The 57,383-nt window shown below is 38.8% G+C and carries 54 protein-coding genes; 18 read left to right on the top strand and 36 right to left on the bottom strand.

Annotated features, from left to right (window positions below; genetic code table 11):
• A partial coding sequence (locus A3EO_RS0101190; protein ID WP_018345639.1) for an IS3 family transposase occupies positions 1 to 210 on the top strand: 210 nt, incomplete at its 5' end.
• A 135-nt stretch (positions 211 to 345) separates the two neighbouring features.
• Here A3EO_RS0101190 and mglC read toward each other — a convergent pair.
• From mglC to A3EO_RS0101170, 4 genes are all read right to left on the bottom strand, one after another.
• Complete coding sequence (gene mglC / locus A3EO_RS0101185; protein WP_013746683.1) at positions 346 to 1,356, bottom strand: galactose/methyl galactoside ABC transporter permease MglC; 1,011 nt, start codon at positions 1,354 to 1,356, stop codon at positions 346 to 348.
• A gap of 20 nt (positions 1,357 to 1,376) precedes the next feature.
• Positions 1,377 to 2,897 (bottom strand): galactose/methyl galactoside ABC transporter ATP-binding protein MglA, encoded by a 1,521-nt coding sequence (gene mglA / locus A3EO_RS0101180; protein ID WP_018345638.1) that lies wholly within the window; start codon positions 2,895 to 2,897, stop codon positions 1,377 to 1,379.
• A gap of 59 nt (positions 2,898 to 2,956) precedes the next feature.
• A complete protein-coding gene (mglB, locus tag A3EO_RS0101175; RefSeq protein ID WP_013746681.1) occupies positions 2,957 to 3,949 on the bottom strand; it encodes a galactose/glucose ABC transporter substrate-binding protein MglB in 993 nt (330 codons plus the stop codon).
• Positions 3,950 to 4,155: 206 nt separating this feature from the next.
• Complete coding sequence (locus A3EO_RS0101170; protein WP_018345637.1) at positions 4,156 to 5,160, bottom strand: substrate-binding domain-containing protein; 1,005 nt, start codon at positions 5,158 to 5,160, stop codon at positions 4,156 to 4,158.
• Between the two features lie 175 nt (positions 5,161 to 5,335).
• Between A3EO_RS0101170 and galT the strand changes: the two genes are divergently transcribed.
• The 3 genes from galT to A3EO_RS0101155 are packed head-to-tail and all read left to right on the top strand — an operon-like array spanning position 5,336 to position 8,566.
• Positions 5,336 to 6,379, top strand: a complete 1,044-nt coding sequence (galT, locus tag A3EO_RS0101165) for a galactose-1-phosphate uridylyltransferase (protein WP_018345636.1) — start codon at positions 5,336 to 5,338, stop codon at positions 6,377 to 6,379.
• A gap of 13 nt (positions 6,380 to 6,392) precedes the next feature.
• Positions 6,393 to 7,547 carry a galactokinase gene (gene galK, locus A3EO_RS0101160; protein WP_018345635.1) on the top strand — a complete coding sequence of 385 codons (1,155 nt, stop codon included), beginning with the start codon at positions 6,393 to 6,395 and terminating at the stop codon, positions 7,545 to 7,547.
• Positions 7,541 to 8,566 carry a galactose-1-epimerase gene (locus tag A3EO_RS0101155; protein ID WP_018345634.1) on the top strand — a complete coding sequence of 342 codons (1,026 nt, stop codon included), beginning with the start codon at positions 7,541 to 7,543 and terminating at the stop codon, positions 8,564 to 8,566. Before galK ends, A3EO_RS0101155 begins: the two co-directional genes overlap by 7 nt.
• A 70-nt stretch (positions 8,567 to 8,636) precedes the next feature.
• Here the strand turns inward: A3EO_RS0101155 and A3EO_RS0101150 are convergent, their stop codons facing one another.
• Genes A3EO_RS0101150 through thrA form a run of 6 tightly spaced genes read right to left on the bottom strand, consistent with a single transcriptional unit; the run spans position 8,637 to position 15,820 of the window.
• Positions 8,637 to 9,632 carry a DNA adenine methylase gene (locus A3EO_RS0101150; RefSeq protein ID WP_018345633.1) on the bottom strand — a complete coding sequence of 332 codons (996 nt, stop codon included), beginning with the start codon at positions 9,630 to 9,632 and terminating at the stop codon, positions 8,637 to 8,639.
• Positions 9,633 to 9,640: 8 nt separating this feature from the next.
• Positions 9,641 to 10,330 (bottom strand): type II restriction endonuclease NlaIII, encoded by a 690-nt coding sequence (locus A3EO_RS0101145; protein WP_013746674.1) that lies wholly within the window; start codon positions 10,328 to 10,330, stop codon positions 9,641 to 9,643.
• Positions 10,327 to 11,103, bottom strand: coding sequence for a DNA methyltransferase (locus A3EO_RS0101140; protein ID WP_018345632.1), 777 nt, complete (start codon positions 11,101 to 11,103; stop codon positions 10,327 to 10,329). The genes A3EO_RS0101145 and A3EO_RS0101140 overlap by 4 nt, the downstream gene beginning before the upstream one ends.
• A 13-nt stretch (positions 11,104 to 11,116) precedes the next feature.
• On the bottom strand, positions 11,117 to 12,394 hold the full coding sequence (thrC, locus tag A3EO_RS0101135) for a threonine synthase (RefSeq protein WP_018345631.1): 1,278 nt from the start codon (positions 12,392 to 12,394) through the stop codon (positions 11,117 to 11,119).
• 18 nt (positions 12,395 to 12,412) lie between these two features.
• Complete coding sequence (gene thrB / locus A3EO_RS0101130; protein ID WP_013746671.1) at positions 12,413 to 13,357, bottom strand: homoserine kinase; 945 nt, start codon at positions 13,355 to 13,357, stop codon at positions 12,413 to 12,415.
• A 15-nt stretch (positions 13,358 to 13,372) separates the two neighbouring features.
• Positions 13,373 to 15,820 (bottom strand): bifunctional aspartate kinase/homoserine dehydrogenase I, encoded by a 2,448-nt coding sequence (thrA, locus tag A3EO_RS0101125; RefSeq protein WP_018345630.1) that lies wholly within the window; start codon positions 15,818 to 15,820, stop codon positions 13,373 to 13,375.
• 305 nt (positions 15,821 to 16,125) lie between these two features.
• Between thrA and A3EO_RS0101120 the strand changes: the two genes are divergently transcribed.
• Together A3EO_RS0101120 and copM are read left to right on the top strand one after the other, a co-directional pair.
• On the top strand, positions 16,126 to 16,815 hold the full coding sequence (locus A3EO_RS0101120; protein ID WP_018345629.1) for a YggS family pyridoxal phosphate-dependent enzyme: 690 nt from the start codon (positions 16,126 to 16,128) through the stop codon (positions 16,813 to 16,815).
• Positions 16,816 to 16,891: 76 nt separating this feature from the next.
• Positions 16,892 to 17,233 carry a CopM family metallochaperone gene (gene copM, locus A3EO_RS0101115; RefSeq protein ID WP_018345628.1) on the top strand — a complete coding sequence of 114 codons (342 nt, stop codon included), beginning with the start codon at positions 16,892 to 16,894 and terminating at the stop codon, positions 17,231 to 17,233.
• Between the two features lie 158 nt (positions 17,234 to 17,391).
• Here the strand turns inward: copM and mtnN are convergent, their stop codons facing one another.
• The 21 genes from mtnN to A3EO_RS0101010 all read right to left on the bottom strand — a co-directional run bounded on the left by mtnN (position 17,392) and on the right by A3EO_RS0101010 (position 38,944).
• Positions 17,392 to 18,084, bottom strand: a complete 693-nt coding sequence (gene mtnN / locus A3EO_RS0101110; RefSeq protein WP_018345627.1) for a 5'-methylthioadenosine/S-adenosylhomocysteine nucleosidase — start codon at positions 18,082 to 18,084, stop codon at positions 17,392 to 17,394.
• Entirely contained in the window at positions 18,081 to 18,749 is a 669-nt protein-coding gene (locus A3EO_RS0101105; RefSeq protein ID WP_018345626.1) for a thioredoxin domain-containing protein, read from the bottom strand. Before A3EO_RS0101105 ends, mtnN begins: the two co-directional genes overlap by 4 nt.
• A 3-nt stretch (positions 18,750 to 18,752) precedes the next feature.
• Positions 18,753 to 20,483 (bottom strand): single-stranded-DNA-specific exonuclease RecJ, encoded by a 1,731-nt coding sequence (recJ, locus tag A3EO_RS0101100; protein WP_018345625.1) that lies wholly within the window; start codon positions 20,481 to 20,483, stop codon positions 18,753 to 18,755.
• A gap of 51 nt (positions 20,484 to 20,534) precedes the next feature.
• Positions 20,535 to 21,218: a bifunctional protein-disulfide isomerase/oxidoreductase DsbC gene (gene dsbC / locus A3EO_RS0101095; RefSeq protein ID WP_018345624.1), complete on the bottom strand. Its 684-nt coding sequence runs from the start codon at positions 21,216 to 21,218 to the stop codon at positions 20,535 to 20,537.
• Between the two features lie 3 nt (positions 21,219 to 21,221).
• On the bottom strand, positions 21,222 to 21,815 hold the full coding sequence (rnhB, locus tag A3EO_RS0101090; protein WP_018345623.1) for a ribonuclease HII: 594 nt from the start codon (positions 21,813 to 21,815) through the stop codon (positions 21,222 to 21,224).
• A complete protein-coding gene (gene lpxB, locus A3EO_RS0101085; protein WP_018345622.1) occupies positions 21,812 to 23,002 on the bottom strand; it encodes a lipid-A-disaccharide synthase in 1,191 nt (396 codons plus the stop codon). The genes rnhB and lpxB overlap by 4 nt, the downstream gene beginning before the upstream one ends.
• A 236-nt stretch (positions 23,003 to 23,238) precedes the next feature.
• A complete protein-coding gene (lpxA, locus tag A3EO_RS0101080; protein ID WP_013746661.1) occupies positions 23,239 to 24,027 on the bottom strand; it encodes an acyl-ACP--UDP-N-acetylglucosamine O-acyltransferase in 789 nt (262 codons plus the stop codon).
• 1 nt (position 24,028) lies between these two features.
• Entirely contained in the window at positions 24,029 to 24,484 is a 456-nt protein-coding gene (gene fabZ / locus A3EO_RS0101075) for a 3-hydroxyacyl-ACP dehydratase FabZ (RefSeq protein ID WP_013746660.1), read from the bottom strand.
• Positions 24,485 to 24,508: 24 nt separating this feature from the next.
• The gene (gene lpxD, locus A3EO_RS0101070) at positions 24,509 to 25,543 is read right to left on the bottom strand and encodes a UDP-3-O-(3-hydroxymyristoyl)glucosamine N-acyltransferase (protein ID WP_018345621.1); all 1,035 of its coding nucleotides are present in this window, start codon (positions 25,541 to 25,543) and stop codon (positions 24,509 to 24,511) included.
• Between the two features lie 15 nt (positions 25,544 to 25,558).
• Positions 25,559 to 26,092: an OmpH/Skp family outer membrane protein gene (locus A3EO_RS0101065; RefSeq protein WP_018345620.1), complete on the bottom strand. Its 534-nt coding sequence runs from the start codon at positions 26,090 to 26,092 to the stop codon at positions 25,559 to 25,561.
• Between the two features lie 79 nt (positions 26,093 to 26,171).
• A complete protein-coding gene (gene bamA / locus A3EO_RS0101060; protein ID WP_018345619.1) occupies positions 26,172 to 28,583 on the bottom strand; it encodes an outer membrane protein assembly factor BamA in 2,412 nt (803 codons plus the stop codon).
• Positions 28,584 to 28,638: 55 nt separating this feature from the next.
• Positions 28,639 to 29,979 (bottom strand): sigma E protease regulator RseP, encoded by a 1,341-nt coding sequence (rseP, locus tag A3EO_RS0101055; protein WP_018345618.1) that lies wholly within the window; start codon positions 29,977 to 29,979, stop codon positions 28,639 to 28,641.
• Positions 29,980 to 29,987: 8 nt separating this feature from the next.
• Complete coding sequence (locus A3EO_RS0101050; protein ID WP_018345617.1) at positions 29,988 to 30,854, bottom strand: CDP-archaeol synthase; 867 nt, start codon at positions 30,852 to 30,854, stop codon at positions 29,988 to 29,990.
• Positions 30,855 to 30,863: 9 nt separating this feature from the next.
• Positions 30,864 to 31,589 carry a polyprenyl diphosphate synthase gene (gene uppS, locus A3EO_RS0101045; RefSeq protein WP_018345616.1) on the bottom strand — a complete coding sequence of 242 codons (726 nt, stop codon included), beginning with the start codon at positions 31,587 to 31,589 and terminating at the stop codon, positions 30,864 to 30,866.
• Positions 31,590 to 31,645: 56 nt separating this feature from the next.
• Positions 31,646 to 32,833, bottom strand: coding sequence for a 1-deoxy-D-xylulose-5-phosphate reductoisomerase (ispC, locus tag A3EO_RS0101040; RefSeq protein WP_018345615.1), 1,188 nt, complete (start codon positions 32,831 to 32,833; stop codon positions 31,646 to 31,648).
• 174 nt (positions 32,834 to 33,007) lie between these two features.
• A complete protein-coding gene (gene frr, locus A3EO_RS0101035; RefSeq protein ID WP_013746652.1) occupies positions 33,008 to 33,565 on the bottom strand; it encodes a ribosome recycling factor in 558 nt (185 codons plus the stop codon).
• A 196-nt stretch (positions 33,566 to 33,761) separates the two neighbouring features.
• Entirely contained in the window at positions 33,762 to 34,490 is a 729-nt protein-coding gene (pyrH, locus tag A3EO_RS0101030) for a UMP kinase (RefSeq protein WP_013746651.1), read from the bottom strand.
• A gap of 124 nt (positions 34,491 to 34,614) precedes the next feature.
• Positions 34,615 to 35,463 carry a translation elongation factor Ts gene (gene tsf / locus A3EO_RS0101025; RefSeq protein WP_018345614.1) on the bottom strand — a complete coding sequence of 283 codons (849 nt, stop codon included), beginning with the start codon at positions 35,461 to 35,463 and terminating at the stop codon, positions 34,615 to 34,617.
• A 116-nt stretch (positions 35,464 to 35,579) separates the two neighbouring features.
• Positions 35,580 to 36,329 (bottom strand): 30S ribosomal protein S2, encoded by a 750-nt coding sequence (gene rpsB / locus A3EO_RS0101020; RefSeq protein ID WP_013746649.1) that lies wholly within the window; start codon positions 36,327 to 36,329, stop codon positions 35,580 to 35,582.
• 201 nt (positions 36,330 to 36,530) lie between these two features.
• Positions 36,531 to 37,901, bottom strand: a complete 1,371-nt coding sequence (gene radA / locus A3EO_RS0101015) for a DNA repair protein RadA (protein WP_018345613.1) — start codon at positions 37,899 to 37,901, stop codon at positions 36,531 to 36,533.
• A 2-nt stretch (positions 37,902 to 37,903) separates the two neighbouring features.
• Positions 37,904 to 38,944, bottom strand: a complete 1,041-nt coding sequence (locus tag A3EO_RS0101010) for a CYTH domain-containing protein (RefSeq protein WP_018345612.1) — start codon at positions 38,942 to 38,944, stop codon at positions 37,904 to 37,906.
• A 162-nt stretch (positions 38,945 to 39,106) separates the two neighbouring features.
• On the opposite strand from A3EO_RS0101010, the gene A3EO_RS0101005 reads away from it, so the two are divergent.
• From A3EO_RS0101005 to A3EO_RS0100985, 5 genes are all read left to right on the top strand, one after another.
• Positions 39,107 to 39,787 carry a TIGR00153 family protein gene (locus tag A3EO_RS0101005; RefSeq protein WP_013746646.1) on the top strand — a complete coding sequence of 227 codons (681 nt, stop codon included), beginning with the start codon at positions 39,107 to 39,109 and terminating at the stop codon, positions 39,785 to 39,787.
• A 34-nt stretch (positions 39,788 to 39,821) separates the two neighbouring features.
• Positions 39,822 to 41,081, top strand: a complete 1,260-nt coding sequence (locus A3EO_RS0101000; protein ID WP_018345611.1) for an inorganic phosphate transporter — start codon at positions 39,822 to 39,824, stop codon at positions 41,079 to 41,081.
• Between the two features lie 200 nt (positions 41,082 to 41,281).
• A complete protein-coding gene (locus A3EO_RS0100995; protein WP_018345610.1) occupies positions 41,282 to 41,887 on the top strand; it encodes a TIGR04211 family SH3 domain-containing protein in 606 nt (201 codons plus the stop codon).
• The gene (locus A3EO_RS0100990) at positions 41,887 to 43,065 is read left to right on the top strand and encodes a CCA tRNA nucleotidyltransferase (protein ID WP_018345609.1); all 1,179 of its coding nucleotides are present in this window, start codon (positions 41,887 to 41,889) and stop codon (positions 43,063 to 43,065) included. The genes A3EO_RS0100995 and A3EO_RS0100990 overlap by 1 nt, the downstream gene beginning before the upstream one ends.
• A gap of 6 nt (positions 43,066 to 43,071) precedes the next feature.
• Entirely contained in the window at positions 43,072 to 43,830 is a 759-nt protein-coding gene (locus A3EO_RS0100985) for a Nif3-like dinuclear metal center hexameric protein (protein WP_018345608.1), read from the top strand.
• An 80-nt stretch (positions 43,831 to 43,910) separates the two neighbouring features.
• On the opposite strand, the gene A3EO_RS0100980 is transcribed toward A3EO_RS0100985, so the two are convergent.
• Genes A3EO_RS0100980 through A3EO_RS0100970 form a run of 3 tightly spaced genes read right to left on the bottom strand, consistent with a single transcriptional unit; the run spans position 43,911 to position 47,824 of the window.
• Positions 43,911 to 45,065: an MFS transporter gene (locus A3EO_RS0100980; protein WP_018345607.1), complete on the bottom strand. Its 1,155-nt coding sequence runs from the start codon at positions 45,063 to 45,065 to the stop codon at positions 43,911 to 43,913.
• A gap of 18 nt (positions 45,066 to 45,083) precedes the next feature.
• Positions 45,084 to 46,439: a hypothetical protein gene (locus tag A3EO_RS0100975; protein ID WP_018345606.1), complete on the bottom strand. Its 1,356-nt coding sequence runs from the start codon at positions 46,437 to 46,439 to the stop codon at positions 45,084 to 45,086.
• Positions 46,436 to 47,824: an L-tyrosine/L-tryptophan isonitrile synthase family protein gene (locus A3EO_RS0100970; protein WP_018345605.1), complete on the bottom strand. Its 1,389-nt coding sequence runs from the start codon at positions 47,822 to 47,824 to the stop codon at positions 46,436 to 46,438. The genes A3EO_RS0100975 and A3EO_RS0100970 overlap by 4 nt, the downstream gene beginning before the upstream one ends.
• A gap of 248 nt (positions 47,825 to 48,072) precedes the next feature.
• Between A3EO_RS0100970 and fabI the strand changes: the two genes are divergently transcribed.
• Positions 48,073 to 48,861 carry an enoyl-ACP reductase FabI gene (gene fabI, locus A3EO_RS0100965; RefSeq protein ID WP_013746637.1) on the top strand — a complete coding sequence of 263 codons (789 nt, stop codon included), beginning with the start codon at positions 48,073 to 48,075 and terminating at the stop codon, positions 48,859 to 48,861.
• A 70-nt stretch (positions 48,862 to 48,931) separates the two neighbouring features.
• Positions 48,932 to 50,908: an exoribonuclease II gene (locus tag A3EO_RS0100960; protein WP_018345604.1), complete on the top strand. Its 1,977-nt coding sequence runs from the start codon at positions 48,932 to 48,934 to the stop codon at positions 50,906 to 50,908.
• Positions 50,909 to 50,954: 46 nt separating this feature from the next.
• Here A3EO_RS0100960 and A3EO_RS0100955 read toward each other — a convergent pair whose 3' ends face one another.
• Together A3EO_RS0100955 and A3EO_RS0100950 are read right to left on the bottom strand one after the other, a co-directional pair.
• Positions 50,955 to 51,905: a gluconeogenesis factor YvcK family protein gene (locus A3EO_RS0100955; RefSeq protein ID WP_018345603.1), complete on the bottom strand. Its 951-nt coding sequence runs from the start codon at positions 51,903 to 51,905 to the stop codon at positions 50,955 to 50,957.
• 20 nt (positions 51,906 to 51,925) lie between these two features.
• Positions 51,926 to 52,504, bottom strand: a complete 579-nt coding sequence (locus A3EO_RS0100950; protein WP_018345602.1) for a thymidine kinase — start codon at positions 52,502 to 52,504, stop codon at positions 51,926 to 51,928.
• 148 nt (positions 52,505 to 52,652) lie between these two features.
• On the opposite strand from A3EO_RS0100950, the gene dapF reads away from it, so the two are divergent.
• From dapF to A3EO_RS0100925, 5 genes are all read left to right on the top strand, one after another.
• On the top strand, positions 52,653 to 53,477 hold the full coding sequence (gene dapF / locus A3EO_RS0100945) for a diaminopimelate epimerase (protein WP_018345601.1): 825 nt from the start codon (positions 52,653 to 52,655) through the stop codon (positions 53,475 to 53,477).
• 9 nt (positions 53,478 to 53,486) lie between these two features.
• Positions 53,487 to 54,179, top strand: a complete 693-nt coding sequence (locus A3EO_RS0100940; RefSeq protein ID WP_018345600.1) for a DUF484 family protein — start codon at positions 53,487 to 53,489, stop codon at positions 54,177 to 54,179.
• Positions 54,180 to 54,194: 15 nt separating this feature from the next.
• A complete protein-coding gene (gene xerC / locus A3EO_RS0100935) occupies positions 54,195 to 55,085 on the top strand; it encodes a tyrosine recombinase XerC (protein ID WP_018345599.1) in 891 nt (296 codons plus the stop codon).
• Positions 55,086 to 55,110: 25 nt separating this feature from the next.
• On the top strand, positions 55,111 to 55,818 hold the full coding sequence (gene yigB, locus A3EO_RS0100930; protein ID WP_026210927.1) for a 5-amino-6-(5-phospho-D-ribitylamino)uracil phosphatase YigB: 708 nt from the start codon (positions 55,111 to 55,113) through the stop codon (positions 55,816 to 55,818).
• Between the two features lie 132 nt (positions 55,819 to 55,950).
• On the top strand, positions 55,951 to 57,279 hold the full coding sequence (locus A3EO_RS0100925; protein ID WP_013746629.1) for an anaerobic C4-dicarboxylate transporter: 1,329 nt from the start codon (positions 55,951 to 55,953) through the stop codon (positions 57,277 to 57,279).
• Positions 57,280 to 57,383: the final 104 nt, after the last annotated feature.

The following is a 57,383-nucleotide window of genomic DNA, read 5'->3' as shown; positions in this document are numbered from 1 at the left end:
TCAAGGAAAGGCAATTGTTTAGATAATGCCGCGATGGAGAGTTTCTTTGGGCGGATGAAAGTGGAATGTTTTTATGGCAAAACTTTCGAAAACATTGAAGAACTTGAATCTGTTATCAAAGAATATGTTCGTTATTACAATGAGGAAAGAATACAATTAAAATTAAATGGACTGAGCCCTGTTCAATACAGAATTCAGTCCTTAAAATAACAGTCTAACTTTTCGGGGTCAGATCACTTGCCCCATATACAAATATGGGGCTTTTTTATATATAAACAGATCTAACTGCCGCCCCCAAAAAACCGCACCTCGTTGATGCGGTTTCATTATCATTTAGAAGGAATGCTATTTTTTCTTCGCATATTTCAAAGAGTCGATCGCTACCGCAAGGATAATGATGGTACCTTTGATAATATATTGCCAATATGGGTTTACGCCGATGTAGGTTAAACCATAGTTGATAACAGTGAAGATGATTACACCAGTAATTACGCCGATAACTGTACCGACCCCACCGGCAAAAGATACACCACCAACCACGCAAGCGGCGATAGCATCCAATTCATACATAAAGCCGAGGTTATTAGTCGCACTACCGATACGACCACCTTCCAACATTCCGGCAAAACCGTAAAATGCACCGGCAAGCACATAAACGAAGATTAAGTTACGCGCAACGTTTACACCGGACACGCGCGCCGCTTCCGGATTACCGCCGATCGCAAACATATTTTTACCAAAGCGTGTTTTATTCCACACGACCCAGACAAAAAATGCAGCGATTGCAGCATAAATGGTGATGTAGGAGAGTCTGAAATCGCCAAGTTGGAAGAAACCTTGGGTAAATTCAGAGAAAGATTTGCTGAAACCGGCGATCGGAGAAGAGCCAACCGCATCATAGTAAAGTGAGTTTGCACCATAGACGATAATCATCGTTCCTAAAGTCGCAATAAACGGTGTTACATTCAGATAGGCGACGATTAAGCCGTTAATCATTCCGATAACTGCACCGATAGCACAAACGATTAAAATCACAACAGGAATTGGCATTTCAGCAAGATCAGGGAACACGCGATTGGTATTATCCAACGCTTGTAACATTGTGGCGGAAACCACCGCTGCCAAACCGACCTGACGACCGGCGGATAAGTCCGTACCTTGTGTAATCAAGATACCTGCCATACCTAATGCAATGATAAGTCTAACAGATGATTGAGTTAGAATATTACTGAAGTTTAGTAAACTTAAAAAGGTATCATCTTGAGAAACGATCACCCCTAACAAGATTAAAAGAACAAAATAAATTGCATTTTGTTTCATAAAATCTAGTGATTTTTTTTGTTGAATACCAGCCATAATTCAATCCTTTTATCAACTTATAAATATTTTGCAGCAAGTTGCAAAATTTCTTCTTGTGAAGTTTTTGCGGTTTCGACAATACCTGCAACACGACCATTACTCATTACTAAGATTCTGTCTGTTACCCCTAACAGTTCAGGCATTTCAGAAGAAATCATGATGATTCCTTTGTCTTTTTCAGCTAACTGCATCATTAATTGGTAAATTTCAAATTTCGCCCCAACGTCAATACCACGTGTAGGTTCATCCATCATTAAAATTTCTGGTTGAGTTAATAACCAACGCCCAATAATTACTTTTTGTTGGTTACCACCAGATAATGAACCAATATTAGTACGATGAGATGGCGTTTTTACATTCATTGAGTCAATTACCCATTGTGTATCGCTTTTCATTCTTGCTGTACTCAACAAGCCAAATTTGCCTAGATACGCTTTCATATTTGAAATCAATGAGTTAAATTCGATACTTAAATTAGCATAAATCCCTGTTGAACGGCGTTCTTCTGTGATTAAGGCAAAACCGTTATTAATCGCCTCCAATGCACTTTTATTGCGCATCTCTTTGCCGTGCAGTTTGATCGTTCCGCGCGCTCTTTCACGAATACCAAAAATAGTTTCAACAATATCAGTTCGTTTTGCGCCCACCAAACCGGCAATACCTAAAATTTCACCTTTACGAAGTTCAAAACTGATATCTTGGATAGACGGTTGATTTTTTGCCGTTAGGTGTTCAACAGTAAGAATGGTTTCTTTCGGCACATTGCGTTTTTCAGGGAAACGCTGGGTTAATTCGCGACCAACCATCATCGTTACTAATTGATCCATATTAGTATCTTTAATTTTGACGGTATTGACCCATTTTCCATCACGTAAAATGGTCACTTCATCACAAATCTTAAAAATTTCATCCATTTTGTGAGAAATATAGATAATGCCGCAACCACGATCTTTTAGTTTGGCAATAATTTTGAACAGATGCTCCACCTCTTTTTCAGACAATGATGAGGTCGGTTCATCCATAATAACGATTTTGGCGTTATAGGAGAAAGCTTTTGCAATTTCAATCATTTGCATCTGTGAAACAGATAAATTGGCAACTTTCTCTTTCGGATCAATATCAATATCCAATTCATCAAAAATCGCTTTTGTATCACGATACATTTTCCCGTGATCCACTAAAAAACCATTCAACGGATAACGCCCCAACCAGAGGTTATCCATTACACTTCTTTGACGAACGAGATTCAATTCTTGGTGTACCATCGAAATCCCATTTTCAAGGGCTTCTTTTGAGGTACGGAAATTAACGTCTTTGCCTAAATACAGAATTTCGCCTTCATCTTTCGCGTAAATTCCAAATAGGCACTTTAATAATGTGGATTTTCCCGCGCCATTCTCGCCCATTAATGCGTGAACGGAATGTGCGTGAACTGTTAAATTGGCGTGGTCAAGTGCTTTCACACCCGGAAATGACTTGCTGACATTTTTCATTTCTAGCAGCACTTGACTGCTATTTGTTTCGGCTTGTACTACCATATTCAACCCCAAAGCAGGAAAGTGGGGGATTGCTCCCCCAAGATCTGGTAATCAGATTCTTATTTTAAGAAATCACTTAAATTTTCTTGATCGACACCGACATAAGGAATACGAACAACGCGTTTTTCTAATTTCCATTGTGTGCCATCTGTCGCTTCTTTGCCTTTCGCTAAGTTGCTGGATAAATCAACAACTGCTTGAGCTTGACCAACACCATCGTTCAAGACAGTACCGGCAATTTCACCTTTCTTGATGAGTTGAAGCACTTCAGGCAATGCATCCACACCATAAATCGGTAATTTTTTACCGTGTGCTTTGGTTGCTTCCAATGCGCCCATCGCCATACCATCATTGTTGGAGATGATCACTTCAATATCGTTAGCTTTTGAGCTGGATAACCAAGCATCGGTTTTATCTTTCGCCATTGCTGCATCCCACATACCGGTATCCAAGAAGAGCTGTTCGGTTGGAATACCTTTTGCGTTTAACTCTTCAACAACATATTTGGTACGTGCTTCTGCATCAGGGTGCCCTGGTTCACCTTTTAATAAAGCAAATTGGATTTTACCGTCTTTATTCAAATCCCATTCCGGATGTGCTTTCCACTGTTTCGCAATCAAATCACCTTGAATAATGCCTGATTCTTTCGGATCAGTACCGACATAGTAAGCTGCATCATAGCTGTCAATTGCTTTTTGACCTGGATCTTTATTGAAGAAAACAATCGGTACGTTCAAACCTTTCGCTTTATTAATCACTGTTGGCGCTGCAGATGGGTCAACCAAGTTAATCGCCAATGCTTTTACGCCTTTAGAAAGTAAAACATCAATTTGGTCGTTTTGAATAGATTGTGCATTTTGTGAGTCATTCATCAATAATTTAATGCCTTCCACTTTTTCAGCATCTTTATTGATTTCTTTGCGCATCAAAGACATAAAGTTGTCGTCATATTTGTAAATGGTTACACCGATACGAACATCTTTTGCCTGCGCCATAGTGCTTAATCCTAAGCCTAATGATAATGCAATCGCACTGAGTACAATTTTCTTCATAATACACATCTCCTATTAAATTTACTGGAAATTCATAATCTTAAGAGCAAATCGCTCTTTATTTATACAGTCGAAACTATTGTTATCAACTGTTGGTTATCTTTCCATACCGCTATTGCAGAAATATAACTGTGAATAGCATACAGATTTTTTTAAATATTTGATGTGATCGGTTTCACAAAAATGTAACTCAATTACAATTTTTTTTATTTTATCCGTCTTTCAACAGAAAAACGCCTTACCAAAGTCGGATTAAATTGAATCGGTTCCGGCAGATCAATATCATTATTAGCTAGGCTTAATGCTAATTTAGCTGCATAATTTGCCATTAAATCAATAGGATAACGGATAGTGGTTAATTTAGGGATTAAATGATTGGCGATCGGCATATCGTCAAAACCGATTAAAGAAAAATCTTTAGGCACAATAATACCGTTTTCACTCAATACCGACATTGCACCTGCTGCCATTGAGTCGTTATAGGCAACAACTGCTGTTAAGTCACTGTTATAACTCAATAAATTAATCATTGCCTCTTCACCGCCTTCAAAATTCGGTGAGCTTTTCGTAATTGCTAATTCTCGGATAGGGATTTTATATTTTTGCAATGTATTTAAGTAACCTTGTAATCGATCCGTTTCATCGTGTATCGGATGATTAGAACCGATATAACCGATACAACGATGACCGCTACGAATTAAGGTTTCAGTAGCAATTTCCGTGCCTTTGACATTGTCTAACCCTATGCAACGATTCTCAAATCCCGGCACAATCCGGTTAATAATCACCATTCCTTTAACCGCCGTTAAATATGAAGTCAACTCCTCATCCGATAAGGCTTTTGCGTGTACCACCAGACAAGTACAGCGCTTGCGTAACAGGTTATCAATCGCTTTGCGCTCTTTATCCGCATTATGATAGCCCATACCAATCAAAATATTTTTCTGATAACATTCCGCCACTTGATCTACCGACTTCACTAAAATCGCAAAAAACGGATCCGTTACATCTGTTACAACAACGCCGATAGTATCTACAGCGTGAGAAGCCAATGCCTGAGCATTCGCGTTCGGTTGATAGTTTAATTCTGCAACTGCTTGTAATACTTTATTTTTTGCCTTTTCGCTAATACTTGGGTGATCATTGAGTACACGAGAAACCGTTGCAACTGAAACCCCAGCTACTTTAGCTACATCGCGAATCGTTACCATATTTTTATCCTATACCAATCTTTGTTACATTATTTTCGTAAATAATAACGCTAAATAGATACATCGTACTAAAAATATGTTCTTTTTGTGATCTGGATAACAGTTTATTGCGAAAATAATTGGTATCTTAAGTATTAAATTGTAACCGTTTACATTTAATAGCAAGGAATACTTTATGAGCGAGATTTTTGATCCTACAGAACATCCACACCGCCGTTATAATCCATTGAAAGGCGAATATGTGCTGGTTTCACCACATCGAGCAAAACGCCCTTGGCAAGGTCAACAGGAAAAAGCAGCAGATGAACAAAAACCCAGTTACGATCCAAACTGTTATCTTTGTCCGGGAAACAAACGCATTACAGGGGAACAAAATCCGCAATATACCCAACCTTTTGTCTTCAAAAATGATTTTTCAGCACTATTGAATGAAACGCCGGCACCGCCAACAAGCACCAATCCGTTATTTCAATCTAGCCAAGCAACCGGTGAAAGCCGTGTGGTTTGTTTCTCACCGGATCACAGCAAAACCTTGCCGTTGTTGACTGAGCAAGAAATTTTTCAGGTCATTCAAGTGTGGCAACAACAGCTTAAAGAGTTAGGGCAAACCTATCCGTGGGTACAGATTTTTGAAAACAAAGGGGCAGCAATGGGGTGTTCCAATCCTCATCCGCACGGTCAAATTTGGGCAAACAGTTTTTTACCGAATGAAATTGCACGCGAAGATCAAATGCAACGTCAATATTTTCAGCAACATCATTCTGTGTTGTTGGTCGATTATGCCCAACAAGAGTTGGAACGGAAAGAGCGTATTGTGGTAGAAACTGAACATTGGCTTGCCGTTGTACCGTTTTGGGCAGTTTGGCCGTTTGAAACTCTGCTCTTGCCTAAAGCTCACGTAGCGCGAATGACGGAATTAAACGACTCACAAAGCCGTGATTTATCCACTGCTTTGAAGCAATTAACCACAAAATATGACAATCTTTTTATGACCTCTTTCCCTTATTCAATGGGCTTTCACGGTGCGCCATTCACTGATCAAGATCAGCATCATTGGCAATTACACGCCCATTTTTACCCGCCACTATTGCGTTCAGCAACAGTGCGTAAATTTATGGTCGGTTATGAAATGCTAGCTGAATCACAACGTGATTTAACCGCAGAACAGGCAGCCGCTCGACTAGCCGCGTTATCCACCACCCATTACAGCCAAATTTGATTGAGAGGATGTTATGCAACCTATTGAAATTGCTAAAAAAGTATTTATTGAACGCTTTACCGATCAACCGACATTGCAAGTTTATGCGCCCGGTCGGGTTAATTTAATCGGTGAACATACCGACTACAATGATGGTTTTGTTATGCCCTGCGCAATTAATTACGGCACTTCGATTTGTGGTAGACCACGAAATGATCACCTGTTTAATGTTTATGCCGCTGATTTAGATGAACAGGATCAATTTTCATTGCTGCAGGAAATTAGACCGAGTGATCGGAAATGGTGCAATTATGTTCGCGGCGTTGTCCATTTTATTCAGCAAGCTTGCCCTGATTTTACACAAGGCGCAGATGTTGTGATTAGTGGTGATGTTCCGCTCTCATCCGGATTAAGTTCTTCCGCCGCACTGGAAGTGGCGACCGGCAAATTCTGCCAACAATTAGGAAATCTAGCACTTACAAATACACAGCTCGCCTTAATTGGACAAAAGGCAGAAAATATTTTTGTTGGTTGTCAATGCGGCAATATGGATCAGCTCATTTCTGCCTTAGGGCAACAACATCACGCACTGATGATTGATTGCCGTAGTTTAGACACCATTCCAACGCCGATTCCGGATAATTTAGCGATTATGATCATTAATTCTCACGTCAAACACGATCTGGTTGATGGCGAATACAATACGCGCCGGCAACAATGTGAAACCGCAGCTAAATTTTTCGGGGTCAAGGCATTGCGCGATGTGAATGTGGCGCATTTTAATGCTTACGGAAAAGAGTTGGAACAACAAGATCCGCTAGCTTATAAACGCGCTAAACATATCGTGACCGAAAATGCTCGTGTATTAGAAGCAGTTGAAGCTTTAAAACAGAATAATATCAAATATTTAGGTGAATTAATGGCTCAGTCGCACCAATCTATGCGTGATGATTTTGAAATTACCGTACCGGAAATTGATTATTTGGTGGAATTAGCCCAATTGGCTATCGGCAATAGCGGTGGTGCAAGAATGACGGGTGGCGGTTTTGGTGGCTGTATTGTTGCTATCGCACAACACGAGAAAGTGGAATCAGTACGCCGACTCATCGCTGAAAACTATCAAAAACAGACCGGCTTAAAAGAAGATTTCTATGTTTGTACCGCTTCTCAAGGGGTTCATTTATGCTAACTGCAACAAAAATTATCGCCGCAGATAACTTGCCCTATCAGTTGGTGACACTCACCAACAAAAACGGGATGCAAGTGCAATTAACTGACTGGGGTGCGACCATTTTATCCATTTTAGTACCGGTCAAAGGCAAACTTCGTGAAACAGTTTGTAGCTGTCCTCTCTCTAAATTGGCAGAAAATCAAGCATTCTTAGGGGCGACTATCGGTCGTTTTGCTAATCGAATCAATCAAGGTCAATTCCGTTTAGCGGCAAAAACACAAAAGATCGTAAAAAATCAAGATAATAAACACACCTTGCACGGTGGTGTCGGCTTTGACAAACGCCGTTGGAAAATTGAACATATCGGCGCACAAACAGCCGTTTTTTCCCTCTTTTCAGCGGATGGTGATCAAGGTTTTAGTGGTAATTTACAGGTTTCACTACAATATCGCTTGACTGACGATAATGCCTTACTTATTGATTTCTCAGCAAAATGTGATCAAGACACTGCCTTAAATTTAACCAATCACAGTTATTTTAATCTTGATGAAGACGTTACTGATGCTCGTCAACATCAATTACAACTGTTTGCCGATTACTATTTGCCGGTCAACGCAGAGGGTATTCCAAATCGTCCATTGACTGCAGTTGAGGCAACACATTTTGATTTCAGAACAGCAAAAATCATCGTTACCGACTTTCTAAAAGATGCCGATCAGCAAGCGGTCGGTGGTTATGATCACGCGTTCCTATTGCAAGGTAAAAACGGTCAACTAAGACCGGCCGCCAAATTGACTTCCTCTTCGGGTGATTTAACATTACTGCTCTCCACCACACAAAATGCTATTCAGGTTTATAGCAGTAATTTCCTTGCCGGCAATCCAAGCTACAGCGGCACGTATCAAAATTATCAAGCTATTGCATTAGAACCTGAAGCATTGCCGGACACCCCAAATCATCCGGAATGGTATCAATATGGTGGCATTCAAAAGGCTCACCAACCTTATCATCAACAAATTGTTTATCAATTTATTTAGCACAAAAAAAGGTGGTCAATAAAAAATGGCCACCTTTTATTCTATTAATGATTAGTGAAAAATTATTCAACTATTTTTCACATAAATGTAAATATTCTACTGTTGTATTCGCACTATAAATTCTATTATCGGAATTATCTGCTTTAAAACGCTGATAATTTTTTGAAAAACAATCATATTTCCCATATCTACTCATTATATTCTTGATCGTCTCCAAACTCATTAATCCTTCATTATTATAACTCAGGAAAATATATTTAAAATTTGCTGATCTTAATAATGACTCAAACTCTTTTTGAACATCGACTTTACTACAATATTTAGACTTTACATAATCTCTTAACCCTGTTTTCCCTTTTGGAGAAAACTCTTTATATTCAGAAATTGTATTAAGCAAATGATAATTTGCACCATATTGCCTTGAGTTATATGGAGGATCTAAATATAGAATATCTCCCTCAACTCTCTTAATTAATAAATTAGCATCTTCATTATAAACTCTATGAGAATTTGAATTGATATCGAAATAGGCAGGCTCTATTATTATTTCTTTTTGTGCAGAACGTTTTAATTTTTTTAAAAATGCTCCATAAACTGAAGCTGTATTAGCTATTTTATCTGCACTTTCGAGTAATGAACATAATAAAAAATAATACTGTTCCTTAGAAATATAACCCTTATCTCTCCAGATTTCTATCTTTTGTCTTACAGCATCTATCTTTTTACCATTTTTTTCTGAAAAATAAAGCCTATTAGACTTTCCATTTTCAGAGTACTCTTCAAAAATGAATCCTGAAACTCCATCTAAATCATTTAATTCTTCTAACAAATTCAAGTATTCAATAGGAGTATGATTCTCAATATAATTTTTATTTAAAATATAACTGTATAATTCTATATCATTACTGATAACTTGCTTCACAACTGGTTTAAATTTTCTTCCAACTATACCTGTTCCAGCAAATATATCACAAAAAATTTTATTATTAAGGTTACCTCCCACTATTGAAGAAATACTATCAAAAATAAAATTAGACAACTTATTTTTAGAACCAATATAATTCATATAACTTCTTAATCATCCGGATATAATGTTTTAAATACAGAATCAATAGCTTGTCCAGCTGCCAATTCACTTACTTTTCTAATCATTATTTTTCTATATTGCACAGGGTCATATTGATAACATCCCTTACAGCCTAGCTCTTCAGTATAATGCTCATCTCCTTCATAAAAATCAAAAGGATTACCTTTAATATTTTTAGCACTCCATCGAATATTAGTTTCCTTACAACGTTTACATATTTGTCTTTTTACATCATTTGCTGCTTTGCATAAAGGTTGAAAATCATCAATATGCTGAGAGTTTATATCTGATACTCTTAGATCATTTTTTCTGCCATCTTTATGATCAATTTCTATTCTAGTATTTTCCGAAAAACCTTTTACTCCCAGCATAACACAGCATTGATCTTTATAATAATTCTTAATTTTTACATTAATTGCTTGATTAAACGATGCTTCCTTATTAAATCCATTTAATCTAATTGCATCAACTCCATTACCAGAGGTAATTGTTTTATCAGTTTCAATAATATACTCTCTAGCTAAACTTGAACTTCTTCTACCCCAACTAAAACCATTCCCTAATTGAAGTTCGCTATATTTACCATTAAATTCATCTACTGATACCCATCGGCTCACACCTTGCTCATCCGGTTTTGCCAACTCAAGGAATAACTCTTTTTTCGTTTTCTTACTCATTTTAATTTTTTAAATACCATTATATACTCATGTTTAAATAAAAAATAATCACTTCTCAATGCTCTATATTTCCATATATCTTGTTTACCTAACTTTCCTCTATTTCCTTCAATATTTTTAACCACAATGCCTTTTAACTTCACCTTTAAATATTTTTTGATTGCATACATCAGATAAAAACCTAATGGGATAACTTCACTATTTTTATAAACATCTCCTATAACAACCGCAAAATACTTATTTTCTTCTAAAAAATTAAAAGCATTAGTAATTGCCTGAATAAACTTTCCTATAAAAACTCTTACACTATTTATATTGGACAAATCCTCGCTTCTATTAGTAAATTTTATAATATCCATATAGGGTGGATGAGCAATAAAAAAATCCACCTTATTTTTATTCAATGATAACAAATTAACTAATATAGATTGATTAAAACTATCTGTATTCGTAACATCACAGTTATTGATAAAATATTTTATAGGAGTGGCACTACTCATTTGGCTAAAAACATAATCTATAATAGATTGATTAATATCAAATCCAATAAAATTTCTATTTAAATTTTCACACTCATATAGAGTCGTTCCACTTCCCATAAACAAATCTAAAACAGTATCACCTTCTTCCGTATAACGTTTTATCAATTGATATGGAATTTGAGGAATAAAATTACCATGGTAAACATTTTTATGTTTACCTTTTTTATCCCTCTTATCTATAATCCATAAACTATCTACATTCAGATCTGAATTTTTCCAATCTTCTTGCATATTGTTATATAAATCATTTATCCAACAAAAACGCTTTCAACTTATCAAAATCTGCCGGCATTGTGATTGATAATAACGGTAAGGCGTTATGTTTAGCCAATGCTTCCGGTAATGCCACTTCAGTCTCTAAAATACGTTCGACACTCTCTTTAAATTTTGCCGGATGCGCAGTACAAAGGAAAATACCGGTTTCTTCCGGTTGTAAATCCTGTTTCAGCACTCGATAAGCGATAGCACCGTGCGGTTCGCAGAGATAACCTTTTGCAAACATATCCTTCAATGTCTGCTCGGTTTCAGCATCGGTTACACTATCAGAATGCAAGTCATTTAAGGACCAGTTTTCACGGCGGAATAACTCTTCAACACGCGGCCAGTTATTCGGACGACTCACATCCATTGCATTGGATAAAGTTGCCACGGTGGCATTCGGTTGCCACTGATGAGAACGCAAATAACGCGGTACAGTGTCATTAGCATTGGTTGCGGCAATAAAACGTTTTATCGGTAAGCCGATCGCTTTGGCAATTAATCCGGCAGTTAAATTACCGAAATTACCGCTCGGCACAGAAACCACTACATTTTGGCGTTGCGCTTTCGGCAATTGGGCAACGGCTTCAAAATAGTAACAAATTTGAGCCAATAAACGGCTGATATTGATTGAATTGGCAGAATTTAAGCCAATCGCTTCACGCAATGCCTGATCATCAAAAGCCTGTTTAACCAATGCTTGGCAAGCGTCAAAATCCCCTTCAATGGCGATAGTACGAATATTTCCACCCAAAGTGCAGAATAATTTTTCTTGCAACACGCTGATTTTGCCTTTCGGATAGAGAATGACGACATCAATATTTTCCAATCCATAAAATGCGTGTGCCACTGCAGCGCCGGTATCACCTGAAGTTGCCGTTAAAATAGTGATTTTGCCATCTTTGCGAACAGTCGCTAATGCTTGAGCCATAAAGCGTCCGCCAAAATCCTTAAATGCCAAGGTCGGGCCGTGAAACAACTCCAATGCATAAATATGATCTTCAACTTTAGCCAGCGGTGCCGGAAAGGTAAACGCTTTCGCCACCATATTTGCTAACTGCTCAGCACTAATTTCATCACCGATAATAGCGGATAAAATGCGTTGGCTGCGTTCTACCAAAGGCAATGCCAACAACGCTTCAACATTATCAAAATGTGGTAAGGTTTCCGGAAAGAACAGACCTTGATCTTTCCCTAGCCCTTGACGTACTGCCTGTGAAAAATTGACTTTCTCTTCCGGATGTTTGATGTTGTATAAATTCATTCTTTTTCCTTTTATGCTTTAACCAAGTTGTCTTGCACCCTGATTGTCGACCTGACAAATATGCACAAAACCTTCATTATTTTGTAAATAGTGTTTTTCTAAATAATCCGCCACTTTATTCGCTGTGGTTAAATCCGGGGCAATGGAGAACATTGTCGGGCCGGAACCTGAAATGCCGGTAGCCAATGCGCCAAGATCTTGCGCCGCCTGTTTCACTTCAGCAAAGTTCGGTAATAATTGCTGACGATAAGGCTCGGCAATAACGTCTTTCATCATAATAGCGGCTAAATTTTCTTGATGTGTGTGGCAAGCGTGCACAAATCCACCCAAATGTCTGCCGTGAGCAATAACGTCCTGACGGGTATAACTCTTAGGCAAAATTGCTCGCGCCTCTGCAGTGGAAACTTCAATTCCCGGGTAAGCCAACACCCAATACCAATGATCGAAAAACGGCAAACGTTGACAAATTGAACCGAGCGACTGCACCATAAACTGCACACCACCCATAAAACAAGGCGCAACGTTATCGTAATGGATTGAACCGGAAATTCTGCCCTCCAATTCCCCCATCATCTCCAACAATTCCATATCAGAAAACGGTTCTTGATGGAATTGATTTAACGCGACCAATGCCGCCACAATTGAACAGGCACTTGAACCTAATCCTGAACCTATCGGCATATTCTTTTCTAAGGTTAAACGCAACGGTTTTAATGGCTGATTACGCAATTTCAAACGCTCACTAAACAGCACATAAGCCTGATAGACAATATTTTTTTGTGGCTCTTTCGGCAATTTACGCACAAAATAACCGACACTTTCAAATTCAAATTGATTGGCACACTCCTCAATTTGAATAATATCACCCAACAATGAACCATCAATCGGTGAAATTGCTGCCCCTAAAGTATCAAATCCGACACTGATATTGGCACTTGAAGCCGGCGCATAAATTCGTAACATAATCAATCCTCTTTATTAACGGCGTAAAGTCCGCAAAATATCTGCAAAAATTCCGGCGGCAGTCACATTATTTCCTGCACCATAACCCCGTAATAATAAAGGAATTGGTGAATAATAACGAGTATAAAATGCTAATGCATTTTCTCCATTTTTCACTTTATAGAGTGGATCTTCTGGATCTACCGCTTTGATCGCCACTTTGCACTTACCGTGATTGATTTCACCGACATAACGCAACACTTTGCCTGTTGCCTGTGCCGCTTGCACGCGTTTTGCAAACTCTTCATCCAATTCAGGCAACATTGTCATAAATTCAGCGGTTGATTTACCTTCAGCAAAGCCTTTCGGCAACACCCCTTCCACTTCAATATCTTTGAGTTCCAATTCCAAGCCGGTTTCACGCGCTAAAATCAATAATTTACGCGCTACATCCTGACCGGAAAGATCATCACGAGGATCTGGTTCAGTAAACCCTTTTTCTTTCGCTAAACGTGTTACTTCAGATAATGATTTTCCTTGCTCCAATTCACCGAAAATAAAGGAAAGCGAACCGGATAAAATACCATCAAACAGTTCAACTTCATCACCTGCCGCTAATAAGTTTTGCAAATTTTCAATCACCGGCAAACCGGCACCGACATTGGTGTCATAAAGGAAAAGACGCTGATTAACCAAGGCTGCATCACGCAATTTGTGATAATACGCCAAACTTGAGGTATTTGCTTTTTTGTTAGGCGTAACCACGTGGAAACCGGAATTCAAGAAAGTTAAATAGCTGTCGGCAATCTCTTGATTGGAGGTGCAGTCTACAAAAATAGGATTAAGCACGTGCTGATCTTCCACCGCATCAATAAAACGGTGTAAAGAGAAATGTTCATTTGAATTTGCCAATTTTTCACGCCAATCAGTTAAATCCAAACCATCAACATTCAATAAAAGACGTTTTGAATTGGCTATGCCGCAAACACGAATGGCAATATTTTTTTCCGCTAAAAACTGTTGCTGATGAGCGATTTGATCCAATAATTCACCGCCTACCCCGCCGGTTCCGACCAAAAAAATACGCAATGACTGTCGGCTGTTGAACAATGCCCGATGCGTTGCTTTCACACCTTCAATCGCTTTTGATTGCGGCACTACAGTTGAAATAGAACGTTCAGACGACCCTTGAGCAATCGCAACGATGTTGACATTCGCCTGTGCTAATGCAGTAAAGAATTTTGCGGCTATACCACGACTTTTACGCATTCCGTCCCCAACAACAGAGATAATTGCCAAATTATCCAAAATTTCAATTTCATCTAAAGCACCAGAAGACAATTCATTAGCAAAAGCACGTTTTAAGGCACTCTTCGCTTTAGTAGCAGATTTTTGTGGTACACAAAAACTAATACTATATTCTGATGAAGACTGGGTAATTAAAATAACAGAAATGCCAGCTCTTGACATTGTGTCAAAAACACGTGCTGCCATACCAACCATTCCTTGCATTCCTGGTCCGGAAACATTAAACATTACCACGTCATTCAAATTGGTAATACCTTTCACCTGCAAGGTTTCAGAATGCACATTGCCATCAATCAATGTGCCTGCTGCACTTGGATTACCAGTATTTTTAATCAAACAAGGAATATTAAATTGAGCAATCGGCGCAATGGTACGTGGATGAATAACTTTCGCACCAAAATAGGAAAGCTCCATCGCCTCCTGATAAGACATTGTTTCCAACAATCTCGCATCTGGCACTAAACGCGGATCACAAGTGTAAACACCATCCACATCAGTCCAGATTTCACAACAATCTGCGTGTAAACAAGCGGCTAAAACCGCGGCGGAATAATCCGAACCGTTGCGCCCTAACACCATTAATTCGCCTTTATCATTACCGGCGGTAAACCCTGCCATTAACACCACACTCTGTTTTGGAATTGACGGAGCATTAATGCGTTTAGTGGATTCCTCAATATCCACAGAAGACTCCAGATATTCCCCTTGTGCTAACAGTTGTTTTACCGGATCAATAACGTGTACTTGGTAACCTTGCGCTTCAAACCAAGCTGCCATCATCGCAATTGACAGTTTTTCACCACGAGAAATGATAGAAGCATTAATATTATCCGGACATTGAGATTGAGGAGAGAATTGAGAAAGGGTAGATTCGATTTGGTCAAATTCCTGTTGGACAACTTTTCTTAATTTTTCATCATCAAATTTCGCATTTTTTTGTTTCAAGCCACTCAAGATATTCTCAAAAATCTGCTTGGCTTCTTTGACATCCTGTTGCTTATCCTCGCCTTTATTTGTCTTATCCACCAGCGCCACCAAATAGTTAGTGATTTTTGCCGGCGCAGAAAGCACGGCAGCTGCCTGATCTTTTAAATGTGCTTGCAGAATAAGCTCACCCGCTTGAGAAAAACGTTCCGGATTTGCCAATGATGTTCCGCCAAATTTTAATACTCGCATGATGTTGTCCTCTTTATTGTATTTTGAAAATTATCTAAAACATTACCCATAAAAAAACCCGCATTTTTTAAGATGCGGGTTTAACAATCCTGTTTTTTGAGTGCTAACCCGCCCCACTAATAATAATGGTCATCATAATGCGGGTCATCGTAATAACAGTCATTGTCATAGGAATCTTTATAACGCTTTTAAATTTCAATGGTGATAATAAGTACCTAAATTCATTCCACTTGTCAAATAAAATTATGAGAATAATGAGAAATTTTTCTATAATAAAAACCGTTTTAAGCATTTAGGAGATAAAAATGGAGATTGCACAAAATTTAGCACATATTCGCCAACAGATTGCGGATTGTCATCCCACTCAAGAGGTAACACTTTTGGCTGTCAGCAAAACTAAACCTTTCGCCGACATTCTCAAAGCTTATCACGCCGGACAACGTCAATTCGGTGAAAATTATGTACAGGAAGGTGTGAAAAAAATTCAGCTGGCGCAACAACAAAATCTTAACGACATTACTTGGCATCTGATCGGTCCGTTACAATCCAATAAAACACGGATCGTGGCGGAGCATTTCGATTGGGTACAAACAATTGATCGCGTAAAAATTGCCGAACGTCTAAGCCAACAACGCCCTGATCACCTCCAACCGTTGCAAGTGTTGATCCAAATTAATATCAGTGATGAAAATTCAAAATCCGGCATCACTCCGCAACAAATGGAAGAACTGGCACAGCAAATCATTAACTTACCAAAATTGCAACTGCGTGGACTAATGGCAATCCCGACACCGACAGAAGATATTAACCAACAAACTGCCGTTTTTAATCAGATGAAAGCGCTGTTACAACAGCTGCAACAACGTTTCCCTCAACAAAAAATTGACACCTTATCAATGGGAATGACGGACGATATGCAAACAGCAATTGCTTGTGGTTCTACGATGGTGCGCATTGGCACTGCTATTTTTGGTAAACGAAATTACTCCGTTTAAGGTATTTTGATTCCCCTTAGGGAAAGGATTATGCTGACCGGCGTTTTGATTTTTGATTGAAAACAAAGGAGTAACAATGAAAAAACTACTGTCAGCAGCTGCCATTTTCGTATTTGCCTCTTCTGCCTCTGCCGGAATGATGCATTCCCAGCATATGTCCGCAGCAAACGAAGCTTATATGCAATCTATGGGCGCAATGCACGATTCAATGATGAAAGGCATTTCCCATCAAGATCCGGATGTTGCTTTTGCCGCCGGAATGTTACCCCACCATCAAGGCGCGGTAGCAATGGCGGAAGTCGAATTAAAATATGGTAAAGATCCGGAACTAAGACAACTCGCTGAAAATATTATTAAAGCCCAACAAGCAGAAATTAAATTTATGCAACAATGGTTGGAAAAACACGGCGAGAAATAGAAAGCTCCCAATAATAGAAAAAGTGTTGGTCTTAATTATTTTTGTAATTATTACCAACACTCTTGTCCACTATGCCTAAAAGAGTCCGCATCTTAATTAGTTAGAAAACTAACTTTTTGGATACGGATTCTTTTTTGTTCTATTTTGCTTTTAGTAATTTACGCTAACTTTTCCAACACTGCCAACACGATCTTGGAGGATTGTTTGACTGCTATCGGTAAAAACTCATCAAAAGAGATATGTGATTCTTTATCTGCCACATCGGAAATGGCACGAATAACAACAAACGGTACATTAAACGCGTAACAAGTGTGAGCTATCGCTGCCGCTTCCATTTCCACCGCCGCAACTTCAGGGAAATCCTGACGAATTCGAGCAATCATATTGGCACCATTAATAAATTGATCTCCGGAACAGACTAAACCAATCACAGCATTTTGCGCCTGCTCGGTTACCACTGTATTCACTATTTCAATCAATTTCTCATCTGCAGTAAATTTTTCCGGACACGCCGGTAACTGCCCTTTCGCATAACCAAAAGCGGTGACATCAGCATCGTGATAGCACACTTTATCAGAAATAATAATATCGCCGATATTTAATTGTGGATTTAAACCACCTGCCGAGCCGGTATTAATAATACAATCCGGTTGGCAAGTTAAAATCAATGCGGTTGTTCCCATTGCTGCTGCGGTTTTACCAATTCCTGATTGCAGTAACGCCACCTGATGACGACCGATTTCGCCCTCATAAATTGTACAAGTCGCTAATCTATTTATCCGTTTATTTTTCATTAAATTCTGTAATATTTCGACCTCTTGTGCCATTGCACCGACAATACCTATTTTCATTTTTTTCCTCGTTGTTCTTGTACAATTTTTGCTGTTAATGAATCCAAAACCGCCATCGTGTAATCATCATTATAGAGTGTACTACCAGTTAAAACATAACGCCCATTAACTGAAACAAACGGCAAGGTAAATACCCCATATTTTGATGTCGAATTAATAGATTGATTCACTTTAGTGGCAACTAATTCCGAATTAAACACCTCTAAAAAAGTCTCAAAATTAATTTGTTTACGTGTTAACCACTCTTGTAAGAATTTCCCTCGATGGCGATTATTTCGATTAAACTTTTGTTCCGCCGTATCAAAAATAAATAGATCGGCAAGATCCGGATGTCCCATACTCTCTAGAGAGTAATAAACCGCTGCCGAAAAATAACCTCCCGGTGTCGCCGCCGGAATCCATTCAATATCAACTTTATCCGGATTCATTCGTTTATATAAACTCAAATTATCCGCCGCCATTAAACAAATACGACACTCATAGGAAAAGAAAAATTTAATTTTGATCTTATTGTCTGCTGCCGGTTCTTCTTGTATCGGTTGCTTATAGGAAAAATAGTCCTTACCGTCTTTGAAAATCGGCAACTGTTCTGCGTAACTCGCTGTCACCGATAACGCAAAAAGCAAAAAATAAAAAATTTGCATTGCCAACTTAATACTGTTCATTGCTTATTCCAATGCCTCTATATAATTGACTAATAATTGTACTTGTCTATTGCCTCGATATTCGTTGATCGAGAGATGATAAACCATTCGCGCTGTTTTAATCGATAAATCAGGGAATCGTCTGGTATCGACATTAAACTGAATGGCATCAAACAAACCGCCGCCCTGTATCGGCTCCAACAACATTTTTAGATGTTTTTCGCCGACCAGTCGTTGCTGTAAAATCCGAAACTCTCCATCAAATTGGGGTTCAGGGAAATGCTGCCCCCAAGGCCCTGCAAACTGCAACATTTCTGCCGTAGAAACATTCATTTGTTGAGAACCCAGTTCACCGTCAGTATAAATAACACCTTGCAGCGATTTTTCATCCAACCAAGATTTCGCATATTGATTGAACAGGCGTTGAAATTCCGGGAAATATTGCTGATGAATACTCAAACCGGCAGCCATTGCGTGACCACCGAATTTAATAATGATTTCAGGGTGTTGGCTATGGATATGATCGAGCAGATCACGAATATGCAAACCTTCTATTGATCGTGCAGAACCACGCAAAATGCCCTCATCTTCCTGGGTAAAAATTGCTGTCGGGCGATGAAATTGATCTTTCATTCTTGCCGCCAAAATACCTAATACACCTTGGTGCCAATCCGGCCGATAAAGCGCAATCGCAAAGGTATTTTCCTGATAAACCGGTTTTAATTCACGCAGATAGTGCAAGGCTTCCTGCTTCATACCGGTTTCGATCTCTTTACGTGTTTTATTAAGTGTATCCAATTCCAGCGCTAACGCTCGCGCCTGTTCCATTGTTTCTGCTAAAAGTAACTCCACACCAATCGACATATTATCAATTCTGCCGGCGGCATTTAATCGAGGAGCAATAGAAAAGCCTAAATGGCTGGAAACAATCTGTGTAATATCCAGATTAGCGACTTCAATTAAAGCTCGAATGCCACAATGGCAATGCTGCGCACGAATTCTTGCCAAGCCTTGCGAAACCAAAATGCGGTTATTGTGATCCAACGGCACTACATCCGCCACGGTTCCCAATGCAACAAAATCCAATAATTCCGCAAAGTTAGGCTCTTTTTTATCGGCAAAAAGCCCTTGTTGGCGAAAGGCAGCGCGTAACGCCACCATTAAATAGAAAGTCACCCCCACTCCAGCGAGATATTTGGATGGAAAACCGCAATGCGCTAAATTAGGATTCACAATAACATCGGCATTTGGTAATTTTTCACCTGGCAAATGGTGATCGGTAACAATCACTTGCACCTGATGCTGTTTTAAATAATCAACTCCCTCTAGTGAGGAAACGCCGTTATCAACAGTAATCACCAACTGCGCCTGTTTGTCCAACGCATCTTGCGCCACAGAAACACTCAAGCCATAACCTTGTTCAAAACGATCCGGCACTAAAAAATCAACTGATTGAAACCCTAACTGACGTAAAGCGAATACCGCAACTGCAATACTGGTTGCACCATCCGCATCAAAATCACCGACAATCACAATCCGCTTTTGTTGATGATAGGCTTCAATCAATAATTCAGTTGCTTGCTCCAAATGCGTCAATAAAGAGGGCGGCAACATATATTTCAAGGCATAATTTAGTTCCGCTTCAGATGCTATGCCTCGACTGCGATAAATGCGATCCAATAACGGATCAGCGTTCACTTGAACTCCGTTTGCAACTTCTCTCCGTTGAATAATTTTTACAGCCTGATCGTTCATACTATTTTTACTGCTCTATCTACTACAATTCTGCTTTTAAGCATTCAAGTATTACTCTTGTAAAATTTTTAACAACTCTTGCGGAGGCACATAACCTCCCAACAATTCACCACTAGGCAAAATGATACTCGGTGTGCCGCGCACACCATATTGTAAACCTAATTGGTAATGTTTGCTGACGATATTCGGCGTTTTCATTTTGGTCGGCAAATGACCTTTTTCAGCTTTATTCAACGCATATGCCGGATCTTTATCGGTCCAAATACTTTCCATTTGTTGTGCCGCTTGGCTGGATAATCCGCCTCTTGGAAAAGCTAAATAACGTACGGTAATACCCAAATCATTATATTGTTTCAACTGTTCGTGCAGAATATGGCAATAATGGCAGGTAATATCCATAAATACCGTAACCACATATTTTTCTTTTTTTGCCGGATAAACAATCATCTCATTTTTTAAATTTTCTACTTGTGCTGCCAATAATTTATTGGAAAAATTAATTGCACCGTCATCCGTTAATTGATACAAATTGCCTTGCAATACATATTTGCCATCTTCAGAAACATATAAAATGCCTTGATCGGTAACTGCCGCTTTCAAGCCGTTTAATGGTGAATCTTGAACCTCCACTTTTTCAACGCCTAATTTCTTTAATTGCGCAATAATTTTGGCGTTATCGGCGAAAGCTGTAGTCGCCATAGAAAGTGCCAACAATGCTAATAGCTGTTTTTTCATAATTTATCCTTTTATATATTGTTTTACGGGCGCAAAACTTTTACGGTGTTCAGGCAAAATACCATATTTTGCCAAATTTTCTAGGTGCAAGGCTGTCGGATAGCCTTTATGTCGATCAAAACCATATTCTGGGTATCTTTGATGTAACTCGATCATCTCTTGATCTCGGGCCACTTTCGCCAAAATCGAGGCTGCACTAATCTCTGCAACTAAGCTATCACCTTTCACCACAGCCTGTGCTGCAATCCCCAAATTTTTTGGAATACGATTACCATCAATTAAGACAAAATCTGGCTGAATATGTAATCCTTGCACTGCACGGCACATCGCCAACATTGTCGCTTGTAAAATATTAAGCTGATCAATCTCTGTGGCTTCCGCTCTGCCCAAACTCCACGCTAGCGCTTTTTCTTTTATCTCTTCGGCAAGCAACAGACGTTTTTTTTCGGACAATTTTTTAGAATCAGCTAAACCGGTTATCGGCCTTTCCGGATCTAAAATCACTGCTGCTGTTACCACCGCACCGACTAATGGGCCTCGACCGACCTCATCCACGCCGGCAATTAGTTTTGCATTCGGATAGACAAAATCGGTCATACTTCAACATTTCCTTCTAAAATATCGCTTACTGCTTCTGCCGCTAATTTATCCGCATCCTGTTGGATAGCGCGATGCAAATCGGTAAATGTTTGCCGTAATTCAGCACGGTAACGGCGATCCTGTTCATTTTCAGAAAAGTAGATTGCCAATTTTTCTGCCAATAATGTCGGCTCGCATTGTTCTTGAACCATCTCCGGCACCAACATCTTATTCGCTAAAATATTCGGCAACGAAATATAATCGGTTTTGACTAATCGTTTCGCTAACCAATAGGTGCTGCCTTTCATTTTATAACCAACCACCATCGGTGATTTACACAACATTGCTTCCAATGCTGCCGTACCGGATGCCAATAATGTCGCCTCTGCCGCAATCATCGACTGTTTAGCCTGTCCATCCAATAAAATCATTTCCAGATCCGGTGCCGTCTGCTGCAAAATTTGCTCAAACTGTTGACGACGTTTCTCGTTCGCCAACGGCACTAATAATTTAATATCCGGATATTGTTGTTTAAGCAAAAGCGCAGTTTTGATAAAGGTTTCTGCCAAAAAGGCAACTTCATTATGACGGCTGCCGACCAAAATCGCTAAATAACGTTGCTGCGGATCAATTTGTAAAAATTGACAAGCTTCCAATCGATCAGGTTTCAATGGCAAAGCATCGGCGAGAGTATGCCCGATAAAACGGCACGGCACCTGATGTTTATCATAAAATGCCTTTTCAAACGGCATAAAAACCAACATCATATTTACTGCCTTTGCAATTTTATGAATTCTATTTTGTCGCCACGCCCAAACTGACGGACTGACATAATGCAAGGTTTTAATGCCGTTCTGTTTAAGTTTTAATTCAACATCAATATTAAAATCCGGCGCATCAATCCCGATAAAAACATCCGGTTTTAGCTTTAATAATTGTTCAATCAGTGAGCGACGTATTTTTAACAAGCGGGGTAAATGTTTTACCACTTCCATTAACCCCATAACGCTCAACTCTTCCATATCAAAAAGCGACTCAAAGCCTTGCTGTTGCATTTTAGTACCGCCGATACCGATGAATTTCGCTTGCGGATAACGGATTTTTAAGGCTTGAATCAATCCTGCGCCTAATGTATCGCCGGATGCCTCTCCAGCAACAATCGCAATCGTAGGCGCATCATTCGCACTAAGCGGAAGATCCTGCATTCTCTTTCTCCTTGCTCAACAAGTTTTGCTGTTTCAACCTTTTAATTTATAGAAAACAGATAAAACATTCTCTATAAATTCCTTGATCTGGAAGGAGTTACACTGCTCCCAAATTAAATACATTCTGCCGCCATAAATAGTGAAATTATGGCTGCTAACAAGTTTTGATAAATAAACCGCACTTTATTGGTGTATAAAGTACGGTTTAAATTTAATTAATAATATAAATGCAACAATTAACGAATAATGCCGCGTGTCGAACGTTTAAAGAAATCAATAAAGAAACTGATTGAAGACTCGGTTGCTGCAATCTGCTCAATTTCCGGCATAATCTCTTCCAACGTTTTATCACTACGATAGATCAATTTATAAACACTACGAATCACGTGTAGTGTCGGTTTATCGAAACCACGACGTTTTAAGCCCTCAATATTGATACCGAATGGGCGTGCGTGATTTCCTTGTGCCATCACATACGGCGGCACATCCTGACTCACCATTGAACCACCGCCCAACATTACGTGTGCACCAACAATAACAAACTGATGGATAGCGGACATTCCACCGACAATGACGAAATCATCCAATTGAACGTGTCCTGCCAAGGTCGCGTTATTCGCCAAAATACAGTTATTTTTAATTTGGCAATCGTGTGCAATATGCGCATTCACCATAAAGAGATTATTATCGCCAATTTTGGTGATTCCACCGCCCTGCACTGTGCCTCGATGGATGGTAACGTGCTCGCGAATACGATTATTATTGCCGATAACCGTTTCTGTCACTTCACCGGCATATTTCAAATCCTGATTAATTTCACCAATAGTCGCAAATTGGAAGATATGGTTGTTTTCACCGATTTTCGTTTTGCCTTTTACTACAATGTGTGAATTTAATACCGTATTCGCGCCGATTTCGACTGTTTTTTCAACAATACAAAACGGGCCGATCACCACGTTTTCGGCGATCACCGCACCCTCTTCGACAATGGCTGTCGGATGAATCTTGGCACTTGGATGGATCATATTACACTCCTCGTCTGGCACACATTAAATCAGCTTCGCACACTAATTGCCCATCAATTGTCGCTACACCTTTAAAACGCATTACACCACGTCTTTCACGTTCAAACTCAATCGTTAGTAACAATTGATCACCCGGGAATACCGGTTTTTTAAAACGCGCATTATCAATCGCGGCAAAATAATAAAGCTCATTTTCAGAAAGCTGTGTGGTTTTAAATGCCAACACACCGGCTGCCTGTGCTAATGCCTCAAGGATCAACACGCCCGGAAAAATCGGTTTTTGTGGGAAATGACCGGTAAAACAAGGCTCATTAACGCTTACATTTTTGATCGCTTTAATCCATTTGCCTTCTTCAAAATCCAACACACGATCAACCAACAAAAATGGGTAACGGTGTGGCAAAAGCTGCATAATTTCATCAATATCGACTATTCGTGGTTCTCGTTCGGTTGTCACTGTAGTTGCCCCTTAAAAATAGAGTTAATTGTTGCTGTTTTTAATTTGTTTTTCCAACGCTTTCAAGCGTTTATTCATATCGTTAATGCCCAATGTTAAAGCTGCAGTCTTACGCCACTCCTTATTGGTTTGTAACGGAATACCTGAAGAATAGACTCCCGGCTCGGTGATTGGACGCATCACCATTCCCATACCGGTAATGGTCACACCATCACAGATTTCCATATGACCATTAATAACACTTGCACCGCCGATCAGGCAATAACGCCCAACGTGCAGACTGCCTGCCATAATTACACCGCCGGCAACTGCTGTTCCGGTACCGATATGGACGTTATGTGCAATTTGGCAAAGGTTATCAATAATGACATTATCTTCAATTACGGTGGAATCCAATGCACCACGATCAATACAGGTGCAAGCACCGATTTCAACACGGTTGCCGATAATCACACTGCCGGTTTGCGGAATTTTAATCCATTTACCGCGTTCATTCGCATAACCGAATCCATCACTACCAATAACTGCTGAGGATTGAATCAAGCAATCTTCGCCAATCTCAACATTGTGATAAACCGATACATTTGCCCATAATTTTGTTCTTGCACCGATTTTGGCATTTTTACCAATAAAACATCCGGCACCGATACAAACATCATCACCAATAACAACGCCATCTTCAATGACGGCATTCGCTCCGATGCTGACATTTTTTCCTAATAGGGCACTTGCAGAGATCACTGCGCTTTGCGCAATATCGGCAGCAGGTTTCGGTGTGGTATCCATTAACTGTGCTACAATTGCATAAGCAACATAAGGATCTTTCACCACGATCACATTTTGATGGTCAGCGCAATAAGGCAAATCCGCTTCACTAACTAGCAACGCGCCGGCTTGGCTTTGTGCAAGTAGTGGGCGAAACTTAGGATTAGAAATAAAGGTTAATTGTTGCGAAGTCGCACGTTCCAACGGTGCAATACTTTCAACGAAAATATCGGCGTTACCCTTAAGAGTACCGCCGACTTTTTCCGCCAACTCACTTAGACGGTATTGTTGCATAATTCCAGCTATTCCTTATTTTTTCGCTGGTTGTGCTGCTGGAACAAGTTTATCCATCACATCTTTAGTAATGTTTTTGCCATCAACTGCAAAAGCCACCGCATTAGCATCAATTACGAAAGTATATTTTTTCTCTTTTGCAACTTCATTAACCACTTTTAGGATAGACTCTACAACTTTATTCTCTTCTTCTGAACGACGTTGGTTGATTTTTTGTTGTAATTCATTGGCTTCTTTATCATAGTCAGCACGTAATTTATTGATTTCATCTTCACGTTTTTTGATGTCTGCTTGACGTAGATTTTTACCGTCTTTTTGTAATTTTTGGATTTTATCTACAATTGCTTGTTCTTTTGCACGTAACTGTTCAACAGGTGCTTTAAATTCTTCATCCAATTTTTTCAATGCAGCTTGACGCTCTGGTGCATTTTGGGAGATATAAGCAAAATTGATAAATGCAATATTTTCTTCTGCATTTGCTACTGAAGCAAATAATGCACTGCTTGCTAATGCTAAAGTTAATCCTGCAACTTTTAAAGATTTTTTCATAAAAACTCCTAGAGTATATTTATTAATTAAATTGGGTTGTATTAGAGAACTTATTTATAAATAAGTTCTCATAAATTTTTTAGAATGTACCACCAATACTAAATTGGAACTGTTCTACATCATCACCTTCATATTTTTTGATTGGTTTCGCATACGAGAATACCAATGGTCCAATTGGTGATTGCCATTGGAATGAAATCCCTGCAGATGCTCTTACCCGACTCGGATCACTGTAATCTGGTAAATTATATTTTGTAGAGAATGATTTATCCCAATGTGTATTCCAAACGCTTGCGGCATCAACAAAGAATGATGTTCTTACTGTTGTTTGATTTTTATCACTCACAAATGGTGTCGGCACAATCAATTCAATACTGGTAGTTGCCATTGCATTACCACCAATAACATCGGTACTTTGTCCATTCACATAACACTCAAATTCGTTATGGATTGTGCCATCTAAACATCCACTAGGTGCGTTATTAGTAAGATAAAACGCATTTGGACCTACCGCGCCATAAGAGAAACCACGCAATGAACCAATTCCGCCAGCAGTATAGTATTGATAGAACGGTAATTTTTTACCACCAAATCCATTTGCATAATTGAACCCTGCTTTACCAGAAAGTACCCAAGTTTCTGCACGATTTAATGGATAATAGCCCACAATATTTGCATTCAATTTATAATATTTATTATCTGAACCTGGGATACTAATACGTCCACCGATATTAGCTTTAATCCCTTGTGTTGGGAAGAAACCACGATTTAAACTGTTATATCCCCAACCTAAGCTGAAATCGAAATCATGGTTAGAAAACTCCCACTCTTTTGCTTCAATTGATTCTAAATAAAGTGCACGGTTATATTCAGGCTCAATATCTTTCAATTTATTATGTGCATAACCTAATCCCACATAATAAGAGTTATTTTCATCTACTGGGAAACCTAAAGTTGTATCAATACCATATGAGGTTTTAGAGTAAGAAGCTTGGTTATTATTCTTTGAGTTATCGTATGTTTCATAATAAACATTACCACCAAGACTCACGCCATCTTTAGTAAAATACGGTTCGTTATAACCTAACGCGATACTCATCCCATAGTCATTACGTGTTCCAGATAAGCTTGCTGACGCTCCAGTTCCTAAGAAGTTATCTTGTTTTACACTTGCGTTATAACTCAAACCACTTTCTGTACCGTAACCAATACCGAAGTTAATACTTCCGGTATTGCGCTCTTTTACTTTATAGATAACATCCATTTGGTCATTAGTGCCTTTCACCATTTCCGTAGAACTATCCACAGTTTCAAAGAAACCTGTACGTTCTAAGCGTAATTTACCTTGTTGAATAGCAGATAAAGAATACAATGCACCTTCTTGTTGACGCATTTCTTGACGTAATGTTTTATCTGCACTCGCATCATTACCTTTGAATAAGATGTTACGTACGTAATAACGGCGTCCTGCATCCACCACATAAGTTAAATTCACTTTATGTTTTTCTTCATTAAATTCAGGCACTAAGCTCACTTGTGGTGCAGCATAACTATTGTCACCTAAGATAGTTTTAATGCCATCTTCAACATCTTTCGCATTATCACCATTAAACAATTCACCCACATAAATTTTCTTCAATAATGGTTCCATTTGTGGCATTAATCCCGCTGTATCCCCTACAATACGAACGCCACTTACGGTGTATTGTTCACCTTCAGAAACATCAATGGTAATTGCAATATCTTTTTTATCATCACTGACTTTCGTTTTTACATCAGTAATATTAAATTTTGGATACCCTTTATTTAGATAAAAAGTCTTAATCGCTTGTAGATCATTTTGGAATTTTTGTTGATCTAATTTACTACTTGCAAAGAAATTCCACCAAGAAACATCCGGCTGAACTTCCATTTGATCTAATAATGTATCTTTATCGAATGCTTTATTGCCTGAAAAATTAATCTCTTTCACTAATGCACGATCGCCTTCAGTGATATTTAATTTCACATTAGCTTGGTTGCTTGCAACTTGATCAATATCGAAATTAACTTTGGCATTATAAAAACCAATAGAGTGATAATAATTTTCTAATTCAGTTTTAAATGCATCTAACTTTTCACGATTAAGTAAGCTGCCTGCTTTGATATCATTCGCATTAAGGTTATCTTGCAAGGCATCTTTTGGAATCGAATCATTTCCAGAAAACTCTAAGCTATTAATCACAGCTCTTTCCGCAATATGAAGAACTAAAGTATTTCCTTCTCGAGAAGCTTGAACATTAGAAAAGGAACCATTCAGATATAATGCTCGAACAAGATTAGAGATATCTTGATCGGTAATAGTTTGCCCAACTTTGACGGGTAAACGCGCCATAATTGCACTTCTATTCCCTTCTGAAACACCATCTAAGCGAATATCTTTCACAACAAATGGTGCAGCAAACGTTGCGGTACTGCTAAATAATAAACTAGTTAATAAAAGTTTCTTCATATTGTTCAATCCTGTTGTTTTTTCAATAACAGTAAAAGTGAAATTTACTGCCATATTATAAACGCATTATATCATTAAATAACACAAAAACCGTAAGCCATAATAGTAATGCAACCCCAATGCGGTATGCAATATTCTGTATTTTTTCCGACACCGGCCGTTTAGTGATGCCTTCTATCAATAAAAACACCATCTGACCGCCATCTAAAACCGGCAATGGAAACAGATTCATCATCCCTAAATTCACACTGATCAATGCCATAAAACGTAAGAAATAGGTGAAGCCATTTTCCGATGATATACCCGCTCCTTGCGCAATGGAAATTGGACCACCCAAGCTGTTTAGACCAACCTCACCGGTAAAAAGTTTTCCAATAATTTTCAATGTCGCCCACGACAACTGTTCTACCATTTGCCACGAATGTGAAAATGCGGAAAGCGGATCATACTGCTGAGTTTCGATATATTTTGCATCAACTTGATGTACTGTCGGCATTACACCGATATAAGGCTTTCCTTTTTCGTTTAATTCAGGTTGAATTTTAACTGTTTGTGCTTGGCCATTTCTTTGAATTGTCAATTCAAAAGGCTGTAATTTATGTTTTTGAATTTCCTCAACAAATTGACGCCAATTCACTTTCTGTTCATTAATTGCCACTATCTGATCACCAACTTTCAAGCCACTTTTTTGTGCCGGTGAATTTTCTGATATTTTCGCAATCACATTTTCAATTTTTGTTGCTTTCGGCTCAATTCCCAATGCCGACATTGCCGACTGTTCACTTGGATCAAAATGCCAATTCGCCAAATTCAACGTCTTATTCACCACATTATCCGATGCGGTATCTTGCAATGAAATAGTTATCGAAGGCTCTCCCATTTTCGCTGCCAACACCAGATTCACATCTTCCCAGTTATGAATAAGCTGCTGATCAATGGCAGTAATTTGATAATTGGTTGGCAATTTTGCCTGTGCTGCAATAGAGTCAGGTCGAATATTATCAATAATCGGTCGCAAGGTAGGAATGCCGAGCAGATATACGATCCAAAAAGCGAACAGTGCAAATAAAAAATTCGCTAATGGTCCAGCGGCATAAATCAGCAGGCGATTACGTACAGGTTGATAATTAAATGCCTTTTGACGCAATTCCGGTGCAACAGTTTCATTGCGCTCATCCAACATTTTGACATAGCCACCGAGAGGAATAAGAGAAATAGCAAACTCAGTACCATATTTATCCGTCTTGCGCCACAACACTTTACCGAAACCGATGGAAAAACGCTGCACCATTACACCACAACACCTAGCCACCCAAAAGTGTCCAAACTCGTGTACAAACACAAGAATGGCAATAACAACAATAAACGATAACGTTGTCCACAAAAACGATGGCATAACAATCCTTAATTTAAAACAAAGAAAAAGGCACTGAATACCGGCAATGCGGCAGTCAAGCTGTCAATACGATCCATAATTCCACCGTGTCCCGGAATTAATTGGCTGCTGTCTTTAATACCGCAATGACGTTTAAACATACTCTCACTCAAATCACCAAGAATAGAAACAAACACGGTTAGCACCGACAAGGCAATTAATTGAAAGAATGAAAGATTGCTTTGCTGATAAAACGGTGCAATGCTTAAGAAAATACAAGCCACCACTGCTGACAACAATACACCGCCAATCGCACCTTGCCAGGTTTTACCCGGAGAAACTTTCGGTGCTAATTTATGTTTACCGAATTTTCTACCGGCAAAATAGGCACCGGTATCCGCCGCCCAAACCAATAAAAATACATAAAGCAACAATACAATGCCTTGATACGGATTACTGTTGTAATGATAAAAACGTAATGCCATCAAACTCAAAAAGAAAGGAGCGAGCGTAAAAAAGGCAAATAACAGCTGTGCAATGCTTGAATTTCCCCAAACTGCGGTACTTTTCGGATAACTCAATACTAAACAAAAAGCGATAATCCACCAAACTAATGAAGAAACAATCAATAATTCAGACACATTGTTCAGAATGTTGCCGCCGGAAATATAATCACTATTGGCATAAAGGAACAAATAAAGAAATGCCGCTGCAATCGTAGTAATAATTAGGCGCACAAGCGGCTGTTTAATCTTGGCGAACTGCGTCCACTCCCACACAGCCAAAGTCACCAACAATGCCACGGTGCAAGCAAACAGCAATGGAGGAAAGACAAATAATACAATGAAAACAATGCCAACTAATACCAATGCTGACAAAATTCGAGCTTTTAACAAAATAGACTCCTATGATCCTTTTGAAAGGGCCCCGAACCGGCGCTCCCGTTGTTGATAAAAATATAATGCCTGTTCAAATTCCTGCTCGGAGAAATCCGGCCATAAAACCTCTGTAAAATAGAATTCGGCATAAGCCGCCTGCCATAACAGAAAATTACTGATGCGTTGTTCACCGCTGGTTCGAATCAAAAGATCGACCATCGGTTGATCGGCTGTTGTTAGATAACGCGAAAACAGAGCTTCATCCACATTTTCCAACTCAAGATTGTTGGTCCGAACATCACGGCACATCTGTTTTGCTGCCTGTAAAATATCCCATCTGCCGCCATAATTAGCCGCAATATTTAGTGTTAATTGGGTATTATTTTGTGTGAGCTGTTGCGCGTGATGAATTCGTTTTTGCAGCCCTTCACTGAAACGGGAAATATCACCAAGAATATTCAAACGGATATTATTCTTGTGCAATTTATTCACTTCCAGATCAAGCATTCTGATAAAAAGATCCATTAGTGCATTCACTTCGTTCTCAGGACGTTGCCAATTTTCGCTACTGAATGCATAAAGTGTTAAATATTTGATACCGGTTTGTGCCGCATAATAAACCGCACGTCTGACTGCTTGCGCACCATTGCGATGCCCAAAAACGCGCAATTTACCTTTCTGTTTTGCCCAACGACCGTTACCATCCATAATGATAGCAACGTGCTGGGGAATATTTTCCGGATCTAACGACATTTTTCACCAAATAGACTAATTAAAATCGAGCGACAATATACCACGCGAACTATAGATTAAAAACTTAAAATACGATCATTGGCAATTTCTCTGGCGATTTTATCAACAGCCAACACATCATCTACTGACTTAATTGCCTGTGAAGGAATTTTTTCGACAACAAATCGATTGATCTCGGCAATTTGAGTGAATTTAAGTCTTTGTTGTAAAAATGCCGCAACCGCAATCTCATTCGCCGCATTCATTGCTGTTGTTGCATATTGCCCGGCAGCAAATGCCTCAATTGCCAACTTCAAATTAGGATAACGCTGAAAATCCGGCTCGATAAAGGTTAATTCAGCAATTTTGGTAAAATCTAACGGCGCTACGCCGGAAACAATCCGTTTCGGGTAAGACATTGTTTCGGCAATAGGTGTCCGCATATCCGGATTGCCCATTTGCGCAATGACACTGCCATCAATATAACGCACCATTGAATGAATAATTGACTGCGGGTGAATAATAATTTCCATCTGCTCCGCACTCGCATTAAATAACCAACGTGCTTCAATATATTCCAACCCTTTATTCATCATTGTAGCGGAATCCACCGAAATTTTTGCACCCATCGACCAATTAGGATGTGCAATAGCTTGCGCCGGAGTAATAGTTTCAAACTCATCCAACGGTTTCGTTCTGAATGGCCCGCCGGAACCGGTTAGCACAATTTTACTGATACCTAAGCGTTGTAATTCACAAAAACCGATATTTTGTTGTGCTTCCACTGGTAATGATTGAAATATCGCATTATGTTCACTGTCCACCGGCAATAATGTCGCACCATATTGTTTTACTGCATTGAGAAAAACCTGCCCGCAAGTGACCAAAGATTCTTTATTTGCCAACAAAATACGTTTGCCGGCTTTAATTGCCGACAAAGTCGGTAATAATCCTGCCGCACCGACAATCGCCGCCATTACCATATCTGCTTTTTCGTGTGCTGCCAATTCACAAATCGCCTCTTCGCCGGCCAGCACTTCTGTCGCACAACCTTGTCGTTTTAATTTTTCTGCCACCTGTTTAGCGGCATCGTGGTTTGCTAATGCCACAAAGAGCGGTTCAAATTCCAAGCATTGTTCTGTAATCAGCTCAACATTACTATTGGCTACTAACGCAAAAACCTGATAATCCTTATTTTGTTTAATGACAGAAAGTGTACTTTTCCCGATTGAGCCGGTAGAACCTAAGATAACGATATTTTTCATAATGTTATGATTGATCTGTTAATAGACGTATTTCAATATTCACTATTGGATAAGCGCTGTAATATTAATCTTATTACCCAAGTTTAGGAACGATCCACGATTTACCGCACCTGGAAACAGCGGTAATAAAAAATAACTGGTACGAAAATTCGCACCAGTTACTTCACATTATCATTAGAAATCCATTAATTCTTTTTCTTTTTCCGCTAAAGCTTCATCAACTTTCTTCACATAAAGATCAGTTAATTTCTGGATTTCATCCTGTGCTTTGCGTTCATCATTTTCACTGATTTCTTTTTCTTTTAATAATGCTTTGATTTTATCATTGGCATCACGACGAATGTTACGTACAGCAACACGGCCTTGTTCCGCTTCGGCACGAACAATTTTAGTCAGATCGCGGCGACGTTCTTCTGTCAATGGTGGCAACGGAACGCGAATGACAGTACCTGCAGATGCCGGATTTAATCCCAAATCTGATGCCATAATCGCTTTTTCTACAGCAGAAATAAGACTACGGTCAAATACAGTGATAGCAAGTGTACGTGCATCTTCAGCCACCACATTTGCGACCTGACGCAACGGTGTCGCAGCACCATAGTATTCAACGTGAATACCATCCAATAAACTTGGATGAGCACGTCCGGTACGAATTTTTGAAATTTGATTTTTTAACGCTTCAACACTTTTTTCCATACGTTGTTGCGCTTCATCTTTAATTGTTTTAATCACACTATGTTCCTTTTATTTTGAATGGAATGACAATTTCTGATGTTTTAATTTACAAAACAATCCATAAGGTTTCATCACCTTATGGATTTTGTGCAAATCTGATCAAGTTTTACTCTTTCAATCCTATTCCGCCAGATAGCGGTTACCAAATTAGAGGATTGTCTGAATTGTAACGAATGCAAAACGATTTTTAAATCTATTTTTTGTCTGTAATCAATGTACCTTCCGGTTCACCAAGAATCACACGACGTAATGCGCCCGGTTTATTCATATTAAATACACGAATTGGCATTCCGTGATCACGTGCCAATGTAAACGCAGCTAAATCCATCACTTTTAACTCTTTTTCCAACACTTCCTGATAAGTCAATGTAGAATAAAGTTTGGCATTCGGATTAGTCGCCGGATCGCAATCATAAACACCATCTACTTTAGTCGCTTTTAACACCACATCCGCCTCAATTTCAATACCACGAAGGCAAGCAGCAGAATCAGTGGTAAAGAATGGATTTCCTGTTCCTGCTGAAAAAATAACAACCTGTCCTTGTCTTAACAAACGAATTGCTTGTGCCCAACTATAAGTATCGCACACACCGTTTAATGGAAACGCCGACATTAATTTTGCATTGACATCGGCACGATGTAAGGAATCACGCATCGCCAAACCGTTCATTACTGTTGCCAACATCCCCATATGGTCGCCAACAACACGGTTCATTCCCGCTTTCGCCAATTTTGCACCGCGGAATAAATTACCACCGCCTAATACAACCGCCACCTGTACACCCAGTTCAAGTAAATCTTTGATCTCCTTCGCCATACGATCAAGAATGGAAGGATCAATGCCGAAGCCCTCATCTCCTTGCAAAGCTTCACCACTTAATTTAAGCAAAATACGGTTATAAATTGGTTTTAATTGACTCATTGTGCTTTCCTTTTTTGTTTCCAAATAAATTATTTATTACTCTTTCAATATCATTACAACTTCAAAAGTACTGAATAATTTACTTATAAAAAAAGCGAGTTTCCTCGCTTTTTTCATTCAGCAATTAAGCCTTTGACATCGCTGCAACTTCTGCTGCGAAATCAGATTCAACTTTCTCAATACCTTCACCCACTTCTAAACGAATGAAGCTTGATACTGTTGCACCTTTTTCTTTTAATAATTCACCAACAGTTTTTGATGGATCCATTACAAATGGTTGACCTGTTAAAGAAACTTCGCCGGTAAATTTCTTCATACGACCTTCTACCATTTTTTCTGCAATTTCACGTGGTTTACCGGATTGCATTGCGATCTCAACCTGAATTTGACGTTCGTGAGCAACAACATCAGCAGGAACATCAGAAGGATTTACATATTCAGGGCGGCTTGCTGCAATGTGCATTGCGATATGTTTCATTAATTCTTCATCCGCATTGCTTGCTGCAACCAATACACCGATTTTCGCACCGTGTAAGTATGAACCGATAGCGTCGCCACTGATTGCAGAAACACGACGAATATTCATATTTTCCCCGATTTTCGCAACTAATGCTGCACGTTCATCTTCAAAGTGAGCTTTTAATACATCAATATCTGTTACTTTATTTTCTAACGCATAATCAGCAACTTTGTTTGCTAATGCCAAGAATCCTGAATCTTTTGCTACGAAGTCTGTTTCGCAGTTCATTTCAACAGCAACACCGAAACCATCTTTGATACGAACGATGATTACACCTTCAGCAGCAACACGACCTGCTTTTTTAGCCGCTTTTGCTTGACCTGATTTACGCATATTGTCGATTGCTAATTCGATATCGCCGTTTGCTTCAACAAGTGCTTTTTTACACTCCATCATACCGGCGCCGGTACGTTCACGTAATTCTTTTACTAATGATGCTGTAATTTCAGCCATTTTTAAATCCTCTCTGTCTACTCGACTTATAAAACAGGGAACTTAAAAAGTCCCCTGCTAACCAGTTAATTTACTGCGGTTAATAAGGGATTTAACCTTATTATATCCCGATACAATTATTCAGCTTTAGCTTCAGCGTCTGCAGCCAATTCTTCAAAAGCTTCTTCAGCTACTGCACCTTGAGCCTGTGCTTTACCTTCTTTAACAGCATCTGCTGCTGCAGTTAAGTAAAGTTGGATTGCTCTTACTGCGTCATCGTTACCAGGGATCACGTAATCAACGCCATCAGGATCAGAGTTAGTATCAACAATAGCAAATACAGGAATACCAAGGTTATTTGCTTCTTTGATTGCGATATGTTCGTGGTCTGCTGCAATAACGAATAATGCATCAGGTAAGCCGCCCATATCTTTGATACCGCCAAGACTTAACTCTAATTTTTCCATCTCACGAGTACGCATTAACGCTTCTTTTTTGGTTAATTTATCAAATGTACCGTCTTGAGATTGAGTTTCTAAATCTTTTAAGCGTTTGATTGATTGACGTACTGTTTTCCAGTTAGTCAACATACCACCTAACCAACGGTGGTTTACATAGAATTGTTGGCAATCTAATGCTGCTGCTTGCACCGGATCAGTTGCGGCACGTTTTGTACCAACGAAAAGAATTTTACCGTTATTTTGTGCGATGCGTTTTAATTCTTCCAACGCTGCATTAAACATAGGTAAAGTTTTTTCTAAGTTGATGATATGAACGCCGTTACGTGGTCCGAAAATGAAAGGTTTCATTTTTGGATTCCAATAACGAGTTTGGTGACCGAAATGAACGCCAGCTTGTAGCATTTCACGCATTGTAACTTGTGCCATAATTTTTTCCTTATTTAGTTGGGGTTTAGCCTCCACATATCCCTAAACAACCGACCGTTTGGCACCCCGATTGTTAGTGTCGATATGTGTGTGAATTAAAATTAAACCTTTCAAATTTTTACGACAGAAAGGCGGTGCGTTTTATACCACAAAACGCCGCAAAAAACCAATATTATTCAGAAATATTTTCTGTATTAACCATTAAAATCCATCCAACACTTGCAAAGCATCGCTTAATTTTTTAACTGCAAAAACTTGCATATTTTCGATTGTGTTTTTAGGTCGATTGGCAAACGGCACTATGGCTCTGCGAAAACCGTGTTTAGCTGCTTCACTGATACGCTCCTGTCCACTCGGCACCGGGCGAATTTCCCCGGCTAAGCCAACTTCTCCGAACACCACTAAATCACGCGGAAGAGCGCGATTACGAAAGCTGGAGATTAACGCTAATAATAATGCTAAATCCGCACTGGTTTCGGTCACTTTCACGCCACCGACAACATTGACGAAAATATCCTGATCTGCCATTTGTAAGCCACCGTGACGATGAAGCACTGCCAATAACAATGCGACACGGTTATGATCCAATCCGACCGCCACCCGCCGCGGATTTGCCAACAAGGAGTGGTCCACCAATGCTTGAATTTCCACTAAAAGCGGGCGCGTTCCTTCCCATAATACGACAACAGAACTACCCGGCGTTTGCTCTTCACCTCGACTTAAGAAAATAGCAGATGGATTTTTAACCTCTTTTAAGCCCTGTTCCGTCATTCCGAAAACACCCAGTTCATTTACCGCACCAAAACGATTTTTCTGACTGCGAAGGGTGCGAAAACGCGAATCTGACTCTCCCTCCAATAAGATCGAACAGTCGATACAGTGTTCCAACACCTTCGGCCCGGCTAAGGTGCCATCTTTCGTAACGTGTCCCACCATAATAATCGCCACCTGATTCATTTTGGCATAACGCGTTAAATAAGAGGCGCACTCTCTAACTTGGGAAACGCTGCCGGGTGAAGATTGAATATCTGCCAAATGCATTACCTGAATTGAGTCAATCACCATTATTTTCGGTTTAAGCTGATCCGCCGTAACACAAATCTGCTCTACCGAAGTTTCTGACAACATTTGCAAATTATCCATCGGTAAATTCAGACGTTTTGCTCGCATTGCCACCTGTTGCAATGACTCTTCCCCTGTAACATAGAGCGTCGGCATTGATTGTGCTAAACCGCACATCACTTGCAATAACAATGTACTTTTACCGGCTCCCGGATGTCCGCCGATTAAAATTGCACTGCCCGGCACAATGCCGCCGCCTAAAACACGATCAAGCTCATTAAAGCCACTACTGAAACGAGGCAATTCCGATAAACTAATTTCCGACAATTTTTGCACTTTGCTGCCGCTTGCCCCGGCATAACCACTAAAGCGATCGTTTTTACTATTTGTCGATGCAATTCTTACTTCCGTGATCGTATTCCACGCGTGACAGGCACTGCACTGCCCTTGCCAACGGGCATATTCCGCGCCGCAATCATTACATACATAAGCTGTTTTTACTTTTGCCATACCTATTTCAACTTCAATGTTATTTTTAATAGATTAATCATTTTTTGTAGATATCTTCCTTGAGAAGTTAACTCCACCAACTGCTGCAATGCGCGCTGATTATCCTGCTGCTCCACGTGTTGAGCAATCATTTTTCTAATTTGTTGATATACAAACCGGTTAATTTCGATCATTTCTGTTGACGACTCTTCATCTAAAAGCTGCGTAAATAACGCTTCTTGCTCACAACTGTATTGATAAAGCGTGAAGAATAGTCCAATTAATGCTGTTGTTTCTGCTTGACTCTGTGAAATGCGATCAAGATCGAGTTTTTCTAAATTTTTTAATAATTTCAGTTCATATTGGAACAGCGCATTTACTTGTTGTGCGGTTGATGTAAATCTCTGTTCAAGAAATTGTCGCCACTCATCAATCGTCATTAATGCCGCTTTTGATGCAACTCCGGCTAACCGATAACCTCGTTCCGCTTTACTGACTTGCCCTAATCGCATGCCATCCAAAAAAAGAAAATGCTGCACAAAATTCAGCATATCCGCTACCTTTCCGGATTTTAATTCAAACTCAACCTCACAAATCGGTGTTTTCGCATTATTCGCCTTAATTTCACCCTGATCGATAGCAATTTCCAGCTGTGTGCCATTACCGGTTTCCAGTAAATAATATTCTCGTTGAAAATCGGTATGAAAAATAGGCTGAAGTGAGCATTGCAACTCCGCATAAGAATGGGCTAATGTCAATTCAGAAAATTGACCAAATAACTTCAAGTCCGGCTGCGGTTGCGATAAACGAACATTATATTCCGGTCGCATATGCAACCCGCCTTGTGTTGTGCCGGCTGTTTTTAAAGTCATCGTATAAACACCCTCTTCATTACGCACACGCAACCCCATTTTTTGCTGTGAAAAAAAGTGGTCTTCCGTATCAAAATAACAATTTTGACTGCTTGCCTGATAATGCTTTAATAAACGAAAATGACTCAATTCCTGTTTCAGACTATTGATAACCTCTTGATTTGTCGTTAATTTCAGCTCTATTTCTTGCATTTTTTTCGATTCTCTTACCTAATTTTATCAATTTCGTTACTTTAACAAATTTTGCTACCGCTGTATAAAATAAAATCTTGTCAGTAGGAAATAGTCTATTGTAAAATTCGCGCCAGCTTTTATCCGGCGCTACTGCCAACAAACTCAATTAAGGAGATGTCTATGGCAATCAATAATATTCTTGGTCTATTTGCCCAATCCCCCCTTAAACCATTGCAAAAACATTCCACCAAAGTTAATGAAGCCTGTGCAATGCTAATTCCTTTCTTCGAAGCCTGTTATGCCGATGATTGGGATACCGCACAGCAAATTCGTAATAAAATTTCAGAATTAGAAAAGCAAGCTGATTTATTAAAACGTGAAATTCGTTTAAAACTGCCTCGTGGTATTTTTATGCCTGTCGAACGTGGTGATTTGCTGGAATTAGTCACACAACTGGATAAATTGGCGAACTATGCAAAAGATATTTCAGGTCGTGTAATTGGTCGAAAGTTACACGTTCCCGAACAAATTCAAACTGAATTTTTAGCTTATGTGCGCCGTAGTTTGGATTCCAGTGATCAAGCTCGCCGAGTAATTGATGAAATGGATCAACTGCTTGAAACCGGCTTCAGAGGACGTGAAGTAAATTTCGTAAACGATATGATCAATGAATTGGATAAAATTGAAGATGATACCGATCATATGCAGATTGTTCTACGTCGCACCCTTCTTGATCTAGAGGCTTCTTATAATCCAATTGATATGATGTTCTTATACAAAATTATCGAATGGGTCGGTGTATTGGCAGATCAAGCACAGCGTGTTGGTTCTCGCATTGAATTGATGTTAGCGCGTTCATAATACAATAACGCGACTTTAATAATTAGGGTTCATTATGGAAACATTATCTAATTACAGCACTCTGCTAGTTATCTTGACTGCCGTCTTTGGCTTTTTAATGGCATTTGGAATTGGAGCCAATGACGTTTCAAATGCTATGGGAACTTCTGTCGGCTCAAAAGCAATTACTCCACGTCAAGCAATTATAATTGCAATTATTTTTGAAGGTGCCGGTGCTTATTTAGCCGGCGGTGAAGTGGCGGAAACAATTAAAGACGGTATTATTGATCCTACACTATTTATTCATCAACCAGATATTCTCGTTTTAGGAATGATGGGCGCTTTGCTCTCTGCCGGTTTCTGGTTAGTATTAGCTTCTCGCTTAGGTTGGCCAGTTTCCACCACACACACCATCATTGGTGCGATTGTCGGTTTCGCCTGCGTAACCATCGGCAGTGATGCGGTAGAATGGAGCAGTCTATTGGGGATTTTCGGCAGCTGGATTATTACCCCGTTTATTGCCGGTATTATTGCTTATCTCATTTTCGTCAGCACGCAAAAATTGATTTTCGATACCGACAGCCCATTATTAAATGCAAAACAGTTTGCACCGTTTTATATGGGGTTAACCATTTTTATCATTTCGTTGGTTACCATTAAAAAAGGTTTAAAACATATCGGTTTACATCTCTCTAACGGTGAAACTTTCCTTATTTCATTAGCACTTTGTGTTATCGCCATTATCGCTTGTTTTATCTACTTACGCAGTCAATCTTTTGAAAAGAAAGCCAGTGCCGGTTTCGGTGCAGTAGAAAAAGTATTCCGTATCTTAATGCTATTAACCGCTTGTTCTATGGCGTTTGCTCACGGTTCAAATGATGTTGCCAACGCAATTGGCCCACTCTCTGCTGTCGTTTCCATTATTGATCACGGAGGCGTTATTGCCGGTAAAACGACAATGGCGTGGTGGGTATTACCATTGGGTGCGTTAGGTATTATCGCTGGTTTGGCAGTAATGGGGCAACGTGTAATGGAAACCATCGGTACAGGTATTACTGATTTAACACCAAGTCGTGGTTTCGCTGCACAGTTTGCAACAGCAACCACCGTTATTTTAGCATCCGGCACCGGTTTACCAATTTCCACAACACAAACCTTAGTGGGTGCGGTTTTAGGTGTTGGTTTTGCTCGCGGTATCGCAGCATTAAACTTAACCGTTATCCGCAATATTATCTCTTCGTGGATTATTACATTGCCTGCCGGAGCAGTTTTCTCCATTATAATTTTCTATATCCTTAAAGCGATATTATTGTAAAATAACCTACATAATTTAGGCTAAATATGTAAATTACATATTTAGCCGCTTTCTTGTTTTATTACGATTGTTTCAATACACAGAACAACATTAAATGTCAGGCGATGAATTGTTCTGATTTGGAAAAGATTACGCCTCTTCCAAATGAAATTATTTGCACCACCGTGAACGGCGGATTTTCAACCATTTAGGAGTTATTGATGAAGAAAATTATCTCTCCAGTTCTCATCTTACTTACTTTTTTAAGCACTGGTTTCAGTGCCTCTGCGGAAACACAATATGTATCGGAAAATTTGAATACCTATTTACGTAAAGGTGCTGGCGATCAATTCAAACTCGTCGGTACAATTAAATCAGGTGAAGCCGTCACTATTTTAAATAAAAAAGATAAATATACCCAAATCAGAGACAGTCGTAATCGTGAAGGCTGGATCTTAACTAGTGAACTCACTCCCAACGCAAGCAGCAAAGAACAACTGCCGGTTTTGCAAAAACAGATTGATGAATTAACGTTAAAACTTAATCGTATCAATAATGACTGGCAACAACGCACCAACGAAATGCAACGGCGCACGCAACAAGCTGAAAAACAGAGCAGCGAATTATTGGAGCAGAATTCCCAACTTAATCGCCAAGTCGAAATTCTAAAAAATAAGAATAAAGATCTTGAAGCAATGTTGGATTCTGAAAAACGCGGTTTGATTATCCGTTGGTTTATTTACGGCGGTTCCGTACTTGCCGTCGGTTTAATTTTAGGTTTGATTATTCCTATGATTATTCCGAGAAGACGTAGAGATCGTTGGTAATGACACAAGCAATTAAAACCTATTTGGTCGGTGGTGCGGTGCGTGACCGGCTTTTAGGATTGGCAGTCAAAGATCGGGATTGGTTGGTCGTCCACGCCACTCCCGAATGGTTATTAAAGCAAGGCTATATCCAAGTCGGGAAAGATTTTCCGGTTTTTCTCCATCCGCAAACAAAAGAAGAGTATGCCTTGGCACGCACTGAACGCAAAAACGGTCGCGGCTATACCGGTTTTTATTGCGATTTCTCGCCCGATATTACCCTAGAACAGGATCTGAAACGCCGTGATTTAACCATTAATGCGATTGCGCAAGATATTGACGGCAATTTATACGACCCCTACCACGGCATACAGGATCTGAAACAGCGTAAATTACGCCATATTTCTCCGGCATTCAGTGAAGATCCGTTGCGCATTCTGCGTGTTGCTCGTTTTGCTGCACGCTTTTATGCTTTCAATTTTACTATTGCGCCGGAAACCGTTGCGTTAATGAAATCAATGGTAAAACAGGGCGAATTAGCCGATCTGACTGTTGAACGGATTTGGCTGGAAACTGAAAAGGCCTTGTTATCGCCACGTTGTGATATCTATTTTTCAATATTGCATCAAATCGGTGCCAATTCACTGTTTCCCGAATTTAAACCGCTTTTTCAAAGCAGATGCAAATTGCTGACACAAAGTTTGAAACGGCTTAATTTATTGTTGGAAGATGAAAACGATGATCAAGCGCCTCTCTTTCGTTTTGTGTTGCTCTGTGCCTTATTGGTCAGTTCAGAAACATTATCGGCAATACAGCGAAAACAGTTGATAGAAAAGGTGCAACAATTATGCCAACGTTACAAAATACCTAACCATTACAGCGAATTAGCCAAACTTGCAATGCAGTTTATCTTGCCTTTTTCGCAAACAGAACACCTCAGTGCCAACGATGTGATAGATTTGCTTGATCAGTTAGACTGTTGGCGCAAACCGCAGAGATTGGAACAACTTAATATTTTATATCGTGCTATATTTACCGATTTCGGTTTAGCGCAACAAAAACAGTGGCAACATTGGTATCAACAAGCGAAAAGTGTTGATATTCAACAAATTATTGCAGACGGTTTTCAAAAACAGTCCATCAAAAAAGAGCTATATCGCCGTCGCGTCGCCACCATTTCACAATACTTTAACGGATAAAACGCTATGTTAAACAATCTGGAATTAGAATCTATTTTAAATCAATTACTTAACAGCACAAAAATTAATGATTATGCCCCGAACGGTTTGCAAATCGAAGGTAAATCCGCTATCCGTAAAATCGTTACCGGCGTTACCGCTTCGCAAGCTTTAATTGACTATGCCGTCAGTGTTAATGCCGATGCCATTTTGGTTCATCACGGTTATTTTTGGAAAAATGAAAATCCCTGTATTCGCGGAATGAAAGGCAGAAGAATTAAAACCCTATTACAAAATGAGATCAATCTTTACGCTTATCATCTGCCGTTGGATATTCACCCTACCTTAGGCAACAATGCGCAGTTAGCAAACTTATTGGGTATCGAGAATTTGCAGCCGCTGGAAGATGTTCCCAACTCTATTCCGATGTGGGGAACATTGCCACAAGCGATAAGCGGAGCTGAATTTGCACAACGCATTAATCAGCTTTTAAAGCGTAAATGTTTGCATTGCGCCAATCAACCAGAAAAACCGATTCAAAAAATCGGAATTTGTACCGGTGGCGGTCAAGGTTATATCGATTTAGCGGCAAGCAAAGGTTGCGATGCTTTTATCAGCGGTGAGGTTTCCGAACAGACCGTACATTCCGCCAGAGAGCAGGATATTCAGTTTTTTGCCGCCGGTCATCACGCCACCGAACGTTACGGCATTAAAGCACTAGGTGAATGGCTGCAACAACATTATGCGCTCGAAGTACTATTTAAAGATATTGATAATCCGGCTTAAAATCCAATGTTTTATACTTAATTTACCTAAAAAAGAGTAAAATTAATTTATAGAGTCTATTTAAGTCATAAAAATAATCTCTACTCTTTTTCTTTTAAAAAGAATAAGAGTAGAATAAATAATATACAAACAAATATTGTAATATAATTTAAGTTTATCCATCCATTTTCATAGGATAATAGAATACCTACTAAGAATGAAGATAGCACATTAAAACTATATATGATAATTGAATTAAGACCTTGCAATTTATGTTTCTTTGAAGAAGAAATTTCATTTATATAATAAGTTCCTCCGCTGAACATTAAAGCCCATCCTAATCCAGAAAACATAAGAGGAAAAAAATACCCCATATATCCAGAAAAAACAAATGATAAAATAGAGCCAAATAAAAATGAAAAAATACCAAATAAAATAATATAAGTCTTTTTTATCTTGTTAAGAATAAATGATATAAAAAAAGAAGGTATATACATTGCTAAGAAATGTACCTGTATTGCAAGAGCATTATTCTCCATCGAATAATGATTATTATACATTGATAATGGTGCAGAATTCATTATTAATGTCATTAAGAAAAATGCCACTGTACAAGATAATGTCCCCACCAAAAACGAACTATCATAATTAATTTTGTTATTTTTTTCTTCTATTTTTTTCTTTTTTATCTCTTTTAAGAAGATAAAATTTTGACTAAGAATAAATAATATAAAAACTAAGAGTAAAAAAATAAAATTTCCTAAAAATGGATATCCATCAATAAAAAACTCTCCATTTTTTGCTAGAAAAGGACCAAGTATTCCCCCTAATACTCCACCTCCTATAACTATGGATGTTGAACGCCTTTTCCATATGATATCATCAAAAACTTCTGCAGCTGCAAACCTATAATATTGATTAAATGAAATAGTGTTTCCTATTAAAAACATAGAAAATAAAAATAAAATAAAGCTTGATTTATATATAGCAATTATTGCTATTATAGAACCTATAAGCCCAATAATCCCACTAAATAAAAAAGCATTCTTCCTTCCATACTTCGACATCATAATTGCAGCAAAATATATCATTACAAATGTTCCAATAACAGTCATTGTTATAGGAAAACTAGCTAATTTCGGTGATGGTGCTAAATTTCTTCCAACTAAAATAGAAGTTAATGTAAGAAGAGAAATAACTGTTCCGATAAACCCCTGACCAATAAATAAAGAAAATAATGTAATATATTTTTTCATATTATCACCTTATAAAAATTAATAAAAAAACCTATATTTAGAAATATCTTCCAAATAACTTTCACTTTCTTTATCTACATATATAAATGGTTGATCACTCTTGAATCCCTCTTTAAAGAGACTATCATGAACATATACTTCCTTAAATTCTTTATTCAATAAAAGCATCTCTAATTTTGTCAAAAAATGCAATTTTTTATCATAAAAAACAGCACAAGTATGCTGAGATAAACGATTTCCACCATCTCTTCCTAATAAATAAATAGAAGGTATATCATTTCTGTCTTTCTTTGTATGCACTGTAAGTCTAATTGCATCTGATAGATTTGTTCTGCTCATCACTTTCTCTATTTTATTCATAAGATGAATAGATAAATATATTTTAGTTGAAAAAATGGATACTAAATAAAAGAAATCAACAACCTCATTAAATATCACTTTATTTCCAACTCTTTTTATCCAGAACTCACTATTACTTTCATCTAATATAGACGTTATAGACATAAGTATTATGTCATTAATAGACCACCCGTTATTTAATAAGTACCTAATTCCATCAGGAATACATATATTATGAGGACTAATATTATTAGACAATATATTTATCCAATCTATATTTAATAATATGGTTTTAATATTATCCATCACATCTATTTCTGGAATATTATTTATAAATAAATTTAAATCATCTAATGGAACATTATTTTCACCATAAGGCATAAGTATAATTTTACTTATACCATCTATACTTAGCATATCTGCTATGATTTTTCTTTGATTATCATATTTATTATTTTCCTTTTGATTAACAAATAAAGCGGAAGAAAATCTATCGCCTCCTGTCAATACAACCACGTTTACTTTTTTATTAGATATTAACTTAATAGATTCAATTATAATTTGTAGTACAGAAAGAGAATAAAATTCAGAAAAATCAACCCCATATCCATTAGTTTTTAGGTTTCCACACGATCTTTTAGCTTGTCCCCATCCAATTACTAATTTAATTTTATTATTTTTTAATGAATAAAAAATTTTTTCTTGTAGTTTATTAAAGGAAATATCATTAAAATTTTTTGATAAAAAAGGATCTCTAAATAGCTCAGCAATTAATGCTGATAAAAACCAATTTTTATTCTCTAAATAAATATAGCATTTTTTGTTTATGCTATACTCTAATCTAGATCTACTATTTTTAACTAACTTTTTTGCATAAAAAGAAATATTATTTTTATATTTTTCCAAAAACAACTTAAATTTCTCATTAGAAATAATCTCACTCTCTATATATTTTTTATTAAAAATATCCATAGAATTTAAATTCTTAATTATTTGAGGAATAGTGCTTTCACTAACAAAATTTCTATTACTCATATTTCCTTCCTTATATTAGAAATATAATAAATTGGTTGGTTAGATACGCTTAATAAGTTCATAGGATTAAAGGTATTTTTAGTATTGTAATCAAATTCAAAATAAATTCTTTTTTCCTGTTTAGTATCTCTCTCTATTCTATATCTATAACTTAGATTTAAATTATTGTCTAATCCCGCAACTGAATGTTGAGCTGTTCTACAATAATCTTTTTTACTTGTTGAAATAAAATTAAACTCTTTTTCTTTTCTATGTATAGTACATTTTAGAAAGTAATTTTTTTCTAAAAATAAAGTGTCAATTTCTCTATCCACTAATGATATAGATACATACCTTTTAGATGCTTCCCAAGCTTCTTTCCTCATAGTACTAACTATATCCTCTTTATTGAAATAAAAATCTCCTATCAATTCATATCTAAATAAATGAGAGTTTGTTATATCTTTTATATTCATATCTAGTGACGATATAAATGAAATATAAAAGTTTTGTATATCTTTATTAAAATATACATCATTAATAAATTTTTGATTAAAGATACTTTCATAATTTACAGATGTAATTATCGAAAAAAAGGTATAACATAATTGTTTCCATTCTAAATCAATATTTATATATTTAATTTTATTTAGATCCCCAAAATCAAAAAATTTGTCATATTTAAATGACAAATCATCATATTTTTTCCGATACATACTTGATCTTTCTTCCATCCAACATTGATCTCTTTTTATCCACTCTTCATAGTCAAATAAGGACACATATTCAGATAACTCTAACTTATCTATCCAAAATCTTAATGAATTCTGATAGTTGTTAATAATTTCTAAAGGCGTTAAACATGCTCTTCTATATTTATTCCCATCAGATAGAATAGAAACACGACATTTTATCCCTGATATTTCAGTGATAAGTTTTGCCAATGAATAAAACCTTATTAAAGAATATATTTCCCCTAAATCTGGATTAGTTCCTTGATTTTTTATAGGAGATAAAGGCTTTCTAGAAAAAATAGGGATTATAAGATTAAGAAATCCATTATATTTTATACATTCTTTTATATTGTGTATAATAAAACTCCTAGTATTAAAAGCCATGCTGTTTTTAAATAGATCATTATCATATAAAACCTCTATAATAGAATCATATTTATTTCTATTAGATACTCTTTCTATTCTTTTTATAATGGATTGAAATCTATTTTGAAATATTAATTCCGTTTTATCTATAATCTTCTTCAAGACTTCATTCAGAAAAAATTCCTGACTGATAAAAAGAGAGTTAGAAAAAGGAATGAAATTCAACCGATGTCTAATTTGTGAAGTGAGTTCTATTAAACGATGTGAACTAGATATTTGTGATACTTTTTGAGAGTTGTGAATCATATTCGCCCCTTCATCTTATCTACCTTCATATTGATTAGAACTTAAAATTAAAAAAAAATCAACAAAAAATTAACTTTTTTAACACTTTTTAAATATATTGCTTTCAGATATGAATTAATGTTTTAAATACAATGAGTTATGCTTACCACTATCAAATGATAATTTTCATATCATCGGTCTGATTTGTTCAAATCTTGATTTCTGATATAATTCGCTCGTTTTTTGCAATAATAAAGATAGGAAAAATTATGGGATTTTTAACAAATAAACGTATTTTAATTGCCGGTGTGGCAAGCAATCGTTCTATTGCTTACGGTATCGCACAGGCAATGCACCGTGAAGGTGCGGAATTAGCATTTACTTATCAAAATGACAAATTAAAAGGTCGTGTTGAGGAATTTGCTAAAGAGTTGGGTTCATCTATCGTGCTTCCTTGTGATGTTGGCACCGATGAAAGCATTGAAAACTGCTTTGCCGAATTACACCAACATTGGGATAAATTTGACGGTTTTGTTCACGCGATCGCATTTGCACCAGGCGATCAACTTGACGGCGATTATGTGAATGCGGTAAATCGTGAAGGTTTCCGTATCGCTCACGACATCAGTGCCTACAGCTTTGTGGCAATGGCGAAAGCGGCGCGCGCAAATCTCAATCCTGGTGCAGCATTGTTGACGCTCTCTTATTTAGGGTCTGAACGCGCTATCCCTAACTACAACGTAATGGGCTTGGCAAAAGCCTCGCTTGAAGCCAACACTCGCTATATGGCATCTGCGTTAGGTAAAGAAGGCGTGCGTGTTAATGCAATTTCTGCCGGTCCAATCCGCACATTAGCGGCTTCCGGTATTAAAAACTTCAAGAAAATGTTGGGTCATTTTGAAAATACTGCACCATTACGTCGTACCGTTACCATTGAAGATGTTGGTAACACTGCGGCATTCCTTTGCTCCGACTTGGCAGCAGGTATCACCGGTGAAGTGGTTCACGTTGATGCCGGCTTTAGCACCGTTGCAATGAGTGAATTGGAACTTGCCTAATTTAACACTTACTGACTTTTGCTCCGTTATGTTCTAACGGAGCAAATTTTTTTCTTAAACTGGACATTTTATGCTTCTTGATAATCCTCTTCTTAGCCAACTCAAACAACAAATCCGTGACAGCAAACCGCACGTTGAAGGCGTGGTAAAAGCCACTGATAAGGCTTTCGGTTTTTTAGAATGTGATAAAAAAAGTTATTTTATTCCGCCGCAAGCAATGAAAAAATTGATGCACGGCGACAAAATTAAAGCATTAATCGACACTATCGGTGATAAAGAGCAGGCAGAGCCTGACAGTCTGATTGAACCGATGTTAACCCGTTTTATAGCCAGAGTTCGTTTTAATAAAGAGAATAAATTACAACTTTTGGTTGATCATCCCAATATTAAATCGGCAATTCCTGCCAATCAGCATAAAAAAGTGAAGGAAACACTGAACGCCGGAGATTGGGTTGTCGCTGAATTAAAAATGCACCCATTGCGTGATGATCGTTTTTTCTTTGCGCAAGTTACCCAATTTATCTGTCACGCTGATGACCCGCAAACCGCGTGGTGGGTAACGCTTGCCCGTCATCAACAACCTCGTACTGCAGTTGCCGGTTTAGCGGAATATCCTTTTGAGGAAACAGCAATCCGTCAAGATCTTACCGATCTGAATTTTGTCACCATTGACTCGGAAACCACCGAAGATATGGATGATGCATTAACCATCAAGCCGATTCTTGAAAATCAGCAGCAGATTGGCTGGAAACTGAGTGTTGCGGTTGCTGATCCGACAGCTTATATTCCACTGGATTCACAAATTGAAGCCGATGCGAAACAACGCTGTTTTACCAACTATCTTCCCGGCTTCAACATTCCAATGTTGCCGCGCGAATTATCGGACGATCTCTGTTCATTGATGGAAAACGAAAAGCGCCCGGCGTTGGTGTGTGAGATTGAAACCGATATGCAAGGTGCTGTGATTACCGAGCCGATTTTTACTTTAGCGTGGATTCGTTCCAAAGCAAAATTGGCATATGATGCAGTTTCCGATTACCTAGAAAACCGAGAAAATAGTTGGCAACCCCAAAATGAAGTAGTTAAAACACAAATCGACTTTTTACATCAATTCAGTTTGGCAAGAATTGAATGGCGTACTAAAAATGCGATTATGTTTAAAGATCGTCCGGATTATAACTTCATTCTGGATGAGAACGGTGCTGTAGCGGAAATTCGTGCCGATCATCGCCGTATTGCCAACCGTATTGTTGAAGAGTGTATGATTATTGCCAACAGTTGCGCTGCTAAATTCTTAGCGCAACACCAAGCAGCAGCCATTTTCAATACGCATAGCGGTTTTGACAGCAAATTCTTAAGTGCCGCCAGTGCTTTTTTACTTAACCATCTGGCAACCGATGATAATAGCGATCAGCTTACGCCACGTTACGCACCCGAACAATTAGCAACGCTGTCGGGTTATTGTGATATGCAACACGATTTGGATCGTCTTGGCGCAGAATATCTGGAAGCAAGATTACGCCGCTATCTTACTTTTGCAGAATTTAAAGCAGAAGTCGCACCGCATTTCGGTTTAGGTTTAGCGGAATATGCAACTTGGACATCACCTATTCGTAAATATTGTGATATGGTCAATCACCGTGCGATTAAAGCGATTCTTCAGCAACAAACGCCGGCTAAGGTTGAAGATTCAGTATTGGCGCGCTTGCAGGAAGCACGCAAACAAAATCGGATGGTTGAACGTGATATTGCCGATTGGCTTTATTGCATTTATCTTGCCGACAAAGTAGCTGAAAAGACAATTTATCCGGCACAAATTATTGATATTATGCGTGGCGGTTTGCGCGTGCAGCTGCTTGAAAACGGCGCGATGATTTTTGTTCCTATGTCATTGATTCACGATAAAAAAGAGGAAATTGAGGTCAATAGCGATGATATTGCGCTTTATATTAAGGGCGAACGCCGCTATCAACTCACTGATAAACTCAATATTCAATTAACTGAAGTGAATTTAGACACCAGAAGTATTATCGGACAACCGGTCTAAGTAACTATAATCGACTAAAAGTATATGCACACAATGTGCATATACTTTATTCCTCAAACCGTTTCTGTTGAATTCTCACCATTTCCAGCATATCTTCCAATGCCATACTTAATAAGGCTCTATCGTGGCGATAACTGATATCATCGGCATTCAATTTGCGGCTTAAAATACAATATTGTCGGCGAAAATCACTCGGCAACGAAAAATCAGCATCGGTAATAATGCCGTCAATCACGCTACAACCAATATAATTATGAATCCAATCAATACGTTGTACTAAATTTAATTGTGCCGACGGGCTATGCTCCAAGCCGAGATTATCAATAAAAATTTTTACTGCCGTACTCTGTTGCAATGCGGTTTTAATTTCTGACAACAACAACGGCGGCATAATGCTGGTAAAGAAACTGCCCGGACCCAATAGAATAACTTCAGCACGATTAATCGCGGTTACCGCCTCCTCCGTTGCCGCCACATCAGGTTCAATACTTAACTGCAGCGGAATCGCATCCAGTTTATCTACATTGACTTCACCGACCACTTTTTCACCGTTTGCCAGCTGCGCCGCTAAATGCGCCGGCTGTTCCGACATTGGAATAATAAAAGGCTCAACGTGAAGCAGTTCACGAATCAAATTTACGGCATCTAGCGGCCGTACTTTGATATTTTCCAACGCTTTTAGCATTAAATTGCCCAAATTATGCCCTGCAAGCTCGCCTTCGCCCTCAAAACGGTATTCGAACAGTTCTGAAGCTGTGGTCGGCGTGGTGATAATCTGATTAAGACAATTACGCAAATCACCCCAAGCAATGCCGCCGAATTGCAATCGAATACGTCCGGTTGAACCGCCGTTATCGGTAGTTGTCACAATGCCGGTCAAACGAGAACGCATAAAACTGAGTGCAGACATCACTCTGCCCAAGCCGTGTCCACCGCCGATCGCAACAATATGTTTTGTTTGATTTAGATTTGGCGTAACAATTGATGAAAACGTCATAACAAAATCCTGTCAGTAAGTTAACAACCCATTTTTTCTTTATAATGACGACGACAAACCGATAAATAGTGATCATTACCACCGATTTGGATCTGATCACCCTCTTTGATGACTTCGCCTTGCTCATTTAAGCGTAATACAAAATTGGCTTTGCGACCACAATAACAAATGGTTTTTAGCTCCTCCAGCTGATCTGCCCACGCCAGCAAATAACGGCTGCCCTCAAATAATTCCGCCTGAAAATCGGTTCTTAAGCCATAACATAACACCGGAATATTTAATTTATCGACCACTTCACTGAGCTGATAGACCTGCGCTTTAGTTAAAAACTGCGCCTCATCCACTAAAATACAGTTGATATGTTGCTGTTGATTAATGCGTTCAATTTCACTAAATAAATCCGTTTGCTGATCAAACAGTTGCGCCTGTTCTTCAATGCCGATGCGCGAAGTCACTTTGCCAACACCATAACGATTATCGATTGCTGCGGTATAAACCAACGTATTCATTCCGCGCTCGCGATAATTATAAGAAGATTGCAATAAAGTGGTTGATTTTCCCGCATTCATTGAAGAGTAATAAAAATAGAGTTTTGCCATAACTAAAATCCATTATTTTTTGCGCGTTAGTATAGCGTATTAAGCCCCAATAAACAGCTTTACCAATGGATTTGATAATTGATCCGTTTAGACTTTATCAACTGAACTCTCTATAATAATCGCATTAAATTTTAGGCTAGAGGTAATTATGCAGTTTTCTAAAATGCACGGCTTAGGCAACGATTTTATGGTGGTTGACGGCATTACACAGAGTGTCTATTTTTCTGAAGATGTCATCCGCCGTTTAGCGGATCGAAATCGCGGCATCGGTTTTGACCAGCTGTTATTAGTTGAACCGCCTTACGATCCGGAATTGGATTTCCATTATCGTATTTTCAATGCGGACGGCAGCGAAGTGGAACAGTGCGGTAACGGTGCCAGATGCTTTGCCCGTTTCGTTCGTCTTAAAGGCTTAACCAATAAAAAAGAGATTAACGTCAGCACCGCAAAAGGGAAAATCGTGTTGATCATCAATGATGACGAAACCGTGCGCGTGAATATGGGTGAGCCGATTTGGGAACCGGCAAAAGTGCCTTTTATTGCCAACAAATTTGAGAAAAACTACATTTTACGCACCGATATTCAAACCGTACTTTGCGGTGTTGTTTCAATGGGCAATCCACACTGTGTGTTGCAAGTTGAAGACGTGAAAACAGCCAATGTTGAGCAGCTTGGGCCTTTGCTTGAACATCACGAGCGTTTTCCGGCACGTGCCAATATCGGCTTTATGCAGGTGCTTAACCGTAAACAGATTAAATTACGCGTTTTTGAACGCGGTGCCGGCGAAACTCAGGCTTGCGGAACCGGTGCCTGTGCGGCGGTGGCAGTCGGTATTATGCAAGGGCTGCTCGACAATCAAGTCGAAGTCGAATTACCGGGTGGAAAACTAATGATTGAATGGCAAGGTGTTGGTTATCCGCTTTATATGACCGGTGATGCCACTTTTGTTTATGACGGCAATATTCAGCTGTAAGGGGAAATTATGAGTGAAATCAATGCCGATTTTGAGCAACAAATTCACGATTATTTAAACGATCATCCCGACTTTTTCGCCCGCCATTTGTCATTATTGGACAAAATGCAGATTCCTCATCAACGTAAAGGGATGATCTCCTTAGTGGAAGCACAATTGGGGCGGCAACGTGAAAAAATCGCAACACTAGAGCAACAGCTCTATCAAATTGGCAATACCGTACAGCAGAATGAAAAACTGTTTTTTAGTTTGCTGCCGTTGCAAAAAGCACTACTGCAAGCCGATAATTTTACTGAAGCGAATCAAAATCTGAACCAATGGGCAAAAACGCTGGCATTAAAAAGTGCCAAGATTTTATTACTGAAAGATGCTTGGACGGAACAAAACAACATTGAAGCACCATATTGGATCGATAGAAAAGCTTTTGAAATCATTCGTTTGGAGCGTTTCGGTTTGCAATCTTTTTATCTCGGTAAATTGACTAATCGAGAAAAATCACTGCTATTCCTCCCTGAAGAACTGCCGGTCGGTTCGGTTGCGCTCTGTTTATTAAAACAGCATCATCAACCTTATCATTCAGTATTATTGTTCAGTTCACATAACGAAGATCATTTTTATCGTGGTCAAAATACTGATTTTTTAGAAAACATTGTTGATCTGATTGAACCGTTAATTGCACAGTGGTTGGCAAAGAAAGCCTAGTTACAAAATATCGTTATGTTACAAGATTGGTTAGAAAAATATTGGGATTATCTCCGCATTGAACGTCAGCTAAGTGCGAAAACCTTGCAAAGTTACCAACAACAAATTGCTGCCTGTGTTGAATTATTGACCAACGAAGGCATTACTGATTGGCGGCAAGTGGACGGCAGCGTGATCCGTTTTATCCTGACGCAAGGGAAAAAATCCGGTTTGCACGAACACAGTTTGGCATTGCGTCTTTCCAGCTTACGCGGTTTCTTTCAATTTTTATTACGCAATCAACAAATTAAGGTCAATCCGACTGACGGTATTTCCGCTCCCAAAGCCGGTAAACGGTTGCCCAAAAGTATTGATGCGGAATCCATTTCGCAACTGCTTGATATTAAAAGCAAAGATCCGCTTTCGTTGCGCGATAAAGCCATTATGGAATTGATGTACAGTTCCGGTTTGCGTCTTTCCGAATTAAGAGGACTCAACTTGGAAGACATCAATTTTAAAGCGCGCGAATTAAAGGTTTTGGGTAAAGGTAACAAAGAGCGGATTTTGCCGTTCGGGCGTTATGCTGCCGGTGCGTTACATCAATGGTTGGAGGTAAGATTACAATTCAATCCTCAAGATAATGCCTTGTTTATCAGCCACTTAGGGCATCGCCTCACCAGCTCTGCCATTCAACAACGCCTTGAACAATGGGGCATTAAACAAGGATTAAATGCCCATTTAAATCCGCATAAATTGCGCCACTCTTTCGCCACTCATATGTTGGAAGCCAGTTCAGATTTACGCGCCGTGCAAGAGTTGTTAGGGCACGAAAACCTCTCCACCACCCAAATTTATACACACCTTAATTTTCAACACTTAGCGCAAGTTTATGATTCCGCACATCCTCGTGCAAAACGGAAAAAATAGGAACGGAAAAATAGGAAAAGTTATGCTGCATTTTTACCGCCAATTACAACCAATTAAAGTGATAACGTTCGATTTAGACGACACTTTATATGATAACTATTTTGTAATCAGAGCTGCCGAACAAGCCTTTCTTGATTGTTTGCAACAGCTAGCAGCCATTAATATTACTGATTGGCAACATTATAAACAGCAACTTCTTCAACAAGATCCGATTCGCTATGAAGATGTGATTGTATGGCGACAAACTGCAGCGGCACAGCTGCTCAAAGCGCAGGGTTTAAAAGATGCCGACATTCAAAATATTATTCAGCAAAGTATGCAACTGTTTGTCGAATGGCGGCATAAAATCGATGTACCGCCAAAAAATCATCAATTTTTAACCGAACTTGCCAAACATTACCCGCTCGTTGCCATTAGCAACGGCAATGTTTATCCGCCGAAAATCGGCTTGGATCAATTTCAACTTATTTTACGTGGCGGTGAACACGGGCGTGCCAAACCGCACCCTGATCTGTTCCAACAAACCGCGCGTTATTTTCAATGCACAATGCAGCAGATATTACACGTTGGCGATAATCTTGTTACCGATGTGCAAGGTGCAATTGAAAGCGGCTGTCAGGCGGTATGGATTAACAGCCAACAGCAATCCCTGTTTGCTTTTGCGGAAGCGACAACCCTGCCGACATTAGCTGTTGCAGAAGTAACCGATCTTATATTTTTGCTTAAAAATTAACCAATAATTGATATTGGTAAACTTTTTTTGAAATTTTATTACTTTTTTTGAAATTTCTATTGCGATCTTTTGTGCTTTCATTATGATCTCACCCAGTTTAGTTATCTTTTAAACAATTTTTGTGAGGTTTTTATGCTATATGCTGAATTTATTCTGCTGCTGTTCTTCCTTTATGTCGGCAGCCGTTTTGGTGGTGTCGGACTCGGGGTCGTTTCCGGTATCGGTCTGTTAGTCGAAGTCTTTATCCTACGTATGCCGCCATCTTCCCCGCCAATTGATGTGATGTTAATTATTATCGCCGTTGTTACCTGTGCTTCCGTGCTTGAAGCCGCCGGCGGTTTAAAATATATGTTACAGATTGCGGAACGTATTCTTCGTAGTAACCCTAAACGTGTCACTATTCTCGGTCCAATGGTTACCTATTTTATGACTGTGATTTTGGGAACAGGTCACGCCGTTTATACTATTATGCCGATTATCGGTGATATCGCCTTGAAAAACGGTATCCGTCCGGAACGCCCTATGGCAGCCGCTTCCGTTTCATCACAAATCGGTATTACTGCCAGCCCGATTTCCGCAGCAGTGGTTTACTATTTAGGACAGATTTCCGAACTTCCGGGTTTCTCTCATATTACACTGTTAACCATCGTATCTATCACCATTCCGGCAACTTTCTGTGGTGTGTTGGCACTTTCACTTTATAGCTTACGCCGTGGTAAAGAGTTAAAAGATGATCCGGAATATCAACGTCGTTTGCAAGATCCGGAATGGAGCAAACTCATTCAAAATACAACCAGCACCAGTTTAAACGAAACCTTGCCGCCTTCAGCGAAAAATTCTGTGTTGTTATTCCTTTTCGCTTTAGTCTGTATCGTGATCGTGGCAATGATTCCGGCAATCCGCACTATCGGGGAATCAAAAGCGATTTCAATGGGGGTCATCATTCAGATGATGATGTTGGCATTCGCCGGTGTTATTTTGCTCTTCACTAAAACCGATCCGAAAAAAGTACCGAACGGTGTGGTATTTAAATCCGGTATGGTGGCAGCAATCGCTATTTATGGTATTGCCTGGATGAGTGATACTTACTTCACTTATGCAATGCCTTCTTTCAAAGCCGGTATCACTGAAATGATTCAGGCTTATCCGTGGACATTCGCCTTTGCACTGTTTGCGGTATCCGTTGTAATCAACAGCCAAGCGGCAACCGGAAGAATGTTATTGCCGGTCGGTATCGCAATGGGATTGCCGGCACCGTTATTGGTCGGTTTACTTCCTGCAACCTATGGTTACTTCTTCATTCCTAACTACCCATCAGATATTGCAACCGTAAACTTTGACGTATCCGGTACAACCAAAATCGGTAAATACTACTTCAACCACAGCTTTATGGTGCCGGGTCTAATCGGTGTGGTTGTCGGCTGTGTGGTTGGTATCAGTTTAGCTAACGTATTAATGTAGCGACATCTCTTCTATAGAAACAACAAGACCACCTTCGGGTGGTCTCAGACTGCTGACAAACCCACCTTTCCAAAATCATTTGATAAAAGTGGGTTTGTTTTTTT

This window comes from Gallibacterium anatis DSM 16844 = F 149 (assembly GCF_000379785.1).
GTDB lineage: Bacteria > Pseudomonadota > Gammaproteobacteria > Enterobacterales > Pasteurellaceae > Gallibacterium > Gallibacterium anatis.
Note: the sequence above shows the minus strand (reverse complement) of the source record. Positions and strands in the feature narration are given on the sequence as shown.

Coding starts and splice junctions, on each gene's coding strand:
- mglC (WP_013746683.1), bottom strand. CDS start 1,356: ATGGCTGGTATTCAACAAAAAAAATCACTAGATTTTATGAAACAAAAT.
- mglA (WP_018345638.1), bottom strand. CDS start 2,897: ATGGTAGTACAAGCCGAAACAAATAGCAGTCAAGTGCTGCTAGAAATG.
- mglB (WP_013746681.1), bottom strand. CDS start 3,949: ATGAAGAAAATTGTACTCAGTGCGATTGCATTATCATTAGGCTTAGGA.
- A3EO_RS0101170 (WP_018345637.1), bottom strand. CDS start 5,160: ATGGTAACGATTCGCGATGTAGCTAAAGTAGCTGGGGTTTCAGTTGCA.
- galT (WP_018345636.1), top strand. CDS start 5,336: ATGAGCGAGATTTTTGATCCTACAGAACATCCACACCGCCGTTATAAT.
- galK (WP_018345635.1), top strand. CDS start 6,393: ATGCAACCTATTGAAATTGCTAAAAAAGTATTTATTGAACGCTTTACC.
- A3EO_RS0101155 (WP_018345634.1), top strand. CDS start 7,541: ATGCTAACTGCAACAAAAATTATCGCCGCAGATAACTTGCCCTATCAG.
- A3EO_RS0101150 (WP_018345633.1), bottom strand. CDS start 9,632: ATGAATTATATTGGTTCTAAAAATAAGTTGTCTAATTTTATTTTTGAT.
- A3EO_RS0101145 (WP_013746674.1), bottom strand. CDS start 10,330: ATGAGTAAGAAAACGAAAAAAGAGTTATTCCTTGAGTTGGCAAAACCG.
- A3EO_RS0101140 (WP_018345632.1), bottom strand. CDS start 11,103: ATGCAAGAAGATTGGAAAAATTCAGATCTGAATGTAGATAGTTTATGG.
- thrC (WP_018345631.1), bottom strand. CDS start 12,394: ATGAATTTATACAACATCAAACATCCGGAAGAGAAAGTCAATTTTTCA.
- thrB (WP_013746671.1), bottom strand. CDS start 13,357: ATGTTACGAATTTATGCGCCGGCTTCAAGTGCCAATATCAGTGTCGGA.
- thrA (WP_018345630.1), bottom strand. CDS start 15,820: ATGCGAGTATTAAAATTTGGCGGAACATCATTGGCAAATCCGGAACGT.
- A3EO_RS0101120 (WP_018345629.1), top strand. CDS start 16,126: ATGGAGATTGCACAAAATTTAGCACATATTCGCCAACAGATTGCGGAT.
- copM (WP_018345628.1), top strand. CDS start 16,892: ATGAAAAAACTACTGTCAGCAGCTGCCATTTTCGTATTTGCCTCTTCT.
- mtnN (WP_018345627.1), bottom strand. CDS start 18,084: ATGAAAATAGGTATTGTCGGTGCAATGGCACAAGAGGTCGAAATATTA.
- A3EO_RS0101105 (WP_018345626.1), bottom strand. CDS start 18,749: ATGAACAGTATTAAGTTGGCAATGCAAATTTTTTATTTTTTGCTTTTT.
- recJ (WP_018345625.1), bottom strand. CDS start 20,483: ATGAACGATCAGGCTGTAAAAATTATTCAACGGAGAGAAGTTGCAAAC.
- dsbC (WP_018345624.1), bottom strand. CDS start 21,218: ATGAAAAAACAGCTATTAGCATTGTTGGCACTTTCTATGGCGACTACA.
- rnhB (WP_018345623.1), bottom strand. CDS start 21,815: ATGACCGATTTTGTCTATCCGAATGCAAAACTAATTGCCGGCGTGGAT.
- lpxB (WP_018345622.1), bottom strand. CDS start 23,002: ATGCAGGATCTTCCGCTTAGTGCGAATGATGCGCCTACGATTGCGATT.
- lpxA (WP_013746661.1), bottom strand. CDS start 24,027: ATGATCCATCCAAGTGCCAAGATTCATCCGACAGCCATTGTCGAAGAG.
- lpxD (WP_018345621.1), bottom strand. CDS start 25,543: ATGCAACAATACCGTCTAAGTGAGTTGGCGGAAAAAGTCGGCGGTACT.
- A3EO_RS0101065 (WP_018345620.1), bottom strand. CDS start 26,092: ATGAAAAAATCTTTAAAAGTTGCAGGATTAACTTTAGCATTAGCAAGC.
- bamA (WP_018345619.1), bottom strand. CDS start 28,583: ATGAAGAAACTTTTATTAACTAGTTTATTATTTAGCAGTACCGCAACG.
- rseP (WP_018345618.1), bottom strand. CDS start 29,979: ATGCCATCGTTTTTGTGGACAACGTTATCGTTTATTGTTGTTATTGCC.
- uppS (WP_018345616.1), bottom strand. CDS start 31,589: ATGTCGTTAGATCCGGAAAATATTCCCCAGCACGTTGCTATCATTATG.
- ispC (WP_018345615.1), bottom strand. CDS start 32,833: ATGAAAAATATCGTTATCTTAGGTTCTACCGGCTCAATCGGGAAAAGT.
- pyrH (WP_013746651.1), bottom strand. CDS start 34,490: ATGAGTCAATTAAAACCAATTTATAACCGTATTTTGCTTAAATTAAGT.
- tsf (WP_018345614.1), bottom strand. CDS start 35,463: ATGGCTGAAATTACAGCATCATTAGTAAAAGAATTACGTGAACGTACC.
- rpsB (WP_013746649.1), bottom strand. CDS start 36,329: ATGGCACAAGTTACAATGCGTGAAATGCTACAAGCTGGCGTTCATTTC.
- radA (WP_018345613.1), bottom strand. CDS start 37,901: ATGGCAAAAGTAAAAACAGCTTATGTATGTAATGATTGCGGCGCGGAA.
- A3EO_RS0101010 (WP_018345612.1), bottom strand. CDS start 38,944: ATGCAAGAAATAGAGCTGAAATTAACGACAAATCAAGAGGTTATCAAT.
- A3EO_RS0101005 (WP_013746646.1), top strand. CDS start 39,107: ATGGCAATCAATAATATTCTTGGTCTATTTGCCCAATCCCCCCTTAAA.
- A3EO_RS0101000 (WP_018345611.1), top strand. CDS start 39,822: ATGGAAACATTATCTAATTACAGCACTCTGCTAGTTATCTTGACTGCC.
- A3EO_RS0100995 (WP_018345610.1), top strand. CDS start 41,282: ATGAAGAAAATTATCTCTCCAGTTCTCATCTTACTTACTTTTTTAAGC.
- A3EO_RS0100990 (WP_018345609.1), top strand. CDS start 41,887: ATGACACAAGCAATTAAAACCTATTTGGTCGGTGGTGCGGTGCGTGAC.
- A3EO_RS0100985 (WP_018345608.1), top strand. CDS start 43,072: ATGTTAAACAATCTGGAATTAGAATCTATTTTAAATCAATTACTTAAC.
- A3EO_RS0100980 (WP_018345607.1), bottom strand. CDS start 45,065: ATGAAAAAATATATTACATTATTTTCTTTATTTATTGGTCAGGGGTTT.
- A3EO_RS0100975 (WP_018345606.1), bottom strand. CDS start 46,439: ATGAGTAATAGAAATTTTGTTAGTGAAAGCACTATTCCTCAAATAATT.
- A3EO_RS0100970 (WP_018345605.1), bottom strand. CDS start 47,824: ATGATTCACAACTCTCAAAAAGTATCACAAATATCTAGTTCACATCGT.
- fabI (WP_013746637.1), top strand. CDS start 48,073: ATGGGATTTTTAACAAATAAACGTATTTTAATTGCCGGTGTGGCAAGC.
- A3EO_RS0100960 (WP_018345604.1), top strand. CDS start 48,932: ATGCTTCTTGATAATCCTCTTCTTAGCCAACTCAAACAACAAATCCGT.
- A3EO_RS0100955 (WP_018345603.1), bottom strand. CDS start 51,905: ATGACGTTTTCATCAATTGTTACGCCAAATCTAAATCAAACAAAACAT.
- A3EO_RS0100950 (WP_018345602.1), bottom strand. CDS start 52,504: ATGGCAAAACTCTATTTTTATTACTCTTCAATGAATGCGGGAAAATCA.
- dapF (WP_018345601.1), top strand. CDS start 52,653: ATGCAGTTTTCTAAAATGCACGGCTTAGGCAACGATTTTATGGTGGTT.
- A3EO_RS0100940 (WP_018345600.1), top strand. CDS start 53,487: ATGAGTGAAATCAATGCCGATTTTGAGCAACAAATTCACGATTATTTA.
- xerC (WP_018345599.1), top strand. CDS start 54,195: ATGTTACAAGATTGGTTAGAAAAATATTGGGATTATCTCCGCATTGAA.
- A3EO_RS0100925 (WP_013746629.1), top strand. CDS start 55,951: ATGCTATATGCTGAATTTATTCTGCTGCTGTTCTTCCTTTATGTCGGC.